The 55,405-nt window shown below is 61.1% G+C and carries 60 protein-coding genes and 4 pseudogenes (1 of these 64 cut by a window edge); 34 read left to right on the top strand and 30 right to left on the bottom strand.

Features of this window, described 5'->3' with window-relative positions:
* From J2046_RS00310 to guaA, 11 genes are all read left to right on the top strand, one after another.
* Window positions 1-796: the 3' portion of an SDR family oxidoreductase gene (locus J2046_RS00310; RefSeq protein ID WP_210047696.1), read on the top strand. The gene continues 77 nt to the left of window position 1, outside the view; 796 of the gene's 873 nt are visible here — the last part of the coding sequence; its start codon lies beyond the left edge, outside the window; the stop codon is at window positions 794-796.
* Between the two features lie 379 nt (window positions 797-1,175).
* Window positions 1,176-1,586 carry a septal ring lytic transglycosylase RlpA family protein gene (locus J2046_RS00305; RefSeq protein ID WP_052183180.1) on the top strand — a complete coding sequence of 137 codons (411 nt, stop codon included), beginning with the start codon at window positions 1,176-1,178 and terminating at the stop codon, window positions 1,584-1,586.
* A gap of 84 nt (window positions 1,587-1,670) precedes the next feature.
* Window positions 1,671-2,960, top strand: coding sequence for an RsmB/NOP family class I SAM-dependent RNA methyltransferase (locus J2046_RS00300; protein WP_210047695.1), 1,290 nt, complete (start codon window positions 1,671-1,673; stop codon window positions 2,958-2,960).
* Between the two features lie 130 nt (window positions 2,961-3,090).
* Window positions 3,091-4,365: an imelysin family protein gene (locus J2046_RS00295; RefSeq protein ID WP_210047693.1), complete on the top strand. Its 1,275-nt coding sequence runs from the start codon at window positions 3,091-3,093 to the stop codon at window positions 4,363-4,365.
* Between the two features lie 50 nt (window positions 4,366-4,415).
* Window positions 4,416-5,954 (top strand): di-heme oxidoreductase family protein, encoded by a 1,539-nt coding sequence (locus J2046_RS00290; protein ID WP_210047692.1) that lies wholly within the window; start codon window positions 4,416-4,418, stop codon window positions 5,952-5,954.
* Window positions 5,954-7,057, top strand: coding sequence for an imelysin family protein (locus J2046_RS00285; protein ID WP_210047691.1), 1,104 nt, complete (start codon window positions 5,954-5,956; stop codon window positions 7,055-7,057). Before J2046_RS00290 ends, J2046_RS00285 begins: the two co-directional genes overlap by 1 nt.
* Window positions 7,058-7,061: 4 nt before the next feature.
* A complete protein-coding gene (locus J2046_RS00280) occupies window positions 7,062-8,147 on the top strand; it encodes a DUF1513 domain-containing protein (protein WP_210047690.1) in 1,086 nt (361 codons plus the stop codon).
* 37 nt (window positions 8,148-8,184) lie between these two features.
* Window positions 8,185-8,643, top strand: a complete 459-nt coding sequence (locus tag J2046_RS00275; protein ID WP_210047687.1) for a TspO/MBR family protein — start codon at window positions 8,185-8,187, stop codon at window positions 8,641-8,643.
* A gap of 73 nt (window positions 8,644-8,716) precedes the next feature.
* Window positions 8,717-9,166: a PaaI family thioesterase gene (locus tag J2046_RS00270; protein WP_037159409.1), complete on the top strand. Its 450-nt coding sequence runs from the start codon at window positions 8,717-8,719 to the stop codon at window positions 9,164-9,166.
* Window positions 9,163-9,816 (top strand): 5'-methylthioadenosine/S-adenosylhomocysteine nucleosidase, encoded by a 654-nt coding sequence (locus tag J2046_RS00265; RefSeq protein ID WP_210047685.1) that lies wholly within the window; start codon window positions 9,163-9,165, stop codon window positions 9,814-9,816. Before J2046_RS00270 ends, J2046_RS00265 begins: the two co-directional genes overlap by 4 nt.
* A gap of 40 nt (window positions 9,817-9,856) precedes the next feature.
* A complete protein-coding gene (gene guaA, locus J2046_RS00260; RefSeq protein WP_210047683.1) occupies window positions 9,857-11,434 on the top strand; it encodes a glutamine-hydrolyzing GMP synthase in 1,578 nt (525 codons plus the stop codon).
* 222 nt (window positions 11,435-11,656) lie between these two features.
* Here the strand turns inward: guaA and J2046_RS00255 are convergent, their stop codons facing one another.
* Together J2046_RS00255 and J2046_RS00250 are read right to left on the bottom strand one after the other, a co-directional pair.
* The gene (locus J2046_RS00255) at window positions 11,657-12,502 is read right to left on the bottom strand and encodes a zinc-binding dehydrogenase (RefSeq protein WP_210047677.1); all 846 of its coding nucleotides are present in this window, start codon (window positions 12,500-12,502) and stop codon (window positions 11,657-11,659) included.
* A gap of 27 nt (window positions 12,503-12,529) precedes the next feature.
* Window positions 12,530-13,474 carry a LysR substrate-binding domain-containing protein gene (locus J2046_RS00250; protein ID WP_210047676.1) on the bottom strand — a complete coding sequence of 315 codons (945 nt, stop codon included), beginning with the start codon at window positions 13,472-13,474 and terminating at the stop codon, window positions 12,530-12,532.
* Between the two features lie 114 nt (window positions 13,475-13,588).
* Here J2046_RS00250 and J2046_RS00245 point away from each other — a divergent pair, with 114 nt between their 5' ends.
* The 4 genes from J2046_RS00245 to J2046_RS00230 all read left to right on the top strand — a co-directional run bounded on the left by J2046_RS00245 (window position 13,589) and on the right by J2046_RS00230 (window position 16,332).
* Window positions 13,589-14,143 carry a carboxymuconolactone decarboxylase family protein gene (locus J2046_RS00245; protein WP_210047675.1) on the top strand — a complete coding sequence of 185 codons (555 nt, stop codon included), beginning with the start codon at window positions 13,589-13,591 and terminating at the stop codon, window positions 14,141-14,143.
* An 89-nt stretch (window positions 14,144-14,232) separates the two neighbouring features.
* Window positions 14,233-15,093, top strand: a complete 861-nt coding sequence (locus J2046_RS00240) for an alpha/beta fold hydrolase (protein WP_210047674.1) — start codon at window positions 14,233-14,235, stop codon at window positions 15,091-15,093.
* A gap of 88 nt (window positions 15,094-15,181) precedes the next feature.
* Entirely contained in the window at window positions 15,182-15,565 is a 384-nt protein-coding gene (locus tag J2046_RS00235; RefSeq protein WP_210047673.1) for a nuclear transport factor 2 family protein, read from the top strand.
* Window positions 15,562-16,332, top strand: coding sequence for an SDR family oxidoreductase (locus J2046_RS00230; RefSeq protein WP_210049704.1), 771 nt, complete (start codon window positions 15,562-15,564; stop codon window positions 16,330-16,332). The genes J2046_RS00235 and J2046_RS00230 overlap by 4 nt, the downstream gene beginning before the upstream one ends.
* 119 nt (window positions 16,333-16,451) lie before the next feature.
* Here the strand turns inward: J2046_RS00230 and J2046_RS00225 are convergent, their stop codons facing one another.
* Window positions 16,452-17,045: an NADPH-dependent FMN reductase gene (locus tag J2046_RS00225; RefSeq protein ID WP_210047671.1), complete on the bottom strand. Its 594-nt coding sequence runs from the start codon at window positions 17,043-17,045 to the stop codon at window positions 16,452-16,454.
* Window positions 17,046-17,119: 74 nt separating this feature from the next.
* Between J2046_RS00225 and J2046_RS00220 the strand changes: the two genes are divergently transcribed.
* From J2046_RS00220 to msrA, 3 genes are all read left to right on the top strand, one after another.
* The gene (locus tag J2046_RS00220; RefSeq protein WP_233469457.1) at window positions 17,120-17,497 is read left to right on the top strand and encodes a winged helix-turn-helix transcriptional regulator; all 378 of its coding nucleotides are present in this window, start codon (window positions 17,120-17,122) and stop codon (window positions 17,495-17,497) included.
* Between the two features lie 128 nt (window positions 17,498-17,625).
* Complete coding sequence (msrB, locus tag J2046_RS00215) at window positions 17,626-18,087, top strand: peptide-methionine (R)-S-oxide reductase MsrB (RefSeq protein WP_210047668.1); 462 nt, start codon at window positions 17,626-17,628, stop codon at window positions 18,085-18,087.
* A 3-nt stretch (window positions 18,088-18,090) separates the two neighbouring features.
* A complete protein-coding gene (gene msrA, locus J2046_RS00210; protein WP_210047665.1) occupies window positions 18,091-18,606 on the top strand; it encodes a peptide-methionine (S)-S-oxide reductase MsrA in 516 nt (171 codons plus the stop codon).
* Between the two features lie 155 nt (window positions 18,607-18,761).
* Here the strand turns inward: msrA and J2046_RS00205 are convergent, their stop codons facing one another.
* The 13 genes and pseudogenes from J2046_RS00205 to J2046_RS34195 form a co-directional block, all read right to left on the bottom strand.
* Window positions 18,762-19,523, bottom strand: a complete 762-nt coding sequence (locus tag J2046_RS00205; RefSeq protein ID WP_210047663.1) for a ferredoxin reductase — start codon at window positions 19,521-19,523, stop codon at window positions 18,762-18,764.
* Complete coding sequence (locus J2046_RS00200) at window positions 19,520-20,137, bottom strand: molybdopterin-dependent oxidoreductase (protein ID WP_210047661.1); 618 nt, start codon at window positions 20,135-20,137, stop codon at window positions 19,520-19,522. Before J2046_RS00200 ends, J2046_RS00205 begins: the two co-directional genes overlap by 4 nt.
* 86 nt (window positions 20,138-20,223) lie before the next feature.
* A complete protein-coding gene (locus J2046_RS00195) occupies window positions 20,224-21,171 on the bottom strand; it encodes an alpha/beta fold hydrolase (protein WP_210047659.1) in 948 nt (315 codons plus the stop codon).
* A 33-nt stretch (window positions 21,172-21,204) separates the two neighbouring features.
* A complete protein-coding gene (locus J2046_RS00190; RefSeq protein WP_210047658.1) occupies window positions 21,205-21,693 on the bottom strand; it encodes a YkgB family protein in 489 nt (162 codons plus the stop codon).
* 641 nt (window positions 21,694-22,334) lie between these two features.
* Window positions 22,335-22,451: pseudogene (locus J2046_RS00185) on the bottom strand (helix-turn-helix transcriptional regulator); the annotation flags it as partial.
* Between the two features lie 433 nt (window positions 22,452-22,884).
* Window positions 22,885-23,190, bottom strand: a complete 306-nt coding sequence (locus J2046_RS00180) for a UBP-type zinc finger domain-containing protein (RefSeq protein WP_210047657.1) — start codon at window positions 23,188-23,190, stop codon at window positions 22,885-22,887.
* A gap of 26 nt (window positions 23,191-23,216) precedes the next feature.
* The gene (locus tag J2046_RS00175; RefSeq protein WP_210047655.1) at window positions 23,217-24,860 is read right to left on the bottom strand and encodes an FAD-dependent oxidoreductase; all 1,644 of its coding nucleotides are present in this window, start codon (window positions 24,858-24,860) and stop codon (window positions 23,217-23,219) included.
* 27 nt (window positions 24,861-24,887) lie between these two features.
* Window positions 24,888-26,117, bottom strand: coding sequence for an MFS transporter (locus J2046_RS00170; protein WP_210047654.1), 1,230 nt, complete (start codon window positions 26,115-26,117; stop codon window positions 24,888-24,890).
* Between the two features lie 142 nt (window positions 26,118-26,259).
* The gene (locus tag J2046_RS00165; RefSeq protein WP_210047653.1) at window positions 26,260-26,892 is read right to left on the bottom strand and encodes a hypothetical protein; all 633 of its coding nucleotides are present in this window, start codon (window positions 26,890-26,892) and stop codon (window positions 26,260-26,262) included.
* Between the two features lie 11 nt (window positions 26,893-26,903).
* Window positions 26,904-28,157, bottom strand: a complete 1,254-nt coding sequence (locus J2046_RS33690) for a molybdopterin cofactor-binding domain-containing protein (RefSeq protein WP_325169715.1) — start codon at window positions 28,155-28,157, stop codon at window positions 26,904-26,906.
* A gap of 133 nt (window positions 28,158-28,290) precedes the next feature.
* Complete coding sequence (locus tag J2046_RS33685) at window positions 28,291-29,163, bottom strand: hypothetical protein (protein ID WP_233469456.1); 873 nt, start codon at window positions 29,161-29,163, stop codon at window positions 28,291-28,293.
* Window position 29,164: 1 nt separating this feature from the next.
* The gene (locus J2046_RS00155; RefSeq protein ID WP_210047652.1) at window positions 29,165-29,626 is read right to left on the bottom strand and encodes a (2Fe-2S)-binding protein; all 462 of its coding nucleotides are present in this window, start codon (window positions 29,624-29,626) and stop codon (window positions 29,165-29,167) included.
* A gap of 228 nt (window positions 29,627-29,854) precedes the next feature.
* Complete coding sequence (locus tag J2046_RS34195) at window positions 29,855-29,968, bottom strand: hypothetical protein (protein ID WP_325169714.1); 114 nt, start codon at window positions 29,966-29,968, stop codon at window positions 29,855-29,857.
* Window positions 29,969-30,279: 311 nt separating this feature from the next.
* Between J2046_RS34195 and J2046_RS00145 the strand changes: the two genes are divergently transcribed.
* The gene (locus J2046_RS00145; protein WP_210047651.1) at window positions 30,280-33,162 is read left to right on the top strand and encodes an ATP-binding protein; all 2,883 of its coding nucleotides are present in this window, start codon (window positions 30,280-30,282) and stop codon (window positions 33,160-33,162) included.
* A 6-nt stretch (window positions 33,163-33,168) separates the two neighbouring features.
* On the opposite strand, the pseudogene J2046_RS00140 reads toward J2046_RS00145, so the two are convergent.
* The 7 genes and pseudogenes from J2046_RS00140 to J2046_RS00115 form a co-directional block, all read right to left on the bottom strand.
* Window positions 33,169-33,473: pseudogene (locus J2046_RS00140) on the bottom strand (putative quinol monooxygenase).
* Window positions 33,474-33,493: 20 nt separating this feature from the next.
* Window positions 33,494-34,216 (bottom strand): alpha/beta fold hydrolase, encoded by a 723-nt coding sequence (locus J2046_RS00135; RefSeq protein ID WP_210049702.1) that lies wholly within the window; start codon window positions 34,214-34,216, stop codon window positions 33,494-33,496.
* Window positions 34,217-34,364: 148 nt separating this feature from the next.
* On the bottom strand, window positions 34,365-35,600 hold the full coding sequence (locus J2046_RS00130; RefSeq protein ID WP_210047649.1) for an MFS transporter: 1,236 nt from the start codon (window positions 35,598-35,600) through the stop codon (window positions 34,365-34,367).
* Between the two features lie 236 nt (window positions 35,601-35,836).
* A complete protein-coding gene (locus J2046_RS33680) occupies window positions 35,837-36,031 on the bottom strand; it encodes a hypothetical protein (protein WP_233469454.1) in 195 nt (64 codons plus the stop codon).
* A 19-nt stretch (window positions 36,032-36,050) separates the two neighbouring features.
* Window positions 36,051-36,203 (bottom strand): annotated as a pseudogene (locus tag J2046_RS33675) (putative entry exclusion protein TrbK-alt); the annotation flags it as partial.
* Window positions 36,204-36,553: 350 nt separating this feature from the next.
* On the bottom strand, window positions 36,554-37,018 hold the full coding sequence (locus J2046_RS00120) for a TspO/MBR family protein (RefSeq protein ID WP_210047645.1): 465 nt from the start codon (window positions 37,016-37,018) through the stop codon (window positions 36,554-36,556).
* Window positions 37,019-37,186: 168 nt separating this feature from the next.
* Window positions 37,187-37,690, bottom strand: a complete 504-nt coding sequence (locus J2046_RS00115; protein WP_210047643.1) for a fasciclin domain-containing protein — start codon at window positions 37,688-37,690, stop codon at window positions 37,187-37,189.
* Between the two features lie 228 nt (window positions 37,691-37,918).
* Here J2046_RS00115 and J2046_RS00110 point away from each other — a divergent pair, with 228 nt between their 5' ends.
* Complete coding sequence (locus J2046_RS00110; RefSeq protein WP_210047641.1) at window positions 37,919-38,518, top strand: helix-turn-helix domain-containing protein; 600 nt, start codon at window positions 37,919-37,921, stop codon at window positions 38,516-38,518.
* A gap of 204 nt (window positions 38,519-38,722) precedes the next feature.
* Here J2046_RS00110 and J2046_RS00105 read toward each other — a convergent pair whose 3' ends face one another.
* Window positions 38,723-39,736 carry an NADP-dependent oxidoreductase gene (locus tag J2046_RS00105; RefSeq protein WP_210047639.1) on the bottom strand — a complete coding sequence of 338 codons (1,014 nt, stop codon included), beginning with the start codon at window positions 39,734-39,736 and terminating at the stop codon, window positions 38,723-38,725.
* A gap of 89 nt (window positions 39,737-39,825) precedes the next feature.
* Between J2046_RS00105 and J2046_RS00100 the strand changes: the two genes are divergently transcribed.
* A complete protein-coding gene (locus J2046_RS00100) occupies window positions 39,826-40,389 on the top strand; it encodes a TetR/AcrR family transcriptional regulator (protein WP_210047638.1) in 564 nt (187 codons plus the stop codon).
* Window positions 40,390-40,441: 52 nt separating this feature from the next.
* Here J2046_RS00100 and J2046_RS00095 read toward each other — a convergent pair whose 3' ends face one another.
* Window positions 40,442-40,999, bottom strand: a complete 558-nt coding sequence (locus tag J2046_RS00095; RefSeq protein WP_210047637.1) for a methylated-DNA--[protein]-cysteine S-methyltransferase — start codon at window positions 40,997-40,999, stop codon at window positions 40,442-40,444.
* Window positions 41,000-41,161: 162 nt separating this feature from the next.
* Here J2046_RS00095 and J2046_RS00090 point away from each other — a divergent pair, with 162 nt between their 5' ends.
* From J2046_RS00090 to J2046_RS00070, 5 genes are all read left to right on the top strand, one after another.
* On the top strand, window positions 41,162-41,920 hold the full coding sequence (locus tag J2046_RS00090) for an AraC family transcriptional regulator (RefSeq protein WP_233469453.1): 759 nt from the start codon (window positions 41,162-41,164) through the stop codon (window positions 41,918-41,920).
* A 95-nt stretch (window positions 41,921-42,015) separates the two neighbouring features.
* Window positions 42,016-43,437: an alpha/beta fold hydrolase gene (locus J2046_RS33670; RefSeq protein WP_233469452.1), complete on the top strand. Its 1,422-nt coding sequence runs from the start codon at window positions 42,016-42,018 to the stop codon at window positions 43,435-43,437.
* A gap of 16 nt (window positions 43,438-43,453) precedes the next feature.
* Window positions 43,454-43,948 carry a nuclear transport factor 2 family protein gene (locus J2046_RS00080; protein WP_210047636.1) on the top strand — a complete coding sequence of 165 codons (495 nt, stop codon included), beginning with the start codon at window positions 43,454-43,456 and terminating at the stop codon, window positions 43,946-43,948.
* Between the two features lie 105 nt (window positions 43,949-44,053).
* Window positions 44,054-44,713: a 2'-5' RNA ligase family protein gene (locus J2046_RS00075; protein ID WP_210047635.1), complete on the top strand. Its 660-nt coding sequence runs from the start codon at window positions 44,054-44,056 to the stop codon at window positions 44,711-44,713.
* Between the two features lie 75 nt (window positions 44,714-44,788).
* Complete coding sequence (locus J2046_RS00070; RefSeq protein ID WP_210047634.1) at window positions 44,789-45,313, top strand: VOC family protein; 525 nt, start codon at window positions 44,789-44,791, stop codon at window positions 45,311-45,313.
* Between the two features lie 6 nt (window positions 45,314-45,319).
* Here the strand turns inward: J2046_RS00070 and J2046_RS00065 are convergent, their stop codons facing one another.
* Both J2046_RS00065 and J2046_RS00060 read right to left on the bottom strand, forming a co-directional pair.
* Window positions 45,320-46,825: a methyl-accepting chemotaxis protein gene (locus J2046_RS00065; protein ID WP_210047632.1), complete on the bottom strand. Its 1,506-nt coding sequence runs from the start codon at window positions 46,823-46,825 to the stop codon at window positions 45,320-45,322.
* A gap of 132 nt (window positions 46,826-46,957) precedes the next feature.
* Entirely contained in the window at window positions 46,958-47,122 is a 165-nt protein-coding gene (locus tag J2046_RS00060; protein ID WP_200884034.1) for a hypothetical protein, read from the bottom strand.
* Window positions 47,123-47,296: 174 nt separating this feature from the next.
* On the opposite strand from J2046_RS00060, the gene J2046_RS00055 reads away from it, so the two are divergent.
* The 5 genes from J2046_RS00055 to J2046_RS00035 all read left to right on the top strand — a co-directional run bounded on the left by J2046_RS00055 (window position 47,297) and on the right by J2046_RS00035 (window position 51,395).
* Entirely contained in the window at window positions 47,297-47,650 is a 354-nt protein-coding gene (locus J2046_RS00055; RefSeq protein ID WP_210047630.1) for an ArsC family reductase, read from the top strand.
* Between the two features lie 3 nt (window positions 47,651-47,653).
* Window positions 47,654-48,127: a Cys-tRNA(Pro) deacylase gene (gene ybaK, locus J2046_RS00050; protein ID WP_210047628.1), complete on the top strand. Its 474-nt coding sequence runs from the start codon at window positions 47,654-47,656 to the stop codon at window positions 48,125-48,127.
* Window positions 48,128-48,134: 7 nt separating this feature from the next.
* Entirely contained in the window at window positions 48,135-49,022 is an 888-nt protein-coding gene (locus J2046_RS00045) for an MBL fold metallo-hydrolase (RefSeq protein WP_210047626.1), read from the top strand.
* Window positions 49,023-49,091: 69 nt separating this feature from the next.
* Window positions 49,092-50,345 carry an aminopeptidase gene (locus J2046_RS00040; RefSeq protein WP_210047625.1) on the top strand — a complete coding sequence of 418 codons (1,254 nt, stop codon included), beginning with the start codon at window positions 49,092-49,094 and terminating at the stop codon, window positions 50,343-50,345.
* 108 nt (window positions 50,346-50,453) lie between these two features.
* Entirely contained in the window at window positions 50,454-51,395 is a 942-nt protein-coding gene (locus tag J2046_RS00035; protein WP_210047624.1) for a cyclase family protein, read from the top strand.
* Between the two features lie 34 nt (window positions 51,396-51,429).
* On the opposite strand, the gene J2046_RS00030 is transcribed toward J2046_RS00035, so the two are convergent.
* Window positions 51,430-52,023 (bottom strand): NAD(P)H-dependent oxidoreductase, encoded by a 594-nt coding sequence (locus tag J2046_RS00030; protein ID WP_210047620.1) that lies wholly within the window; start codon window positions 52,021-52,023, stop codon window positions 51,430-51,432.
* The gene (xseA, locus tag J2046_RS00025; RefSeq protein ID WP_210047619.1) at window positions 52,023-53,630 is read right to left on the bottom strand and encodes an exodeoxyribonuclease VII large subunit; all 1,608 of its coding nucleotides are present in this window, start codon (window positions 53,628-53,630) and stop codon (window positions 52,023-52,025) included. The genes J2046_RS00030 and xseA overlap by 1 nt, the downstream gene beginning before the upstream one ends.
* A 303-nt stretch (window positions 53,631-53,933) precedes the next feature.
* Between xseA and J2046_RS00020 the strand changes: the two genes are divergently transcribed.
* The 3 genes from J2046_RS00020 to J2046_RS00010 all read left to right on the top strand — a co-directional run bounded on the left by J2046_RS00020 (window position 53,934) and on the right by J2046_RS00010 (window position 54,890).
* Window positions 53,934-54,197: a spike base protein, RCAP_Rcc01079 family gene (locus J2046_RS00020; RefSeq protein ID WP_037159459.1), complete on the top strand. Its 264-nt coding sequence runs from the start codon at window positions 53,934-53,936 to the stop codon at window positions 54,195-54,197.
* Window positions 54,198-54,294: 97 nt separating this feature from the next.
* Window positions 54,295-54,525, top strand: coding sequence for a hypothetical protein (locus tag J2046_RS00015; protein WP_210047618.1), 231 nt, complete (start codon window positions 54,295-54,297; stop codon window positions 54,523-54,525).
* Window positions 54,522-54,890, top strand: a complete 369-nt coding sequence (locus tag J2046_RS00010) for a GtrA family protein (RefSeq protein ID WP_210047616.1) — start codon at window positions 54,522-54,524, stop codon at window positions 54,888-54,890. The genes J2046_RS00015 and J2046_RS00010 overlap by 4 nt, the downstream gene beginning before the upstream one ends.
* A 6-nt stretch (window positions 54,891-54,896) precedes the next feature.
* Here J2046_RS00010 and J2046_RS00005 read toward each other — a convergent pair.
* Window positions 54,897-55,313: pseudogene (locus J2046_RS00005) on the bottom strand (gfo/Idh/MocA family oxidoreductase); the annotation flags it as partial.
* Between the last annotated feature and the right edge of the window lie 92 nt (window positions 55,314-55,405).

Below are 55,405 nucleotides of genomic sequence, written 5' to 3'. Positions count from 1 at the left end.
CTCCGGCACCGCCAGAACTGCCGAGAAAGTGGCAGAGCTCTCCTCCAAGGATATCCGAGCCTTCATCTTCGACGGCGGCTCGTTCAGCGATGAACTGCTGGCCGAACTGAAGCAAGTCACGCATCTCGTGCAATCCGTCCCGCCGGGCTCGGAGGGTGACCCGCTGCTGAAGCTCATGAAGGGCAGGCTCGCCGAACTCTGCCCCAGGCTTGAATGGATCGGTTATCTCTCCACCGCCGGCGTCTACGGCGATCATGGCGGCGACTGGGTGACGGAAGAAACTCCCGGCAGTCCGATCCTGGGTCGTTCGATCGAACGGGTCGATACCGAGGAGGCCTGGACTGCTGAGGGAGAGGCCGCCGGCGTGCCGGTCGCTATCCTGCGCCTTTCCGGCATCTATGGCCCCGATCGTAACGCCTTCGTCAACCTCGAACGCGGTACAGCGCGGCGCATCGTCAAGAAGGATCAGGTCTTCAATCGCATCCGCGTCGAGGATATCGGCGGCGCCGCGCTCTTTCTCGCAAAGCGCAAGATGGGCGGCATATATAATGTCACTGATGACGAGCCCGGCCCGGCCCAGGATGTCATCGTCGAAGCTGCCCGGCTGATGGGTGTAGAACCGCCTCCGGAACAGGATTTCGAAACCGCCGAAATGACGCCCATGGCACGCTCATTCTACGGCGCCAACAAGCGCGTTTCGAATGCCAAGATCCGTGCCGCGGGCTTTGAATTCCGCTTTCCCAATTACCGCGTGTCGCTGGCCGAGTTGTGGTCTACCGGACGTTGGAAAGGATAATTTTCCCATCTTAAAACGGTTGAAATTTCCATCCTTACCGGAAAATCTGGTTATTCTTTTTTAAGATATGTGGCGCAAGGCCGTAAAATTTGCCTGAATGAGGCAAGGAATCGCGCATTACGACAAATTTTTTCTGCGATTTTCGTGATCAGGTCAGCCGCATGATTCTTCCGGGAATACCATTCCGGTTTCCCTCTGTTTTTAAATGTTTTCTTCCATAAAAGCTTAGCTGGCTTCTTAAAAAGATCGACTGCAATGTAATCACGAATGTTACATCTTGTAATATTCCGTGATCAAAAAGCCCACTTTTCCGCCATTTTTCGCCCCGCTTAGCCATTTTGCACGCAACGTGCAGGGACAAACGACGGGGACGACGAACTTGAAGAAAATTCGACGCTCGATTTGCGCCGCGGCTGCCACTGCTGCTTTTGCACTCCTTGGCTCCGCAGAGGCTAACGCTGCGCCCGGATGTGGTCACGCATCCTGGTACGCTCTGACTTCCAAGACGGCATCCGGGGAACGGATGAATCCTTCGAAACTGACCGCAGCCCACCGCTCGCTGCCTTTCGGCACGAAGGTGAAGGTCACCAACAAACGCAACGGCAAGAGTGTGATCGTACGCATCAACGACCGCGGGCCTTTCATCCGTGGCCGGGTGATCGATGTCTCCAAGGCCGCCGCGCAGAACATCGGCATGGTCCGCTCCGGCACGGCGCAGGTCTGTTACCAGATTATCACCGCCGACAACCAGAAGATCCCGGGCAAGGGTCTTAAGGACATCGACGGCTGAGGCGCGCGGCGCCCGGCTCTTGCCCTTTGCGTCATTCGCCGTTACGAGCCGTTCCATACGGGTTCAACCGAAACGGAGATTGACATGCGACTGGGCGGGCGAGTGGCCGGAGCCATCGAGGTATTGGCCGACATCGAGACGCGAAAGCGCCCTGTCGCCGATGCTCTCAAGGACTGGGGTCTCGCGCACCGTTTCGCCGGATCCGGCGATCGTGCCGCAATTGGCAATATCGTCTATGACGCGCTCCGCATGCGGCTTTCGCATGCCTGGCTGATGGGCGACGAGAGCCCGACCGCCCTCGCTTACGCAGTCCTCATCCGGCAATGGGGCCTCACGCTCGAGGCACTCCAGCCCGAGTTCGCTGATGACCGCTTTGCGCCGCCGGCCCTGACCGAGGCGAACCTTTCGGCCCTTGCCTCCCGCAATCTCGAAGATGCGCCGCTCCATGTGCAGGGCGACATCCCGGACTGGAGCCAGCCATCCTTCGAGGCCAATTTCGGCGAGGACTGGCTTGTCGAGGCCAAGGCGCTGGCCGGTCGGCCGACCCTCGATCTCCGCGCCAACACGTTGAAGGCGAGCCGGGAGAAGGTCGTCAAGGCGCTGGAACGCTCAGGCGCGAAACCGTCGCGCATCGCCCGCAATGGCGTCCGCATCGCCGCCGGTGAAGGAGCGTCCCGACTTCCGAACGTCACGGCCGAGCTTTCATTTCAGAAGGGTTGGTTCGAAGTGCAGGACGAGGGATCGCAGATCGTCGCCGATCTCGTGCAACCCGGCGAGCACGACCAGGTGCTCGACTATTGCGCCGGTGGCGGCGGAAAGACACTCGCGATGGCGGCTGCCATGCACAATAAGGGCCAGATCCACGCCTATGACGCCGACCGCAAGCGGCTGGCGCCGATCATCGAACGTCTGCGCCGCGCCGGCACCCGCAACGTGCAGGTTCATGACGATGTCCATCAGCTTGATCCGCTGAAAGGCAAGCTCGACGCCGTGCTTGTCGACGCCCCCTGCACCGGCACCGGTACCTGGCGTCGCCGGCCGGACACGAAATGGCGGCTGACGCCGAAAAACCTCGACGAGCGCGTCGCCCAGCAACAGGAGGCGCTCTCGGAAGCTGCAACCTTCGTGAAGCCCGGCGGCGCGCTGCTTTACGTCACCTGTTCCATCCTGCCGGAGGAGAACGACGCCCAGGTTTCACGCTTCTGCGCGGAACATCCGGAATTCTCGATCGCGCCGGCTGCTCAGGAATGGAGCAAGCTCTTCGGACAAGACGCCCCGTCGCCGCGCTTCAAAGAGGCACTCACTGTCACCTTGACCCCCGCAAGTACCGATACGGACGGATTCTTTTTCTGCCGGATGCAACGCAAGGCTTGATCAGGGCTTGATCAAAGTCAAAACCGCGTTCGACTTTCAAACCATTCTAAACTAGATTGTTTGACACCAGTTTCCATTTGCGCGATGTAGCCCAGACGGCCGGTAGATCCGGGCCGTGAAGGAGAGGGATATGATCCGCAAGACCGTTTTCGGCGCCGCGCTGGCGCTTCTTACCACCTCTGCGGCGTTCACCGTTACGCCTGCCCAGGCTGCCGATTCCGCATCCGTTGTAAAGCATTATGCCGAACTGGCACATGCGAAATACGAGGACTCGCTGACGACTGCGCAAGCTCTCGACAAAGCGATCGATGCGCTGATCGCCAAGCCAAGCCAGGAGACTCTCAAGGCCGCCAAGGATGCGTGGATCGCTGCCCGTATTCCCTACCAGCAGACGGAAGTCTATCGTTTCGGCAATCCGATCGTCGATGAGTGGGAAGGCAAGGTGAATGCCTGGCCGCTGGATGAAGGACTGATCGATTATGTCGACGTGTCCTACGGCACGGAAAGCGACGAGAACGAACTTTATATAGCCAATGTGATCGCCAATCCGAAGATCAAGATCAACGGCGAAGAGTTCGACACCACCAACATCACGCCCGAGACGATCCAGGGCCTGCACGAGGCCGGCGAGATCGAGGCGAATGTCGCGACCGGCTACCACGCCGTCGAGTTCCTGCTCTGGGGACAGGATCTCAACGGCACCGGTCCAGGCGCCGGCGAGCGCCCCTATACGGATTACGACGAGGCCAATTGCACCCACGGCAATTGCGACCGCCGCGCCGCCTATCTCAAGGCTGCATCGACGCTGCTCGTCTCCGACCTTGGCGATATGGTGGCGGCCTGGGCTCCGGACGGCGAGGCCACCAAGCATGTCGAGGCCGATCCCAAGGCTGGTCTTACCGCAATCCTGACCGGCATGGGTTCGCTCTCCTACGGCGAACTCGCAGGCGAGCGTATGAAGCTCGGCCTGCTTCTCCATGATCCGGAAGAAGAACACGATTGCTTCTCGGACAATACCTATGCCTCGCATCTGAACGACGCGATCGGCATCAAGTCCGCCTATACCGGCGAATATGTCCGTGTCGACGGCACCAAGATGACTGGTCCTTCGCTCTCCGAACTGGTCGCTGCCAATGACAAGGCGCTTGACACGGAAATGAAGGGCAAGCTCAACGCGACGCTTGCCGCCATGAACGCCATGGCCGACCGTGCCAAGAAGATCGAGGCTTATGACCAGATGATCGGCGAGGGCAATTCGCAGGGCAATGCGGTCGTCCAGAAGGCGATCGACGGTCTGATCGACCAGACCAAGACGATCGAGCGCGTCGTCGCCGCGCTCGACCTCGGCACGGTCGAGCTCGAAGGGTCCGACAGCCTCGACAATCCCGACGCCGTCTTCAAATAAGAGATGAAAAGGCGGGCCGCCTCCGGTTTCGGTGCGCGGCCCGATGATCCATGAGAGCGTCCAGGTCCCTTGTCCTTATGCTGCCGGTTCTTTCGGGCGCCCTCGTTCTGACCTCGCTGATCGCCATCAGCGGGGGCGTAGCATTTCCGACGACGCGCACGGACCTCGATCCAAAGGACCAGAGGCGCGTCGAGGCCGTCACCAAGTTCACGACGGATTTCACCAAACCCGAACAGTTCGAGCCGATGGCAGGCGGGGCGGCGACCAGTCGCGCCATCGTCAATGGCGACGCTTTCTCGCATTTTTCCGCAAACCTCAGCTTCGAGGAAGAGCAGACCTTCAAACTCGGCAATGCGCTTTTCAAGAAGCTTTGGGTTCCGCCCCCCTCTTCCACCCAGGCCTCCGACGGGCTCGGACCGCTCTTCAACGCCCGTGCATGCCAGAGCTGCCACCTGAAGGATGGTCGCGGTCATCCGCCGGAAGGTTCCGCCGATGCGACCTCGATGTTTCTCAGGCTCGCGCGCCCGGCCCGCACCGAGGACGAGCGCAAGGCGGTCGCGGACCACCGGAAGCTCAATTTTCCCGATGCCGTGTATGGCGAGCAGTTGCAGGATCTTGCCGTGCAGGGCCTGAAGATCGAGGGGAAGATGCAGGTCTCCTATCAGGAGATTCCTGTGACGCTTGCCGGTGGCGAGATCGCGCACCTGCGCAAGCCGGCCTATTCCGTCACCGATCTTGGTCATGGACCTCTGGAAGGTGACGTGACGCTGTCGCCGCGCGTCGCTCCGCCGATGATCGGCCTCGGCCTCATCCAGGCGATCCACGAAGCCGACATTATCGCCAAAGCCGATCCCGCGGACCGGGACGGCAACGGCATTTCAGGCCGGCCGGCACTCACGCGCGACCACAGGACCGGCGAACTGAAGCTCGGCCGCTTCGGCTTCAAGGCGCAGAATGCGACAATCCGCGACCAGAGTTCATCCGCCTTCGTGGGCGACCTCGGCATCTCCACGCCCGACAATCCGTCCGACTATGGCGACTGCACCAAGGCGGAGGCGGAATGCCTTGCCCAGCCGACCGGCGTGCAGCCGCGGCTCGGCCCGTTCGAAGCGCCGGATCCGGTCCTTCCACTCGTCACCTTCTACTCGGAAAACCTCGCCGTACCGGCCCGCCGCAATGTCGGTGACAAAACGGTGCTGAAGGGCAAGGCGCTCTTCTATCGGTCCGGCTGCACCGCCTGCCACACGCCGAAATTCGTCACCCGCCGCGACGCCGTCAACAAGGCGCATGCCTTCCAGCTCATCTGGCCCTATTCGGATTTCCTGCTGCATGATATGGGCGAAGGCTTGGCCGACGGCCAGCAGGTGGGGGTCGCCAACGGCCGGGAATGGCGCACACAGCCGCTCTGGGGCATCGGACTGACCGAGACCGTCAACGGCCACGCCTTCTTCCTGCATGACGGGCGGGCGCGCAATCTCACCGAGGCCATCCTCTGGCACGGCGGCGAAGCTCAGATGGCGCGCGACGCCTTCGCCGCTCTTCCCGGGGACGACCGTGCCGCCCTGATCACATTCCTGGAGTCACTCTGATGCGCACAATTCTCGCTGCCGGCCTCATCTTACTCCTGCCGATCTCGACATTCGCCCAGGAGGCTGACACCGCATCCGCCGTCACCCTTCCCGAGGCGGACGTCACCAGGGTGATGACCGCTGCGGTCGACCAGTTCATCCGGCCGGGTTATGATGCCTTCCAGGCATCTGCGGAAAAGATGACTGCCAGCATGAAGACGCTTTGCGATGCGCCTTCGACGGAAAATTACGATACCACCAAGGCCACCTTTCGCGATGCGGCCGTGAGCTGGGCGCATATCGAAGTGGTGCGCGTCGGACCGGTGATTGAACAATACCGCTTCGAACGCATCCTCTTTTATCCCGACCGCAAGAGCACCGGCCTGAAGCAGGTTCAGGGCATTCTAGCGAAGTCGGACGAAACGGCGACCGATCCGACGACGCTCGCCACCAAGAGCGTGGCGACACAGGGTTTTGGAGCACTGGAATATCTTCTGTTCGGTGCCGGCTCCGAAACGCTTTCGACCGAGAAGAACGGCTTCCGCTGCCGTTACGCGGCGGCCATCGCCGGCAATATCACCAATGTCGCCAAGGAATTGTCCGACATATGGGACGCGCCGGCCGGCATACAGACGACCTGGGAGCAGCCGGGGCCAGACAATCCGGTCTTCCGCACCGGCGGCGAGGCGATCACCGCACTGCTCGGCATCCTCGTCCATGGAGCAGAGACGGTTCGTGACCAGCGCATCGAGACTTTCTACAAGGGGGCAGACAAGGCGAAATTCCCGAAACAGGCGCTGTTCTGGCGGTCGGAGAACACCTGGCCAATGATCCAGGGCAATCTCGAAGGCCTTTCGGCACTGCTCGATACATCCGGCATGGTGGACCTCCTGCCGGAGAAAGACCGCCCGGTGGTCACCGCAACCCAGGCGCAGTTGAAATCGATGGTCGAACTGGCCGGTACCGTTACCCCTGATCTGGGAAAGGCGGTCGAAGATCCGGCCGAACGCAAGAAGCTCGATGCGCTGCTCGCCGACGGCAAGGCCATCATCGCCAAGCTGAACGACGGTTACGGCGGGGCGATCGGCCTGAGCTCCGGCTTCTCCTTCTCGGACGGGGATTGAGTACATGGCCTGGTGCGGCGAGACCATCGACCGGCGCGGTTTCCTCAAGGCGGCGGGGATCACTTTCACCGCCGCCCTTTCTCCGCGCGCGCTGATGGCGCTCGAACGCGCCGACGCGGTCTATGCCTCGGGTTTCCGCTCACCGGACGGCTCGTTCGGCATCGCCACGGTTTCCGAGCGCGGCGAAATCATCGACCGCGTAGCGCTACCGGCCCGCGCCCATGGCATGGCCTATAGCGCCGCCGCCGGCCGCGCCGTCGCCTTCGGCCGCCGCCCCGGCAAATTCGCAATGGTCTTCGATCCCGCCGGCCGGGCCGAGCCGATCATCGTCACTTCGCCGGAAGGCCGGCATTTTTACGGCCATGGGCATTTTTCACCGGATGGCCGATTGCTCTATGCCAGCGAGAACGATTTCGACGGCAATCGCGGCATGATCGGCATCTACGATGCCCGCGACGAATTCCGCCGCATCGGCGAGTTCGACGCCCACGGCATCGGCACGCATGACATGACCGTCTCCGACGATGGCAAACTCCTCGTCATCGCCAACGGCGGCATCGAGACACATCCGGATTTCGGCCGCACCAAACTCAATCTCGACTGCATGGAACCGTCGCTGGTGCTCATCGATGCGAGGACCGGCGCGTTGATCCAACGACACGGCCTGCCGGCCTCGCTTCGCCAGCTCTCCACCCGGCATCTCGACATGGATGGCAATGGCCGCATATGGTTCGCCTGCCAGTGGGAAGGCGCGCGCAACGCGATGCCGCCGCTTGCCGGATGGTTTTCAAAGGGCGAGGATATCGCCCTTCTCTCCCTGCCGGAAGAAACCACGGTCCGGCTCGGCAATTATGTCGGAGCGATCGCCGTCAACCGCCGCGAGGGATTGGTGGGCCTCACCTCACCCGTCGGCGGGACGGCCGTGACGCTCGATGCAAAAACCGGCGTCGTGCTGAAGGAAGAAGCTGTCCGCAATGCCGCCGGCGTTGCACCCGCTGCTCGTGGCATCGCCGTTTCCTCCTATGATGGGCAATTCAACCAGACACGCAGCCAGGTCGCGTGGGATCAGCATATCACTCTACTAAAATAGCCTTTACTCAAATTAAGCCAGCCCTAAGTCACAGGGCATGCGTAAAATTGCCAGTGCGTTTTTCTTCGTCGTCGCATGCCTTGCCATAGGTGCATTCAGCCGCATCGCGAATACGCCGGGTGATTGGTACCGGTCTTTGGACAAGCCGGTCTTTCACCCGCCGGACTGGCTCTTTGCCCCTGTCTGGGCCGGACTTTACATCCTGATCGGCCTTGCGTTTGCCGAAACATGGCTCGACCGCAGCAGGCCCCGCATGCGCCGCCTGATCGTCTTCGCGATCCAGGGTATCCTCAACATCCTCTGGTTGCCGGCCTTTTTCGGCATGCACAGCCCTGACCTCGGCCTCATCGTTATCGTGTCAATGCTGGCCTTCATCCTGCTGTTCATTGTAATAAGCTGGCGGCCGAACCGCACGGCGGCCCTGCTGTTCATCCCCTATGCACTCTGGGTCGCCTTCGTCGCACTGCTCAATCTTTCAATCGTTGTTCTAAACTAATCCAAAAGTCATCCCTCTCCGCTTGCCGAACACGTTTCCCCGTGCCAATTTCGCAGTTGCGAAAGGGAGAAACATGAGCGGGAGAGACACAGGAGATTTCCGCGAGCGGGTGCGCCACAGCTTTGGGCGGCAAGGCGCGATGGCCATGCTCGGTGCTGAACTGACGCGCGTCGAACCGGCCATGGTGGAAATAGAACTGCCCTTCGATGCCAAGCTCACGCAGCAGCACGGCTTCCTGCATGCCGGCGTTATTTCCGCCGCGCTCGATTCCGCCTGCGGTTATGCCGCCTATACCGTCATCGAGCCGGAAGCCTCCATTCTGACGATCGAATTCAAGGTGAACCTGATGTCGCCCGGGCGCGGCGAGCGCTTCCTCTTCCGCGGCGAAATCACCAAGCCGGGCTCCACGATCATCGTGGCAGACGGCCGCGCCTATGCAATCGGCGACGGGCCGGCCAAGCTCATCGCGTCCATGACCGGCACGATGATGGTGATCCGTGGGCGAGAGGACGTGATGGGATGACGCCTTCGCTTCTCCTGGGTGAGCCGGCGGTTGCCGGCGGCAAATCCATTCTCTTCGTCATGGCCGTGGATGCAGAATACGGCCCGGCGCTCAAATCCCGCATCAAGCCGTTGATGACCGGAGTCGGCCCCGTCGAGGCAGCAACGGTGCTCTCCCATGCGCTGACCAGGTTCGACACTGCCGACAAACTTCCCGATCTCGTCGTTTCACTCGGCTCGGCGGGCTCCCGAAGCCTCGAACAGACGGAAATCTACCAGGTCTCCTCCGTCGCCTATCGCGATATGGACGCCTCGCCGCTCGGTTTCGAAAAGGGCCGCACGCCCTTCCTGGACCATCCGGCGGTCATACCGCTTCCCTTTCGCATCCCCGGCATTCCGGAAGCCTCGCTGTCCACCGGCGGCAACATCATCTCCGGTGCGATCTACGATCTGATCGAGGCCGATATGGTCGACATGGAGACTTTTGCCGTCATGCGGTGCTGCCAACTCTTCTCTATTCCGCTGATCGGGCTGCGCGGCATTTCCGACGGCAAGCAAGAGCTGAAGCATGTCAGCAACTGGACCGAATATCTGCATGTCATCGACGAGAAGCTGGCAGGTGCGATCGATCGCCTCGTGAGAGCCTTGGAAAGCGGCGAATTGGCTCTCTGATCCGGTTGCACAAAACGCAACTTTTCTTTAAAGGCTCGGCATGACCCAGACAGTTCATCCCGACAGCATTCTCATCATCGATTTCGGCAGCCAGGTGACGCAGCTGATCGCGCGTCGCATACGCGAATCCGGCGTCTATTGCGAAATCCACCCCTTCCAGAACGCGGAAGCCGCGTTCAAGAAACTCCAGCCCAAGGGCGTCATCTTCTCCGGCGGCCCGGCCTCGGTCACCACCGAAGGCAGCCCGCGCGCTCCGCAGGTGGTGTTCGAGCACAATGTGCCGATCCTCGGCATCTGCTACGGCCAGCAGACGATGGCGACCCAGCTCGGCGGTGTGGTCGAGGGCGGCCATGCAGCGGAGTTCGGCCGGGCCGACGTCGAGATCAAGAAGGCGAGCCCGCTGTTCGACGGTTTCTGGGAAGTGGGCGGGCGTTATCCCGTGTGGATGAGCCATGGCGACCGCGTCACGCAGTTGCCCGAGGGCTTCGAGGTCATCGCCACCTCCGAGAACGCGCCCTTCGCGATCGCTGCCGACGAAGGCCGCCACTATTATTCGACCATGTTCCACCCGGAAGTGGTGCACACACCGGATGGCGCCAAGCTGCTCTCCAACTTCGTGCACAAGATCGTCGGGCTGAAATCGGACTGGACGATGTCGGCCTACCGCGCCGAGATGATCCGCAAGATTCGCGAACAGGTCGGCGATGGCCGCGTGCTCTGTGCCCTTTCCGGTGGGGTCGACTCCTCCGTCGCTGCCGTGCTGATCCACGAGGCGATCGGCGACCAGCTCACCTGCGTCTTCGTCGATCACGGCCTGATGCGCCTCAACGAGGCCGAAGAAGTGGTCAAGATGTTCCGTGACCACTACAACCTGCCGCTCGTGCATGTGGATGCCTCCGACCTGTTTCTTACCGAGCTTGCCGGCGTTTCCGACCCGGAAGTGAAGCGCAAGACGATCGGCCGGCTGTTCATCGAAGTCTTCGAAGCGGAAGCCAAAAAGATCGCCGAGGACGGCAAGGGCGCGCCGGCCTTTCTCGCACAGGGCACGCTCTATCCGGACGTGATCGAAAGCGTCTCCTTCTCCGGCGGCCCTTCGGTGACGATCAAGAGCCACCACAATGTCGGCGGCCTGCCCGAGCGCATGAACATGAAGCTCGTCGAGCCGCTGCGCGAACTCTTCAAGGACGAGGTGCGCGCGCTCGGCCGCGAACTCGGCCTGCCGGACCACTTCATCGGCCGTCATCCCTTCCCCGGCCCGGGGCTTGCGATCCGCTGCCCGGGCGGCGTGACCCGCGAAAAGCTCGACATCCTGCGCAAGGCGGATGCAATCTATCTCGATGAGATCCGCAAGGCCGGCCTCTACGATACGATCTGGCAGGCATTTGCCGTGCTGCTTCCGGTACAGACGGTCGGCGTGATGGGCGACTACCGCACCTACGACTTCGTCTGTGCATTGCGCGCGGTTACCTCGGTCGATGGCATGACGGCGGATTTCTACCCCTACGACATGAATTTCCTCGGCCGAACGGCCACCCGCATCATCAACGAAGTGCGCGGCATCAACCGCGTCGTTTACGACGTGACATCCAAGCCGCCCGGCACGATCGAGTGGGAGTGAAGGGGGCGTAGTTTCGGATACAGCCGGATACTCCTTCGTAGAATTGGCGGAATGTATACTTCGATAGGCGATGACGGTTCGGAATAGATACGAACACACATCGATAGCTTTCAATGCCAACTGATTGCTAGCCTTGCGGGAACGGCCTCGGCTTTGCATCAAGGCCGTTCCCGCAATTGCCAAAAGCAAATCACCCCAAGCAATGCCGGTTGCGCTTAATCACTATTGCGGTGTCAGCACGATGCGGTCGTTCAGATTGCGGCTCTCCATCCGTTCGTGAGCGGTCACCGCCTCACTGAAGGGGAGCACATCGACGGGAGTGTAGCACAGTCCTGAGGCTATCGCTTTCACGGCTGCCTCAAGGCCTGGTCGAATTGCCTCTGGATGCGACGGCAGAAAAGCTCCTGCATTGAAGCCGGCCACCGTCATGCTGCCCAACCAGAGGTCGTTCGTCTTGACGGCATGGGCCCAGTCACCGCTGGCATTGCCGGCCACGATGAGACGGCTGCCCGGCTTCATCAATGCAGAGCTTTGGTCTCGGACGGTTCCGCCGACGGGATCGATGATGACATCGAACCTTTCGCCTGCGAGGACGCCGGGCAACTCTGCTGAGTCGATGATCCAATCATAGGGCAGTTTCGTGTTCGCCGCGGCTTCCAGCTTGCCCGAGCGGACTGTGCCCACGACCCGTGAAGCGCCGAGCTGCCTTGCGATGCCGGGGAATGCGGAGGCGAGGCCGCCGAGTGCGCCGTGCACCAGCACGCTTTCTCCCTCAACGAGCTTGGCAACCAGAGTCAGCGCGACGTGGGCCATCGCGGCGTTGGGGATCATCGCGACAGCGAGAGCAGGATCGACATTGGAGTCTTCGATCGACACGACGCCGCCAACGGTCGCGATATACACCGTGGCATACCCGCCGGTGCCAGCGCCAGCCGACGTCGACACGACCTTCTCGCCGACAGCAAAACCTGTCACGCCATCACCCAACGCTCGTACAGTTCCGGCCACCTCAAGGCCGGGAACGAACGGCGGTTGCGCATGGCGCGCCTTGCCAGTTGTGCTTGCCAATTGTGGTAGGGACGTCGGCAGGATTGATCAGGGGGCTTTCGAAGAGCCTTGCCCGGCACACGCAATGTCGTGCGATATGGTTAGAACGCGCTTTTGCAATCGTGGTGCAACGAAATCGAGGAAGGCGCGCAATTTCAACGGCTGCTGCTGGTGCGGGGCATGGACCAGGTGCACGGGCATCGGTGGAGGTGCCCGATCCATCAATATCGGCAACAGTAAACCCGCCCTGATGCTTGCTACCGCCTGGTAGGAAAGCACACGGGCAATTCCGACGCCCGCGATCGCGCCGGCTACGACGCCTTCCGCGGTGTTGACCGAGAAGCGTGGGTTAATCGTCACTTGCTGCTGGGTATTTCCTTCGACGAACGGCCATTCCCGGTAGCGCTGAAGTCCTTCGAACGCGATGCAGTCGTGTTGGGCCAGTGCATTGGGCGTCTCCGGCTTGCCCCGCCGTTCAAAATAATCCGGGCTGGCGCAGATGACCCATAGGATCTCGCCGACCCTGCGTGCGACCAGAGCACTATCCGGCAGGCGACCGATCCTGACCGCGACGTCGACATGGCTTTCGACGAGATCAATGACGCTGTCGGACAGCACAAGGCGCACTGTCACGTCGGGATAGGCGGCAAGAAAATCGTGGACGATCGGCGCGACATTGAGTGTACCGAACGCGATCGGCGCCGTGACGAGCAATTCGCCGCGCGGTGCACGATACTCGCCGGAGGCAGCGCGCTCCGCTTCGGACAATTCCTCAAGCACCCTCCGAGCCGAAGCGACATAAGCCGTACCAGCCTCGGTGAGCAGGAGTTTGCGGCTTGTGCGAACGACGAGTTGCGAACCGAGAAAGGTCTCGAGATCGGAAACGCGGCGGCTGACGGTGGGAAGGGGTACGTTGAGGGATCGGGCCGCTGCCGACAGGCTTCCGCCATCGATTGCCGCGACCAGCGTGCGCATCGCCTCGAACCTGTCCATAGTCCCTCTCGTTTTGCGGAAGTGAGGCTTTCGAACTTAGCAGCTGCCTACAGAATGCGGAAGGGGCTACTCCTATCCCACCACAGCAAGACAACCCGTCCAGGAGAAACGCCCATGTCACGCATTCCTACCCCCGCCGTCGCCCAAGCCCCCGAAAAATCCCAGCCCCTGCTTGCGGCGGTCCAAAAGCAACTCGGCACCGTGCCGAACCTGTTTCGTATCGTCGCCAACAGCCCGGCAGCACTGGAAGGCTATCTCGGCCTCTCCGGCGCCCTTGGCAAAGGGGCGCTAGCCGCGCAGACCCGCGAGCGGATTGCGCTGGCGATCGCCGAGGTGAATGATTGCGGCTACTGCTTGTCCGCCCACACTTACATCGCCCGCAACCTCGCCAAGCTCGATGACGCGGAAATCACCGCCAACCGCAACGGTGCCTCCAACGATGTCAAGGCGGATGCCGCCGTGCGCTTCGCCGTCAAGCTGGCCCGCGGACGCGGACAGGCAAGCGATGCCGATATCGCGGCGCTCAAGGATACCGGATACTCCAATGCGGAGATCGTCGAAATCATCGCCCATGTCGCGCTCAATACCTTCACCAACTACGTCAATGAAGCGCTGAAGACCGAAATCGACTTCCCGGTCGTGACGGTTCGCACGACCGCCGCAGCCTGATCCTTCCCACAAGTCAGGCACCAAACAATGCCGGCGCGCAGCCGCGCCTGCAAACCCTTCCGCACACCTTCAAATCAAGGAGACTTCCGATGACCATTCGCTTCAACACCGTCGATGTCGATGGCCTCAAGCTGTTCTACCGCGAGGCCGGCGATGTGAGCCGCCCCACCGTGCTGCTGCTGCATGGTTTCCCAAGCGCCAGCCACATGTTCCGCGAGCTGATCCCCGAACTCTCGGATAGCTATCACGTTGTTGCGCCGGACCTGCCCGGCTTCGGCATGACCGAACAGCCGTCCCGCGACCAGTTCGGCTACACTTTCGAGAACATCACCAATGTCGTGGACCGCTTTACCGAGGTTCTCGGTCTGACCAAGTTCGCCATCTACGTGTTCGACTATGGCGCTCCGGTCGGCTTCCGGCTGGCGGTCAAGCACCCCGAGCGGATCACCGCGATCGTGACACAGAACGGCAACACCTATGTCGAAGGTGTGTCGGGCGCCTTCGCGCCGGTGATGGCGTATTGGAACGAGCCGACTCAGGCCAACCGGGACGCGCTACGAGGCTTCCTGGCGCCCGAGACGACCCTCTTCCAGTACACGCACGGGGTCGATGATCCGACAAAGGTCTCGCCCGACGGCCGCAACCTTGATGATTTCTATCTGTCGCGGCCCGGCAACGACGAAATCCAGCTCGACCTGCTGCTCGATTACCAGACCAATGTCGCGCTCTACGACACCATCCAGGCCTACCTGCGCGCGCATCAACCGCCGGTGTTGGCGATCTGGGGCAAGAACGATCCGTTCTTCATTCCGCCGGGTGCCCAGTCATTCAAGCGCGATGTGCCGGCGGCGGACGTTCGCTTTGTCGAGAGCGGACACTTCGCGCTCGAAACCCATGCCGTTGAGATCGGCGCGGCGATGCGAGAGTTCCTCGCCAAGCACATCGACTGATTGCCCATCCGGGCGTCGCCTGTTCTGCGGCGCCTGGACTTTTGAATTCAAGGAGACGGCGTCGACCGTCCGAGACCGGAGACCGATGATGACCAGCGCCCGAGACGTGGTTCGCGACTTCTACGACAAGCTTTCCAAAGGTGACGCGCCCGGCGCGCTCGGCCTTATGGCATCCGACATCGAGTGGACGACGATGTGGCACTACAAGGTGGACGGGCGTGGCCCGGAGAAGGTCGCCGAGGGCCTTTTCAAGCCGCTGATGGCGGAATGGTCGAGCTTCTCGCTGGTGCCGACCGAATTTATAACTGAGAACGAAACGGTCGTTTCGCTCGGAGATTTCACTGGCGTCCACGGCTCGACCGGTAAGACGTCGAACGCCCGCTACGCCCATGTCTGGACGGTTCGTAACGGCAAGATCACCAGCTTCCGTCAGTATATCGACACGCTGGCCATCGCCGAGGCTCGCGTCTGATGGAGCGCGTAGCGATCATCACTGGCGCCAGTCGTGGTATCGGCCGCGCAACGGCCGTCCGGCTGGCTCGCGACTTCAGCGGCCTGGTGCTGGTGGCACGAACCCGGGAGACCTTGGCCGAGACGGCCGAGACAGTCCGGGCCGCAGGAGCAACGCCGCTTCTTCTGGTCTACGACCTGCGCCAGCCGGATGCGGCTGGAGCCGTCGTCGCAGCGACGCTCGAGCTCTTCGGTAGGATCGACGCCGTCGCCTGCATCGCCGGCGCTGTTCCACAGGCTGATATGTTCGCACTGACCGACGAACAATGGAACGACGGATTGGCGCTCAAATTCCACTCCGCCCGGCGTTTGACACTAGCGGCATGGGATGCGCTCAAGGCGACGCGTGGCTCGGTCGCGATCACGTCGGGTACGTCAGCCTATACGCCCAAGGCGTCGCTCGCCGCCGTCGGTACCATCAATGCGGCGATCCTTGCGCTGGCCAAGGCCTTCGCCGATCGGGGCATCGAAGACGGGGTGCAGGTCAACACGATCCTGCCCGGATCGGTCATGACCGACCGCCGCCTGACGATGCTTCAGGGCTATGCCGACTCGCACGGTCTCTCGCTCGATGCGGCAATCGATCGGTTCGCGGCCGAGGTGGGCATCGCCCGCTTTGGGCAACCGGAAGACATCGCCAACGCGATAGCCTTCCTCTTCGCGGCCGAAAGCCATTGGATCACCGGCGCGGCACTCCGCGTCGACGGCGGCGAAACGAAGGTGCTTTGACCTTGCGGGTGAGTGCCGGACGGCGCGGCCGGCCTGCCTGGCTTGGCCGTATTCCAAAAGGCTCGCTGGCCGTGGTCGCCAGCGAGCCTTTTCAATTTCGGAAGCGTTCTTCCGGCGCGTCAGGCGCCAGCCGACCTGGCGGCCATGGTCGCCTTGGCCCACCAGAGCAGTTCGTCCAGAGCCGTCGTCGTCGACGGCAGCAGATTTGACCCGATTTCCTCGATGGGCTTGTTGCCGAAGGCCGGATGTACGGCGAAGAAATCGCTCCCGCCTATATGGGCGGTCGCATGCGTCGAAACCATCTGAAGCTCGACCGCGATCAAGCGAAGATGCTCGATCGCCCGCACGCCGCCCGTGCCGCCATAACCGATGGCGGTAAACGGCTTGCGGATCCACTCCTTGTAGGCCTGGTCGAGCGCGTTCTTCAGAACGCCGGTGATCGAGTGGTTATATTCCGCGGTGACGAAAATGTAGCCGTCGAAGCGGGCGATCGTTTCCTGCCAGCGGATCGCCTCGGAATTCTGGCTCGACGCCCACATGTTGGAGGCTATCTCATCGAAGAATGGTAGCGGATGGTCGCGCAGATCGACCAGCTCCACATCCATGTCACCGCGGGCCTGAGCCTGCTTCAGGATCCATTGTGCCGGCACATCGGCAAATCGCGTGGGCCGCGTGGAGCCGACGATGACGGCAATGCGGGGTTTGGTACTCATGCTGTCCTCATATATGCTGGTATCTCAGAGTAACCAGATTACGAGGAGTGTTCATGCCGGGACAAGGAGGCACCTTGGCGAAACCAGATATCCACGAGGATACCGCCCGGTGCGAACACATCAGTCGGATACTCGCACGGATCAGTGACAAGTGGACCCTGCTGGTGGTTCGCGTGCTCGGGCATGGGCCGCGTCGTTTCAACGCGTTACGCCGCGAAGTCGGCGAGATCAGCCAGAAGGTGCTGGCATCGACCCTGCGGGAGCTCGAGCAAAACGGCTTCGTTTCTCGCACGGTCACGCCGGTCAACCCGCCCCAGGTGGAATACGCCCTGACTGAACTGGGGCATGAGTTCCTGATGCCCGTGCAGGCATTGGCGGAGTGGGTCGTCGAGAACGCACCGCGTATGGATGTGGCACGCGACGCATATCTCAAACGTCGCGCGGAAGACTGATTCTTGGCTGGCGCCACGATGATCAGCCATCACACGCGCCGCTTCCGTAAAGCGATAGGAAGGGTTCCGAAGTCAGGCGCTACTGGCGAATAACGGAAAGTTCTACATGGATATCGAAGGAGATAATCATGAAGAACAGTCATTTCATTAAGAACCCCGACGCTCTGGCAGCCCTCTCGCCGGAGCAGTATCGAGTGACGCAGGAGAACGGCACCGAGCGGCCGTTCGTGAATGCGTATTGGGACAACAAGGAGCCCGGAATCTACGTGGACGTCGTTTCCGGCGAGCCGCTCTTCGCATCGGTGAACAAGTTCGAGAGCCGCTCTGGCTGGCCGAGCTTCACCAGGCCGATCGAAGGCGCGACGATCGTCGAACATGTCGACGACAGCCATGGAATGCGTCGGACCGAGGTTCGGTCCGGCGGCGGCGACAGTCATCTCGGCCACCTCTTTCCGGACGGTCCGGCGGCGGATGGCGGGATGCGTTACTGCGTCAACTCGGCGTCTCTGCGCTTCATTCGTCTCAATGATCTCGAGGCCGAAGGCTACGGGGAATACCGGCGGCTGTTCGAGAACGAAGGAAAGGTTTGAATCATGTCAGACAAAATACAACGCGCCGTTCTCGCCGGCGGCTGTTTCTGGGGCATGCAGGATCTGATCCGCAAGCAACCGGGTGTCGTCGGCACACGCGTCGGCTATTCGGGCGGCGACGTGCCCAACGCCACCTACCGCAACCATGGCGCCCATGCCGAGGCGATCGAGATCATCTTCGATCCCGATCTGACAAGCTATCGGCAGATCCTCGAGTTCTTTTTCCAGATACACGATCCGACCACGAAAAACCGCCAGGGCAACGATGTCGGCGCCAGCTATCGTTCCGCGATCTTCTACGCGGATGACGCGCAGAGGGCGGAGGCGGAGGAGACGATCGCCGATGTGGAGGCGTCGGGGTTGTGGCCCGGCAAGGTCGTCACCGAGGTCTCGCCCTTGGGGGATTTCTGGGAAGCCGAGCCCGAGCATCAGGATTATCTGGAGCGTATCCCGCACGGCTACACCTGCCACTTCATCCGACCAGGCTGGAAGCTGCCGCGTCGCGTCGATGCAGCCTGAGACTTAAGACGACGCTGGATTAACGAATGAGACAGCGCCGGAAGTCCGCAAGGGGCTTCCGGCGCTTCTCGATCACCGCCCGCGGGGGCTTCGTCAGAAAACATGGGGATTCTCGGAAGCGCGCTGGCAACGGGGCGACCGGCTGACTTCTCTTGTTACGTCCGGATCGCACCCGTGGGTCCAAACCGCTCTGTCCGCACGTTGCTCGCCCTATGGCCCATCCCGACGAGGTGCTCGGCAATCGTTTCGACGAATGCCGTTGGCCCGCATACGTAGACGTCCGGATCTCCCGCAGGAGTGAATTGCCAGCGTGTCAACATCACGCGGTCGATCCTGCCTCGCTCTCCGGTCCACCCCGATGGAGCATTGCGGGTCAGCGTGTGCGTGAGCGTGAATTGGGCGGTCTGTTCGGCAAGCCGATCAAGTTCGCTGCGATAGATGATCTGGTCGATGCTCCTGGATGAATAGAGCAGGCGGGCAGGCTGCGTCGCGCCGGCAGCATCGCGCGAACGCAACATGGACATCAGTGGCACGATACCCGAGCCGCCCGCGATCAGAAGCAATCCGTAGTCATGCGCCGCAGACCAGGCGAAATAGCCCCCGATCGGTCCGCGGATCTCGATCTGGTCACCGACGCGCAACTCCTCATGGAGAAAGCCCGAGACCTCCCCATCGGGCACGGCGTCGACGGTCAGTTCGACAAGCGGCCCCGAACCGGCACCGGAGGCGATCGAATAGCTGCGTTGCGCGACATAGCCGTCCTCGGCGGTGAGGCGCAGGTCGACATGCTGACCACCAAGATGCCCGGGCCAGCCCGGCACATCGAAGGTGATCGTCTTGACCGTCGCCGTCTCGTTGCGGATCGCCGCCACCGTGGCGACGCGCCACTGCGCGGATGCCGTCGTCAGGTCGATCATTGATCGCCCTCGTAGCGCTGCTCGCGCCAGGGATCGCCGCGGAGATGATAGCCTTGCGATTCCCAGAAGCCGGGCGAATCCGCGTCGCGAAAAGCAAGGCGCCGCACCCACTTTGCACTCTTGCAGAAATAGAGGTGTGGCACGAGCAGGCGGGCCGGGCCACCATGGGATGGCAGCAACGGCAGATCGTCAAAATGGGTCGCAATCATCGCACGCGCCTCGATCAGATCGGCGACGAGCAGGTTGGTCGTGTATCCCCCATCGCAATGCGCCAAGAGGAAGTCGGTCGGCGCGGCATCCAACCCGGCGGCGCGCAAGAGGTCGTCGATGGTGACCCCCCGCCAGCGCGTATCGAACTTCGACCATTTGGTGACACAGTGGATGTCGGAGGTGATTTCGGTCTGCGGCAGGGCCTCGAACTGCTCCCAGCTCCATTTGCCCAGTATCGAGCCGCCGTGTTGAAGTACAAGGCTCCAGTTATTGAGCTTTGTGTGTTGCGTTGGTCCGGCGGTCAGCACGGGAAATTCCGGTGTCAGGAACTGGCCGGGCGGTAGTCGCAGGCGATCAGCGTCTCCGCCGCGGCGCTTGCCTTTGAAGCCTCTCGTCACAAGCATTGTCTGTCCCTCCTGGGTAAATAGTTGCAGAAATGGGTTGATGCCGAAAGGCTCCTCCAGCGAGGTTCGACAAACCGTCGCGCCTGTCAACGATGGGTATTGGAGCGCAGGAAGCGAAGCATCAGTTCAGCGATCTCGTCATTCTTCTCGTCCATCGCGAAATGGCCTGCATCCAGCAGGTGAATTTCCGCATCGGGCAGGTCGCGCTTGAACGCTTCGCCGCCCGCCGCGATGAAGGAGGGATCGTTCGCGCCCCAGACGACCAGAGTGTGCGGCTTGTGCTCGCGCAGCCACGCCTGCCAGGCGGGGTACGAGGCGATGTTGGTGCGGTAATCGTAGAGCAGAGCGGCCTGGATTTCGCGTTGGCCGGGCGCGGAGAGATGGGCGAACTCGTCTGTCCATGTATCGGGATTGTAGAGTTCCGGATGCCTGGTGCCGGCGGTGTGGCGCTGCTTCGTGGCATCGAACGACAGGAACGCATCGACGACGTCCTGATGGGACTTCGGATCCGCCCAATATTGCGCGATCTTGGCCCACTTTGGCCCCAGGCCTTCGCGATAGGCGTTGCCATTCTGGACGATCAGCGCCTGCAACCGCTCAGGATGGGCGAGCATTATCCGGAAGCCGACCGGGGCACCGTAATCATGGATGTAGAGCGAGTATCGGGTCAAACCGAGTTTCTCGAGGAGATGGGTGGTCGTCGTCGCGAGATGATCGAACGTATATTCGTAGCTGGTCGGAGAGGGCGTATCACTCTGGCCAAAGCCGGGAAAATCCGGTGCGATCAGGTGGTAGTGCTTCGCCAGAAGGGGGGTAAGCGCATCAAACTCACGAGACGATGACGGGAATCCGTGCAGCAGCACAATCGTGGGGGCGCCGCGTGGGCCAGCCTCGCGATAGAAGATCCGGATCCCGTCGACCTGCTCGTAATGATAGGTCGTTGGTGTCGTCGCGATTGGCTCCGGCGCGGCCATGGCAACCTTACCGGAAATAAGTGCGGCGATGCCAATCGCCGCAAGTTTGAGGTTTTTCATAGTCTCACTCCCGGACGGCCCATGTCGCCGCATTCATTTGGACGATGATGCTCGAGAGGCGAGCAGCAGGGTAACCGATGCGGCAAGCAGGACCAGATCCTTCAGCAGGAACTGTCCGATGTCGCCCGAAATGGCGGGGAAGCCGCCGAGCGAAGGAACGAACACTCCGGGCGTGGTGATGAAGAAGGTCAGCGTGATCACGTAGGTTGCAGTGGACATGGCGGCGCCGAGTGCCGAGAGAACCGGGACGAGTGCCCCCGCGATCAGAGCGGCGGCAGTCGCCAGTTCAAGCACACCGACTACCCGCGCACCGCCTTCGATGCCGAACAGAGTATGCAACCAGCTCATGAACGGGCTGTTCGCGATCAGCCCGGCAATGCCGTGCGCCTCGTAGCTCGTGAATTTCATGCAGCCGAACCAGATGAAGATCACGACGAGCGACCATCGCAACAGGGCAAGGCCGGACATGGAGCCGGAATTTCGTTCGGCCACGGTGAAACGGGTTTGCAGAAGGTTGTTCATGGGAAGTATCCTTGAGTGATGGGATGCGATTTCGGTCCGGCCATGCCTGAAACCGTTGTCAGAAAGGGCTACGCCGCCGCAGCGGCGCGGGGACGATCAGGCGGCCTCAGCGGTTAGCGCCTGCCGCTCGAGCAGTTCGGGCGATGCCACCATATGCGCCTGCAGATCCGGCACGAACCCCCAGGCGCGATGTCGATCGTATAGGGAGTAAATTGCGTCATCGTCGTCTCCATTACCTGCTCGTTGGGGCGGTCTGATCGGTTGGGTGTTCAACCCGCCAGCAATGGATACAACCTTCCGAATAACATCGTCAGCCTCTAGCTGCGTAACTGTGGCTTCCGTTTTATGGTAGGGTGCGCAACTCAGCTCTTCGCGGACTCCGCTCTAGCCGCTATAATATTCGGCGGCTAAAGATATATAACGGTACTTTTCGGTGGTCCGCAGAACGACAGCAAGCAGTCGAAAATCGGTTGTGAGAGGCGATCGGCCTCGATAGATACCGAAACCGCGTGAAATAATTTTCGAGTGATTTTCGCTTTAAAATCAATACCGTAGAATTTTGACGGGCCGCAGGCCGGCCTCTTGCGCTTAAATCTGGAAAATATCCCTTTAAATCAATCTCTTAGCTGGCATCAGCACGATCGAGTGGGAAACTCGCCACGCTGCTCCATTTCATAAATCGTGCTGTCAGCCATCGGCACCATCTCTCGCAACTGGTGCCGCCGGATTGTTCTTGGGATGGCTGGGTTCTCACTCATCGTTGAATTTCCTTCGAGCCTGCGGACGTTAGAGACTGTTGGGCGTCGATCCTGGAAGACCCATAGCCTTGGAGGTTTACGACGTCGTCCCCGTTTGCTCGCGGGCGCCCCCTGGATCGGGGTCAAATAGAAGAGGAAGAACACAGGGGGGTGCAACAACGGAGATATCGTCGTCGCACTGTGGCGTACAAAGACAGGGCAACGGCGAGATTTGGTAAATCATCGGACCACAGAGGCCGGAGAACTCGGACTGCGAGAAAGACGCTGGCCATCACAGCTCGACACGACATCTGTCCTGGGCTTCAGCATGATGAACGGCCCAAATGGGGCCGTCAGCCGGCTGTCTGTTGTCGGCGCGAACTAAGCGAATAGCTGTCATTCGGCAACGACCCATCCCAGCCGGTCCACATAGCGTCCCGTCGCTGCGGATTGCTTATTTAAACCGCAGTATGGCCCCGCGTTGCGGCGTGGTACGCTCGCCAAGTTCGATGAAGATCTCATCGACGTAGCACCAGCCCCAGCCCTCAGGCGGATCGTAACCTTCGATCACCGGATGGCGAGTAGCCCGGAAATGCGCGGTGGCGTGACGGTTCGGCGAGTCGTCGCAGCAACCGACATGGCCGCACGTCCGGCACAGGCGAAGATGCACCCACCGCGAGCCCGTCTTGAGGCATTCCTCGCAGCCGAGGGCGCTCGGCGTCACATCCTCGACCTGCTCCGCGTGGCGACATTCGAACATTGGATACCTCCCTTGTTGACGTACGGTCAGTGCGCTTCCGCGAGAAATTCGTGGATGGCGGCGACGACCTGTGCCCCTTCGCCGACGGCCGACGCGACCCGCTTGACCGAGCCGGCGCGGACGTCCCCGATAGCGAAGGTTCCGGGCAGGCTTGTCTCCAGAGGATGTCGATTCTCGCCGACGCCTGTCTTGACGAACCCCTTGGAGTCGAGTGCGACATCGCAGCCGGCAAGCCAGTCTGTATTTGGATCGGCGCCTACGAGCAGGAAGAGATGGCGTATCTGGCGCTTGGTTTCTTCGCCGGTATCCGCATACCGCCAGCTTACGTCGGTTAGATTCTCACCGCCATGGAGCCCCGTGACCTCCGTGCGCAATACCACCTCGATGTTTGGCTGCGCCTCGATGCGCTCTATCAGATATCTCGACATCGAGGCGGCAAGGTTGGCACCACGAACGATCATCCAGACCTTTTCGACCTGACCTGCGAGGTACACCGCCGCCTGGCCGGCGGAGTTGCCGGCACCTACCAGTGCGATCTCCTGGTTTTCGCACAGACGCGCCTCGATGGGCGAAGCCCAATAATGCACAGATGCGCTTTCGAACTGGGTAACATTGGCCAGATTCAGCCTGCGGTACCGAGCACCGCTCGCGATGACGACCGTGCGTGCCCGTACGCTTTCGCCGTCGCCGACATCGAGAGTGTAGGTTGAGCCCCTGCCATTCCGCTCCACGCCAAGATGATGCACCTCGTCGGGTATCACCATTTCGACACCGAACTTCTGCGCCTGGTTGTAGGCACGGGCCATGAGTGCGAGACCGGAAATACCGGTCGGAAACCCGAGATAGTTTTCGATGCGCGATGAAGCGCCGGCCTGACCGCCGAAGGCGCGGCAATCGAGAACGACCGTCGACAAACCTTCCGACGCCGCATACACCGCCGCTGCAAGACCGGCAGGCCCCGCTCCGACGATAGCAACATCGAAAAGTCTGGCTTCGTCTATTCGACGTACCAGGCCCATGCAGCGGGCGAGTTCGTTTTCGCCGGGATTGCGCAGGATCTTGCCGTTTGTGCAAAGCACGATCGGCAAATGATGAATATCCACGTTGAAACGCTCGACCAATGCGGCAGCGGCTGGATCGCGGTCAGGATCGAGGACACGGTGCGGCTGGACGTTACGTCGTAGGAATCCCCGCAGGCGCACGACATCTGCACTGTCGGACCTTCCCAGAATGACCGGTCCTCCGGCGGATATCTCCAGCAAATTGGTCCGTCGCAGAATCAGGGCGCGCATGATGCGCTCGCCCAACGCAGCCTCCTGGACAAGGACATCGCGCAGACGCTCCGGTGCAATGATGAATGCCTCGGCGTTTTCAGTCACATTCACATCGACCAGCGCTGGCCGATCCGACAGTTGGGCCAGTTCTCCCGTGAACTGACCGGCCCCGTACGTAACGATGACTTCGCGTTGACCGAACGCAGTCTCCTGGCTGACTTCTGCCTTCCCGGAGAGAAAGAGGACGATCCCGGGTGACAGGCTACCGCTTTTCACGATCCGCGTACCGGCGAGATATGTCACGCTCCTGCCGAACCGCTTCAGCCGCTCGATGTCGTGCGGCTCCAGAATGGGAAACATCTGGTCGTATCTGGGATGACGGCTCTGGTTCGTCATGCCTTCCTGTTCCCCTGCGCCTGGTTACTAAGCCGGTATGGTCGTCGCAGCGCGGCGCGAAAGCGCGACAAAATAGACGAACAACCCGGCGGCAGTCAGCACGAATCCGGCAAGCGGTGAAAAAAAGACGCTGTATCCCGCTGCGATGACCAGTCCTCCGCCCCATGCCCCAAGCGCATTCGCCACATTAAGAGCGGCCAGGTTCATCGCCCCCATCAGCGTTGGAGCTTCGGGCGCGAAATGCGTCATACGCACTTGAATGGTTGGAATTGCGGCCATCATCGCAGCGCCCACGGCAAAAAGGCAGGCGACGAAAACCCACGTGTTGGTTCCAAATCTCGACAAAATGACCAAAGCCACGAGCGTGAGCCCGTATCCGAGGACCAAGCCACGGAACACAAATCTGTCGGCCAGATAACCGCCGACCACATTGCCGACCGTCATACCAATACCAAAGACGCCGAGAGCAAATGGAATTGTGGACGGATCGAGTTGCACCACATCGGTGACCAGCGGCCCGATAAATGCATAGACCGCGAATATGCTTGATATACCCAAGGCCGCAACGATTATCATCGCCCAGACATTCCACCGCCGCAGCCCCGACAGTTCGTGCACGACGGAGCCTCCGCGAAGGGCTTCGGTGCACGGAACGAAGAAGAACAGCGCCAGGAGCGCGACGGCGCCCAGCGCAGCCATGGCGAGATAGGTATTCCGCCAACCGAGCGTCTGTCCCAGAAACGTTGCCAACGGCGATCCAAAGATCGTTGCTACCGTCAGGCCGGTCATAACGAGCGCGAAAGCCTTTCCTGCCCGGTCCGCGCCGAAGAAATAGGCCGCCACAACTGCTCCCGCGCCAAAGTAGGCGCCTTGCGGCATGCCGCTTATGAACCGGGCAACCGCAAACAGCCCGATATTGCTCGCCATCGATGACAGGATGTTTCCGACGACCCAGAGACCCATCAAAAACAGCAGGAGAGTGCGCCGATTGAGCTTGGCTGCGACAAGCGTGACGAGCGGCGCCCCAAGCACGACCCCGAACGCATATCCGGTGACCGCATCCGTAGCGGTCGGAATATCGATATCGAAGTCGGCGGCATACAATTGAATGATGCCCATGCTCGCGAACTCGGACGTTCCGATGCAGAAGCTGCCCAGCGCGAGCGCGAAAAGGGCAAGCGCCTGGCGCTCATGAGGAACGCTGGATGGAGCAAGTTTCGTTGCCCGACACTGAGCTTCATAGGCTTTTCCAAACATAGATACCACCTCATCGGCCGAGCCAACGAAACAACATGGACCGTCGCTTACGCCTCTATTCTGACGCGGGTTCCGACCGGCGAAAGCACTCAGTCGGTGCGAAATGACGGCAGGGGCAGTCTTTCGTCCGCACCAAGCAGGCTCATTCCGGGCATGGCTGGCCGGCGGCTCCCCATTCCGCCATGTCCCGCACGTGGTCCTCGAAGGTTCCCGGCGGCGTGCTGCGACCCTCCCCAGGCTCCCACCCTCGCGGAATGAACCCGCTTAATGATGCATCGTGTCGAAGATGATCGAGCAGGGCGACGGCATCGCGGCCGCCGTTGCGGGCTCGATCCCTGAGCTGCTTGCAGATTTCGGCGCCACTTTGGCCGTACCAAAGAAACTCCACCGGAGCGAGCTGCCAAGGAATACCGGCGCGCGGCGGCGCGGGAGCAGGGTCGTTCGGGAGAGTGGACGTCATATGGCAGGTCGAACAGGGTATCGCCTCGGCGCCAATCCTGCTTGCCCCCCCATGAATGTTCATCCCGTGAACACGAGACTTCGTTTCACCGGCAGGGGTCCAGATCGGAATACCGCCTGCGTTCACATGGCAGTTTGCGCAGCGTGGATGGGTAACAACCGCCTCGATTCGTTTCCATGCTTCCATACCTGCCACACGGCTGACGCTACCCGGGGCCAGGGCATCCCTGGAACCTTCACCTTCGGCGTAGACCATCGCCGTGAGAGGGGCCATTATCGAAGCAGCGAGTGCAGCGGCAATCAGAGTTCTGTCCATGACCGCCTCTCTCAAACAAAGTCGATGAACTTGTTGAACGGCATTTCGCGGATGCGTTTGCCGGTCGCGGCGAAGATGGCGTTGGCGAGCGCCGGCGCCGCCGGCGGTACGGGCGGTTCGCCGATACCCCGCACCGTGTAGTCGTTCTCCAGCCCGCGCACCTCGATCACCGGACACTGATACATCCGCATGGCTTCGTGGTGATTGTAGTTGGTCTGCTGGACTGACCCGTTTGCATAGGTGAGTTCGCAGTTCATCGCATGGCCGAGCCCCCAGACAACGCCGCCCTGCACTTGGTTCTCGAAATTGACGGGATCGACGACCTTGCCCACATCGGCAGCCACCCAGACCTTGTCGATCCTGATGCCGGCATCGGTCATGGTCACTTCGACGATCTCGGCAACTGCCGTGCCGAAGGCCTCGACGAAGGCGACGCCGCGGCCCTTTCCGTTGCCAAGCGGTCCCGTCCAGCCGGCCATGTCGCCAACCGTTTGCAGGAGCGTCCGGTAGATCGGAATCTTGCACATGTCGATGCGCGCCTGCAGCGGGTCTAGCCCGGCGGCATGGATCAGTTCGTCGATGAAACTCTCGGTGAAGAAGCCGTTGGCCGAAGCGCCGACCGACCGCCAGGTGGTAGACGGCGACACGCCCTGCACCTCGAAACTCGCCGCACGGTAGTTCGGAATGTCGTAGTACATGTTCCAGATACCAACGGCCAACTGGCCGTCGGGGGCATCAGGCGGCATATCCATCCGCCTCAGCAGCTCCTTGAAGGGAGGCGTCGCCGCCACCTGGACATCGGTCGCCAAGATTTTGCCGTCCTTGACGCTGCCCCGATACCTGCCCATCGCAATCTGCCGCGGGATATCCTGCAGAAAGTCCTGCTCGCGCGAGAAGACGATCTTCACGGGCGTCCCGCGCAGCTGGTTCGCGATCTCGGCAAGCGCCCTGACGTTCTCGAATTCCAGGCGGTGGCCGAAGCTTCCGCCCGACCACTCGTTGTGGAAGGTGACCTGTTCGGGCTTCATACCAATTGCTTTGGCCGCAATGTACTGCACCGATTGCGGCGTCTGGTGGCCAACCCAGATTTCCATCCTGTCGTCGGTCACGATGCCGATGCCGTTGAGCGGTTCCAGCGGCTGGTGGCCGACATAGGGCGCCCGGTACTCCGCCTCGAGCAACGTCCCCTCTTTTAAACTGGCATCGATATCGCCATCGTTGCGCCACTGCTTGGCGAGAAATTCCGGAGTGAAAGAGGATTGCACGATGTCCCAGTGCCCGGCTTGCTCGGGCGGATATCTGGACGGTTCCCACACGCACTCGACGCGCTCCGCCGCTTGCATCGCATACCAGCTGTTCGTCGCGATGACCGCGACGCCGTTGGATATCTTCAGGACCTTACTGAACGCCCGGCATCGACTGCGCCTTGCTCGCGTCATACGACCTGATCGGCTGGCCCTTGTTGGGATTGAGTTTGACCGCCGCATAGACCATGCCGTCCATCTTGCGATCGATGCCGAAAACAATCTCGCCCGTTACCTTGGCGCGTATGTCGAGCCGCTCCATCGATTTGCCGATCAAGCGCCACTGCGACGGGTCGCGCAGCTTGACGTCCGTGACCGGCGGTATTTTCGCCGCTTCGGCCGAAAGCGCGATATAGGGGATTCTCGTCCCGTTCGGCAGGATGACGTGGCCGGCCTCGGTGCGGATGTCGGCGACGGCGGCGCCGCTCCGTCTAGCCGCGGCAGCCTTCAGCGTCTCGCGCGCAACCGCGCCAGCGGCGCGCAGCTTTTCGTAGGTATCGGGGATCGCGCTCGAGCCTCCGGTCATCTGCAGGCCGGACTGCCTCAGCCATTCCAGCGCAGCCGCGCGTCCCTTCTCGGCTTCAAGGCTCTGGTCCGCCGCCATGAAGGGAGCGATCTCGTGTGCGAATCCGGTGTTGAAGTAGGCGGGGCTGGGGCCGGCGAAGCGGATCTCGAACTGGTCGAGTTCCAGATCCAGTTCCTCCGCGATCATAACTGGCTGAATCGAACCAATACCCTGTCCGATGTCGGCATGTTGTGCAATGAGCGTGATCTTTTCGGGGCTGATCTCGACCCATGGATTGAAGGCGACCGAATCCGGGCCGAGGTCCACCGCCAGCGGGTTAGTCGTGCCGGGAGAAGCGGGATTGTCCTGAGCCTGACCATAGGACCCAAACACCACACCTCCGGCAACGGCGGCGGAGCCGAATATGAAGGTGCGGCGGGAAAGCACCGGCATCGTGCCCATCTCACTTCCCTCCGATCTTTTCCGCGGCTGCGTGGATCGCGACGCGGATGCGCTCGTACGTGCCGCATCGGCAGAGATTGCCCGACATGACCTCGTTGATATCCTCATCGGTCGGTTTGGGATGCGTTTTGAGCAGCGAGATCGCCTGAATCATCTGGCCCGTCTGGCAGTATCCGCATTGCGCAACCTGGTGCTCGATCCAAGCCTCCTGCACCGGGTGCAGCTTGCCGTTGCCGACCCCTTCGATCGTGGTTATCGCCTTGCCTGCTACGTCAGCCATGCGCGCCTGACAGGACCGCACCGCCTCACCGTCGACTTGCACCGTACAGGCGCCGCACAGGGCGATTCCGCAACCATACTTCGGACTTGTAATGCCAAGCTCATCGCGCAAAACCCAAAGCAAAGGCATCTCGGGTACCACGTCGACTTGATGTCTCGAGCCATTGACAACGATATCGAACATCGCAGGCCTTCCTTAGCTTGCTGGCGCTTGGCTATTGCATGCAAGCGTAGCGGCGGATTCCAACGCTGCAAAGGACAGTCCGCCAGAATTTACCTTTTTTAACCAGCGGTTAGGCCTCGGCAGCGGGGAGCGTGAGGCGAATTCTTTCGGTTTCGACGAACGCTTTCTTGCCATCGCTATTCCTCAACAGTGGAATGGCGATGCGCACCTTTTCCACAAATGTCTCGGTCACGCGTTGGCTGGAGCGATTGCTGCGACCGCCGCCTGTGCGACCGAAATGTCTTGCTCGATGGTCCCGGCGCTCGCGCCCACCGCACCAATGATTTCACCGGCGACGCGCACCGGCACTCCGCCGCCGAAGATGATGACCCCTCCACCTTGCTTTGCTCTATGCCGAAGCTTGCGGCTTCGGCTTCGCCCGCCGCCAGCATCCGCTTCGCATCGGAGAGAGTGAGGGTAGTGCGAGAACAAGGCATCGTCTTTATCGCCTCGGGTTGCTCTTCAACGGTGATCGATGTTTCCTAAGCTATACGCGGGTGGATGGCGCCGAGGTAAAAAGCGGGTTAAATTCGATGGCCTGCGAAAGCTCCCTAGGCTGGGCCTAGGACGCACCTCGGAACGTCAAGTTTCATTGGGAAGTTATTCGTGAGTGCATGGAACGATCCGGCAGACTAGACGGCAAAACATACTGTTTCGGGGACTACCGGTTCATTCCAGACCGGCAACTCCTGACGCTTGGCGAAAAGCCGCTGCGCATTGGAGCGCGGGCTCTCGATCTTCTCCACCTGCTCGTCATCCACGCGGGGGAGGTCGTCGGCAAGGACAAGTTGATACGGTACGCCTGGCCGGCCACCTTCGTCCATGAAAGCAATCTGAAGGTCAACATCGCAGCCTTGCGCCGCGCCCTTTCGGGAACGGCCTCGGGGCTATCGTGCATCGCTACGGTGAGCGGCCGCGGTTATCGCTTCGTTGCACCGTTGCGTGTGTACGGAGGAGACCAGCACCCCCCGCTCGAGACCCGCAAGGCAGCAGGCTCGGAATTGCCTCTACAGACGGAGGTCGTCGGTCGCGACCGCGCAATTGCAGACCTTGTCGCCAAGCTTTCGGAATGCAGGATCCTCACGATTGCGGGGCCAGCGGGGGTGGGCAAGACGACGGTCGCTGTCAGACTGGCGCAAAGTCTGCCTGACCGCTTTCGCGACGGCGTTTGTTTTGTCGATCTTGCTGCCATTGGCGACCCACAACTCGTGGATGCCACGATAGCGGCGTCTCTGGGGGCCGGCGGCAAATGGACCAACATGCTTGCCGGCATCGTCGAGACGCTGCGTGATCGCGAAATGCTGCTGATACTCGACAATTGCGAGCACGTTCTCAGTACCGCTTCTGCGATCACGGAACACCTGACGCTCGCTCTTCCGGGTCTTTATGTCATCGCAACGAGCCGGGAGCCGCTACGGGCGCGATCTGAAAGCGTCTATCGCCTGTCGCCGCTTCGATACCCGGATGAGCAGGGCGGCGAGAACCGCACGGAGGCCATGGCCTTTCCAGCCGTCGAACTCTTCGTGAAGCGGGCGCATGCGGCATACGGCTACCGGGTCGATGATGCCGACTTTCCCGCCATATCGGCGATATGCCGCCGGCTCGACGGGATTGCGCTGGCGATCGAACTGGCCGCATCCAGGCTGCCGGCCTTGAAGCCGCCGGCGTTGCTCGACCTTCTGAAGGACAGCTTCACTCCGCTCGTCGCCCGTTCAGGTGGAACTCCTCATCGGCACCAGACGCTGCTTGCGACATTGGATTGGAGTTACCAGCTTCTCTCAAAGGACGAGGCCAGGCTCCTGCGCCTTTTGTCGGTATTCTCGACAAGCTTTTCTCTTGCCGATGTCATCGGTGTGGCCGGCCACATCGACAGAAGCATCGAGGAGATCGCGATGTGCATCGAAAGCCTTGCCGCGAAGTCGCTGTTGTCGACCACACACGATGCGAGCGGAACACGCTATCGCCTGCTCGACAGTACGCGCAGTTTCGCTGGCGAACGGCTCGAAACGGCAGGAGAGGCAGTTGATGCGCAATCGAGCCACGCGCACTATCTCCTCCGGCTGTTCGAGCAAGCCGAGGCGGAGTGGTACTGGCGGCCGAGGAAGGAATGGACCGCCTCCTACGAACCGCGCACCAACGACTTGCGCAAGGCGATCGACTGGGCGATGGGCGATAGCCTTGAGCACGAGGTCGGCGTGCGCCTGACGAGTGCCGCAATTCCGCTTTGGGACGAATTGTCGATGGTCGCGGAAAGCCGGCGACGTGTCGAACGGGCGCTGCAATGTGTCGAAGCCTTGTCGCGCTGCGAACCTGCGGTGAAGATGAAGCTCATCGCATCCTATGCTTCGGGTCTCAACTTCTCCGACCGCCTCGGCCCGGAAGCCGACTCTGCATGGATGGAGGCAAACCAACTGGCGCGACAGATCGACAACGTCGATTATCAGTTCCGCACATTATGGGGGGTCGGCATATTGCAAAGCTTCACCGGGCGGCATCGACAGGCGATAGCGACGCTGGCGCAGTTTGCGAAACTCGCCACCGGCCAGCGAGACGACCGACAGGCGGCTGCTGAGGGCGAGCGCGTCAGGCTGATGGCCGTCTTCTACTGCGGCGATGTCAGGCATGCGAACGATGACCTGAAACGGCTCGCGCGCGACTACGCAGCGACCGAGAAGCAATCTGGCGTGGCCCGCTTCCAGATGGATCGGTTCGTATCGATCCGGGTGGCGTTGGCGATGACGGCCTGGGTCGCCGGAGATCGCGGCGAGGCCGCGGCGGCACTTCGGGACGCGCTCGAGCACAGCGTCGCGCATGATCATCTCGTCTCGCATTCCAATGCTCTTGCGCAGGCTGCCCTTCCCATCGCCTTATGGTCCGGTGAATCCGAGATTGCGCGGCAGCACGTCGCGGCGCTTGCCCGTAATCTCACCCTGCGCGAAATCGCGATTTGGCAACCGGTCTGCCGTTTCTACAAGGGTGCGCTCGCGTGCATGGAGGGCGACGCAGAAGGGGTGGGCACGATGCGCCAGGCGACCGAGCAGCTCATCGCCAACAATTTCCTCGTTCGGGTGCCGTTCTACCTTTCAATCCTTGCGGAAGCTGCGTTGCGTTACGGGCACATCGCGCTCGCGCGCGACAGCTTGAGCGCTGCTTTCGACCGTGCAGATAGACAGGGCGAGCACTGGTCCCGGCCGGAACTGCTGCGCGTGCGCGGCCTGCTTCAGCGGCTGGACGGCGATCTGGCCGGTGCCTCAGAAACCTTGTTGCTCGCAGCGGAGACCGCCCGGGAAAGCGGCGCTCTTTTCTTCCGGCTGCGCGCCTCGACGTCGCTGGCGGAATTGTGGGCCGAAACCGATCGGCAGGCGGCAGCCGAGCTGCTTTCGCCGGTATGTGCCGAATTCGATGACGCGCTGCCTTGCGCTAGCGTTACGGAGGCTCGTAGGTTGCTTGATGTCCTCGCGCGGCAAGATGAAGTCGCGCGAAAGGGATTATCCTGAATTGCTCTAGCCATTCTTGTTGGCAACCAGGACTGGGTCGAGGACAAAGGCGTTTCGCTCGGCGAGGTCGTTTATCTTCGACAGGTAGTCCTTGAAATGCGGAGTATCACGGTGCTCCGCCACTGCGGCATTGTCGACATATAATTCATCAAGCACATAGCGGCCGGCTTTTGCCTGGTCGCGCCAGACGTCCCACCGCAGGTTGCCCGGCTCCATCCGCAGTGGGGCGCCATGCCGAAGAGCAGCGCCTCCAGATCTCCGGCCTTGCCCGATCTGGCGACCAAGGTCGCCATGATCTTGACATGAGACATGATCTGCTTCTCCCGGTCCGCTATTTCGCGGTTGCCGCACTCTCGATGAAAGCCGCAACCTCCTTTGGATGAGATAGCATCACCGCGTGGCTGCTGTCGATCTCGACAGTGGTGGAACCGGCTCGCTTGGCAAATCCCCGCTGGAATGTCGGCGGGATCATCATGTCCTTCTTGGTGACCATGAAATGCGAGGGCTTGGTCTTCCACGCCACCTTGTCGATCGGGGTCTGCACCGCCTCCAGGCCCCATGGAACCTGGGCGACGGCCATGAAGCCGGTTATCGCGGGATCGACGTCCGCTGCGAAAGCGGTCGGAAATTTCGAGGGATCAACCAGCAGGTAGCCATCCTTCGGCGGCAGCAGGGGCGCTCCCGACTCTCCCGCAGGCACGGGTTGCTCGGCAAGCGATGCCACCGATTCCTTGGCGTCTGGCGCAAAGGCGGCAAGGTAGACCAGGCTCTGCACCTTCGGATTATTACCCGCCTCGGTGATGACCATTCCGCCATAGGAATGGCCGACGAGGACGACCGGTTTGCTCGCCGCCTCGATCACACGATTGGTGGCTGCAACGTCGCCGGTGAGGCTGATGGTCGGGTTCTGGACGACCAGAACCTCATACCCGTTGTCGGTCAGGAGGTTGAAGACTGCCTGCCATCCGGAGCCGTCAACAAATGCGCCGTGGGTCAGAACGATCGACACAGGCTTGTCGGCGGCAAACGAAGCGACCGGAGAGGCAATAGTCATGGCGGCGAGAAATCCCCAGATTGTTCGTTTCACGATCACCTCCAAAGGTTGGAAACCCACCGGAACGATATCGCAACGGCTGCAAGGCGGTTGGTTAAAAGAGGTAAAACCGACAAAAGCCACCGGAGCCACAAACGGCGCTATAATGTTACGGGAACGTCTGGGTTTTCCGAACCGGATATGGCCCCAGGAAAAGAATGACGAACGCACCGCCGACGAGCAGCAGCGCGCAGGCTTGAAGTATGCCCGCATAGGTGCCCGTGCGGTCGAAAACGTAGCCGAACAGGCTAGGTCCCACGAAGGCGCCAACCACGAAGATGCCATACAGCGTGGCGTAGGTCGTCGCGTAGCTTCGCATCCCGAGATAGCGGGCCACGAGGTAAGCCATCAGATCGAACTCGATCCCAGACGTGAGCCCAAGCAAAACGATCGCGATGGCGGCCGTCGAGAAACTCACACTGTCGTGTGAAAGGATAAGGCACGATACCGCGCCCATCATGAGGATGACCGTGCCTACCGCAGGCGCCCAGAAAAGATCAACCAGAACGCCGCCAAGCAGTCGGCCCGCAACGGCCGCTATCCCCACGAAAGAGGCGAGTTGGACGATATCGCCGGGCGCCAGGCGAAGCGAACGAAGAATGTTTTCGATATTGGGCAGCGGCGCAGCGACGGCGAGCGACATCGGAATAAAGACGATGGCGAGGAGCCAGAACGAGCGAGACAGGAAAGCCTCGCCAGCCATCATGCCTTCGAAGTCCTGGCCCGCGGCGGGTCTGACATGAACGTCCTTGCTTTGCGACCCGGCAAAGCCCCAAAAAACCAAGGGGCATGCGATGAAGACCGGCAGTGCGCCCACAACGAGAATTGCAGCGCGCCATCCTCCGGTCTCGATCAACAGTTGGGCAAGCGGCTTTACCGCAAAAGCGAACAGGCCTGCTCCGGACAGCACGATGCCGAGGGCGAGCCCCCGGCGCTCGGCGAAGGCACTGTTGATTACCCGCGTGAAGACGACCGGGGTTGCCCCCAACCCGCATATCGCTATGGCGAGCCACGACAGATAGTATTGCGCCACCGAGCCGTTCGATGCCGCGAGAGTCATATAGCTCAAGCCCAGGCACGGCAGGGAAACCAACGCCACCATGCGCGCGCCAAGCCTGTCGATCAACGTCGCGAAAAACGGACCCACGATCAGAACGGAACCGGCAAGCAACGACAAGCCGCCAAAGATTGTCGCAAACGACCAGCCGAATTCCTCGGCAAAAATCGGCGCGAAGACGCCGATCGTATAGAACGGGATGGCGGGCATTCCCAACGACGTCCCGCACAGGCCGGCCACCACGAGCCGCCACCCATCCCGGAACTCTTCGACACCCGTCCCTCTCACTAGAGCATTTCCTTTGTCCGAACCGGCAGGTCAGCGGTCAGATCGTGGTGCAATGCACAATGTGCAATTTATCGCGGCCTGTAAAGTCGCGCAAGGTTCACGACAATATGAGACGGTGTTCGATTGATCGGCCCATTGAAAGGCTATCTCATAACGTCCGATATGCGGGTGCGTAGCTGCCGAGAAGATTTGATTTCGATAACTGCAGTTTTCCAACCAATCCTCGACGTCTCGCCTCAGCTAGAACTGCTGCCTGGCTGAGGCTCTATCCCCGTAGAAATCTCCTGCCGCAGCTTTGTCACGCTGGCGCGCATCACGTCGATGACGATCAGCGTGGTGGCGATGAAGACGATCTCGCAGCCGAGGAGACCCGAAGCCGCTGCCGTCCATGATTTGCTGCCCTTCGATGATCTGTGGGGCAGCCTGCCCAAGCTGCTGGCACCGGCGCTAGCCGAGCCGGAGGGGATCCGCCGGCGCGGCGACTGTGGATCGTGTCCATGGCGCGGGGGCCACTCTCTTTCTGATCATCTCAGTCGCTGTCGCGGTGATCGCGACGGCGACAAAGACGACGGCGCCCAGACGAGCGAGCATTTTGCCGTCCATGGCCAGCGCCCTCAGCTGAACATCTTGGCGCTGCGGGAATATGCTTTGTTTGGTTCGGATTATCGCGCATCTCACATGCGCGATAATCCTCCATCGGCCTGATCTCGCTCAACCAGTAACGCTTCAGCTCGGGCCGCCTGAATAGACCACCGGGTGCCGCGAGGTGAAAAAGTCGCCCGAGTGGCCCCGATGGTTGGCAAAACCTCGAAAATATTCTCTCGCGCTTTAACATTTAAAATCAATATCATAACTTTTTGCGGCCCGAGCGTCGGGTTTTGCTCGCCCGCTCATATGATCGTACGTTCTCAGCACCTTGCCGTCTCCTCTTCGAGCAGTGCGACGTCACCCGATCAGTTCAAGAGCCAGATCGCGCCATTCAGAACCGAGGCGAACGCCACCCAGGCGGCATAGGGCGCAAACAGGAGCGATGCGATTTTATCCCGCTGCCCGCTAATCACGATGAAGCCGATGATCGTGATCAGAAGCAGCACGATCACGCCAAGGGCGATATCAACGCGTTGCGCCGAGAAAAAAATCGGCGACCAAGCGAAGTTTAGAACCAACTGCACCCACCATAGCTTCGTTGGCGCTCTGCTGCGGCCCTCTCGCCACACTCGCCAACCGGCGACCGCGATCATCATGTAGAGCGCAGTCCAAACCGGGGCAAAGACCCAACTCGGCGGATTGAAGGGCGGCTTGCTCAGCGTTGCATACCATGCACCGGGAGCAGTCACGAAACCAATGATAAGCCCGCCACACAGAACGATCACGAGAAACAAGAATAGGCCGCCGAGTTCCCCTGCACGCACATTCATTGGAATCACCAATGCCCTTGTTTAGGCAGAGAACGTCATGGTTCTTTTGCCTCGGATCAGCAACTGTAACCGGGTCCGCATATGAGCGCGCCTGTCGATAAGAACCGGCCCGCTATTCGGCGAAAAAGCGGGCCGGCTGTTTGATCGGCTGGGGCGATAGGTGGCCGATCAGCCTTCGGGCGGCAGGATGACTTTGTCGATCACATGGATGACGCCGTTCGAGGCCGCAATGTCGGCCTTCACAACGGTGGCGTCGTTGATCATGACCTTGCCGTCCCCGGTCGATATTTTCGCCACCGTTCCGTTGACGGTCTTGACCTCGTCCAGCGTGGTCACCTGCTCGGCTTTCACCGCACCCGGCACCACGTGGTAGGTGAGGATCGCCGTCAGCTTCGCCTTATTCTCCGGCTTCAGCAGGTTCTCCACTGTGCCGGCCGGCAGCTTTGCGAATGCCTCATCCGTCGGCGCAAACACCGTGAACGGTCCGGGCCCCTTCAGAGTAGCAACCAGATCCGCTGCTTCGAGTGCTGTCGCCAGCGTCTTGAACTGGCCGGCACTGACCGCCGTGTCGACAATGTCCTGATTGCCGGCGCGCGCGAGGTTGCTACCGATCATCAGACCCGCCACGGCGAGAACGACCGCGGCCATCGATGCAATATTTGCTCTGCTCATCTTTAGCTCCTGTGGCTAGACGCGTTTTCCTGTGGGGCCGGCTTCGCCGGCGTCCAGGTCCGAGGAAGCGGGATCGAATGTGTTTTGTATTGCGCACCTCGTTACATTATTGAATTATGCTAAAATTAATTTTCTTCAAGAGAAAAATATCGTGACATGAAAAGTGATTTTCTCATTGAGAAAAGTATGCTACCTATCTTTGAACTGAGGTGAAATGAGACCGGAAACATGCTGTCGGAGACATTGACCACGGCCCTTGAGGGCTATGCTATCGGCCCGAAGATCCGTCGACTGCGACTGCGCAAAAAACTGGGACTGGTCCAGCTCGGCGAGCACACTGGTCTCTCGGCGGCGATGTTGTCGAAGATCGAGCGCGGACATCTGTTTCCGACGCTGCCGACCTTGTTGCGGATAGCCTTGGTCTTTGGCGTCGGCCTCGACCACTTCTTCAAAGAGGACAGCGACCGGCCGGTCCATGCCGTCGTGCGTAAGGCGGACCGCATTCGCCTTCCGGACAAGGCGGGGCGGACGTCACCCGCTTACCGCTTCGAGTCGCTCGACTATCCAGTCAGCGATCGCAGGCTCAACGGCTACTACGTCGAGTTTGGAGAGCAAGATGAACAATCGGAGCCGCACGAGCATGCTGGCGCGGAGATCATCTACGTTTTGCGTGGCGAGCTCGTAGTGAACCTGGAGGGTGAGGACATTACGTTGAACGAGGGCGACTCGATGTATTTCGAATGCACCTATCCCCACAGCTATCGCCGCAACGGGTCGCTGCCCTGCGCCGCCATTGTCGTCGTGACGGCGCAACCATCCTCAACTTGACCGGGTTTCCTAAGAAGCCTGATGAAGCGGCGTCATGGACGAACATGGCGCTGATGAGTCGTCACCTGGCCGGACGATAGCCAACTAAATGCTGCGTCAAGACCGGCCCAGTCCAACCAGCGCTTTGATCGCATTGTTGAACTCCTCGTGTGTGGCAAACTCGAGCGCTTCGAAAGAGCGCGACGGTCTGCGCCGGTGGCTGACTCAGTCGACCGTCAGCACGATCTTGCCCTGGATATGGCCTTTCGCGGCGCGCTCATGCGCCTGACGCGCAGCGGCGAGCGGATAGGTGCTGTCGATTACGGTTTTCAACATTCCATCGGCCAACAGTGGCGCCAGCCGCGCCAATTGCGCACCGCTCGAACGCACCTGCGCCGTCGACACCGTTATGCCAAGTTCTTCTGCCTCATCGTCGGCATTGAAGCCCAAAGGAAAGACCGGAAACAGGGCGCCGCCCCGCTTCAAAGTGCTGAGGAACCGTCTGGAGGCAGCCCCGCCAAGCGTATCCAAGACCAGATCCGCATCGCGCACCACATCTTCCGGCGGCGTCCTGGTGTAATCGATGACCTGGTCGGCTCCGAGATCCCGGAGAAGTGCCTCATGTCTCCCCGAAGCTATGGCGATCACATACGCGCCCTTGAGTTTCGCCACTTGAACCGCAAAATGCCCGACGCCGCCAGCCGCGCCGTTCACCACGACCCGCCTGTCCTTGAGCGGCACAGGCTCGTGCCTCTCCGGCTGCAGCGGGTTCGGCGCATCATGCCCCACCTCCACCATGAACTGCCAGACGGTGAGCAGCGACATGGGTGCGCCTGCCGCCTGAATGTGATCTGTTCCCCTGGGTTTGAGGGCCAGATCCTGAACCGGCACGCTGACATATTGTGCATAGGCCCTGCTCTCACCGACGCTGAAGAAGCGGACCATGGAATAGACCTCGTCTCCGACGGCGAAACCCTGCACGTCATCGGAAACGGCTTCGACAACGCCGGAAATATCCGTGCCGAGAATGAGGGGAAAGGGTACCTGCGGCCGCCATTCTGGCGGAAGCGCCTTGTAACCGTCGCGCAGATACCAGTCCGGCGGATTGATTCCGATGGCTTTCACGCGAACGAGCACCTCGCCCGGCTTGACCTCCGGCATCGGCACGTCCTCGTATTTAAGCACCTCCGGCCCGCCGAATTCGTGGATCCGTATGGCTTTCATGGTTTTGCCGATCATCTCTTGCTCCTATGATGGATGAGCACCACGTCAAGCGGCGCGGCGCTCCACTTATAAATGGAGCACCGCTCCACATTTCAAGAGGTCCGATGAGAGCCGACGCAAAAAAGAACTATGATCACATCCTGGAGGTCGCGCGCGAGGTCCTCGGCAAGGGAGATGCAAGCGCATCCCTGCGTGACATCGCCCGAAAGGCGGGTGTTGGCGACGGCACGCTGCACCGACATTTCCCAACCCGGGAAACCCTGCTGGAGGCACTGCTGCGGACCAATTTTGAAGAGATGGCGCAAAGGGCGAGCGAGCTGGAAGCCTCCGACAACCCCGCCGAAGCACTCTTGACCTGGCTGAAAGAGGCCATCGCCATGACGCGCGACTATAGCGGCGTAATCGCGCCCATGGTCGCCGCCATTGCAGACGAAAGCTCAGCCCTCCATGGCTCTTGTGTCACGTTACGCTCGGCCGGAACCAGGCTGTTGACCCGGGCGCAAGCCAAAGGCGTCGCCCGGCCAGACATGGATGGCAACGATCTTTTTGCCCTGATCAGTGCCCTCGCATGGCTCGGCGAACAGCCGCCGCTGGTACCCCAGGCCCATCACCTGTTTGATCTGATCTCCGATGCGATCCGGACGAGGCGGCCGGCTTCAGCGGAATGAAGCTTGTGCCGGCAGAGCGGTCACTTGACCGCAAGCTGAAATCTCCGGCGGGTCAGAACCCCAGCGACTGCTGTGCAGGCTCCGGCGGCGTCAGGCGCACGCCTTCCAGCTCCAGCATATGCGCCTTCGAGGTCGAACCGCCCGGTGCCGAAAAGCCGCCGATCTTGCCGCCTGCGGCCAGCACGCGGTGGCAGGGGATGATCAGCGCCACCGGGTTCTTCGCCATGGCCTGGCCGACATCCCGGGCGGCCTCGGGACCGGCGCCCAGCTCCCTGGCGATCGTGCCGTATGTGGTCGTATGTCCCCAGCCTACCCGGCGAGCCGCGGCATAGATTTCCCTGAAGAAATCGTCCTGATCCTGAAGGTCGAGCTCGAAACGCGAGAAATCGACCTCTTCGCCGGCGAAATAGCGCTTAACCGCCTCGATCGCTTCCTGCACCTCGACCGGCGGCGTTCCGCGTTCGGCCTCCGGCAGCCGGCGCAGGAGAAGGCGCTCGGTGGAATCCGCGCTCTTCGTGGGAAGCTGAAAGCGGGTGATGCCGATATTGTTCCAGGCAATGCCGCAGAAGCCTCCGGCCGTTCCAAAAATGAGATATTGATGCGCAGCCATAATGTAACCTCCGCATGTTGCTTGATCTCAAGATCGGCCTTGCGGGCTTGAGATTCAACCCGTTTCTTGCCTCTCATCGTCTGGCCTCACGGAACTTTTCGTTGAGTTTGCTCCGGCAGGCGCTACGCTTTCCGCATGACAGGATCGCAGGCACGGACACGGATGCGACTGAAAGCGGCGAGGCTCCACACGCCTGCCGGTGGCGGCAGCTTTGTCATGTCGCATCTGTCGATCGGCCTCTTTCTCGTGGACCAGGATCGCCATCGGATTGCTGTGGGATCCGACAGGCGGCGGCATATCCCTCTCAAGGCCGGTGAAGGCTGGATCCTGCCGGCGGATGTCACCGGCATCTGCGAATATGATGAGGCACTTTCGTTCCTGAAGCTCGAATTGCCGGAGAGCCTGCTCGGCGATGTCGGCTTCTACCGCCCGCGGGATTTCGCACCGGTCGTTGGCGCCCTTGATCCGCTGCTTGCGCAATTCGTCCATCAAGCGGCCGCGACCACTGAAAGCGGGCCATCGCTCTATCGCGACACCATGCAGCTTGCCCTTGCCGCACATCTGGCCGAGGTGCTGTGGCCGCGGAAGCTGGGGCTTGCCGGCATTGAGGATCGACGGCTGCGCCGCGCGCTCGACTACATCCACGACAACCTTGCCGCGGACCTCTCTCTGGACGATCTCGCGTCCGAGGCCGCGATGAGCCGGTTCCATTTCGTCCGCGCCTTCACCAGGGCAACAGAGAAATCGCCGCTGCGCTACGTCATCGACCAGCGCATGGAGCTTGCCAAGCTGCTTTTGAAGACCACACGCCTGCCGATCGCCTCGATCGCCGCGAATGTCGGCTATGAGGACGTGTCCCGCTTTGGACAGCATTTCCGTCGCCATACTGGCACGACCCCCGCCGCATTCCGCGCCGACTAGAGCAAGAAAAGCATAATAAACGCCAAGAACCGCGCCTGTGAAACGGGTGGAGAGCTGCAATCCTTCGTGATCCGAATGGAGACAGGAGAAGCAGCATGAAGATCACGGCTCTTTCGACCTTCTGCGCGGCGCTGATGACGTCCGCCGCATTCGCCGCCGACATCCAGACACGCAAGGTCTCATTCGGGAATGAAGGCACAACGATTGCCGGCACGCTCTATCTGCCGGCGGATTATCAGCCCGGTCAGAAACGGCCCAGCGTCATCGTCGCCGGCGCCTGGACGTCGATCAAGGAGCAGATGTCCAGCCTCTATGCCCGCGAGATGGCGGAACGCGGCTTTGCCGCGCTTGCCTTCGACTATCGCGGCTGGGGCGAGTCGGGTGGCGCTATCCGCTTCAAGGAGGATCCGGCAACCAAAACCGGCGATATCGCCGCGGCGGCCGCATTCATGGCCACCTTGCCGGAAGTGGATGGCGACCGGATCAACGGGCTCGGCATCTGCGCCTCGGCGGGATACATGGCTGCGGCCGCGACGGGTCATGCGAATTTCGCCTCCGTCGCGCTGGTGGCGCCCTGGTTGCACAACAGGGACATCGTCAACCAGGTTTATGGCGGACCGGACGGCGTTTCCAGGCTGATCGCCACCTCACGGGAGGCGGAAGCTGCCGAACGCCTAGGCCAGCCGCAGATTATTACCGCCGCCAGCGCCGCCGACAAGACCTCACTCATGTACCAGATCCCGTATTACACCGAGGAAGGGCGTGGGCTCATTCCGCAATACGACAACCGCTTCAACCTCGCCTCCTGGGAGCCCTGGCTCACCTACGATTCCGTAGCGCTCGGGGCAAAGCTCGATAAGCCGGCGCTGATCGTTCATTCGGAGGCGGCAGCCGTGCCGCAGGGCGCGCATGCCTTTTATGCGCTTCTTCCCGGCGAAAAGTCCGAGCTTTGGCTTGATGGCGTCAACCAGTTCGATTTCTACGATCAGCCGAACCCGGTAACCATCGCCGCCGACGCGGTGGCGGCGCATTTCAACCGCCCGGACCACTCGGCCCAGCCGATTGATTCGCAAGATCGCGCCGCCATCACAGACGCCATCACCGATATCGCCGCCGGTGCCGACCGGCATCAATGGGATCGCGTGCGCCGTGCCTTCGCTGACGAAGTGAAACTCGATTATACCAGTCTCTGGGGCGGTGAGGCAGCAATCCAGCAGGCCGATACGGTGATCGAACAATGGTCGGACTTCCTGCCGGGCTTCGACGAAACGGTGCATCTCGTTACCAACCCTACTATCACCGTGATACGCGACGCGACCGCAACGGCCGAAGCCGATTTCCAGGCCACGCACCGTATCGACAACGATTTCTGGGTGCTGATGGGCCATTACCGCTACGAACTCACGAGAATGAATGAGGCATGGAAGGTCTCGGCACTCACCATGACCTACACGCATGAAACCGGCGATCGCGGCCTTGTTGCGCGCGCCGCCGAACGCGCCCGGCAGGCCCGCTGAAGCTCAGGAGAAAACCATGTCCAGAACGCTCACCCGAGCCTTGCCCGTCATCACCGCCCTCCTTTCAGGAGTGCCCGCCATGGCCGCCAGCCCGGAAGAAAACCGCAAGGTCATCACCGACTATTACACCGCCTATGCCGCGGGCGACCTGAGCAAGGTGGCCGACTTCTTTGCCGATGACATCGAATGGCATATCCCCGGCCACCACCCGCTCGCCGGCACCAAGCGCGGCAAGGCGGAAGTCGCCGCCTTCTTTCAACAGCTCGGCAAAGCCGGCTTCCGCGCCGAACTGATCGCGCTGATGGCTGATGAGAACTGGGTGATCGACATGCATCGCGGCTGGTCGAACCGCGAGGGCGACAATGTCGACACCATCTGGGTGCTCGCCTTCCGCATCGAGAACGGCAAGATCAGGGAAGCCCGCAATTTCTCCTACGATCAGGCCGCAGCCGACACGTTCTTCTGGCATGCCTATCCCCTGAAACCGCTGCCGGAGCGACTGGCGGATTAACCGTAATCCGCATGTTCACTTTTTGTTCTTTACACCTCGCGCAAGCTCCGCTAGGTTTTCATCCTTGGTAGTAACCCGGGATGGAATGATCAGGACGGTCGCGAAATGAGCTTGGGGAGATATGTGAGCCAATCCTCGCTTCCCTTTGGCGAAGATCGAGCTCATTTTGAAAATGTGGCGAGGCTGCAGCCGAGCAAGCTGTTCATCGGCCTGAAACCCAATTCGCCCCTTTCATGTCGAATGCACCGTGCCGCCGCGCGGCATGCGCTCGGCAGAACAAGGCGGCCCGCCTACCCGGCACACCTCTTGCACATGACGCTGCTTTGCGTGGAAGAATTCCGCGCGCCGCCGCGGCATCTCATCCCTGTTATTCAAAAGGCGATCGGTGGGATTGGAGCAAGGCCCATTCCGATTGCGCTTGACGGAAGTAACCTGTTTGGCCGCAAGAGGCATCTCGTACTGACGAGTTCGACGGGGAATCGGGAACTCAGGAGCTTTGTGAGGATACTTCGCAATACACTCTCGCGGCATAATCTGCCCCGTTTTCCGCTCACGTCTTTCGAACCGCATGTGACGGTCATCTACGACTGCGGCCAGATCGATCTTCTGCCCGTCCCTCAACCGTATGCCTGGACTGCAGGCGAGTTCCTGCTCATCTACAGCCACTACGGAGAGACCCGGCATGAAGAGTTCGGACGGTGGCGGTTCGACCCGGACGCGCCGCCCTACCCTTCGTCGCCAGAGCAGTTACGCCTGATGATTTGAAAATTTCTGGCCGCCATGTCGGGTCGAGCGGCGTCGCTCCGTCCTTTGAGACGGTCACTGAAAGAGGAGAACAAAATGGCCATTCAGAAGCACAAGATCGTCCCGCATCTCTGGTTCGAGGACAATGCGGAAGAGGCCGTCAATTTCTATGTCTCGATATTCGAGAACTCGCGCGTTACGGATGTCTCCCGTTATGGCGAAGCCGGTCCGCGGCCAAAGGGGTCGGTGCTGGCGATGGCCTTCGAACTCGAGGGCCAGAGTTTCGCCGCCATCAACGGCGGGCCGTGGGCCAGGTTCAACGGCGCCGTCTCCTTCCTCGTCCATTGCGAAACACAGGAGGAAATCGACTGCTATTACGACAAGCTCGTCGAAGGCGGCCAGCAGCAACCCTGCGGCTGGCTGACGGATCGATTCGGTCTCGTCTGGCAGGTCAATTATGCCAGGCTGCCGAAGATGCTGACGGACCGTGATGCCATCCGGGCAAACCGGGTCATGGAAGCAATGATGAAGATGAAAAAGATCGACATCGCCCGCCTGGAAGAAGCCTATGATGGAAAGGCCTCAGCTTCGAACGTGTCGCGATCGTTCAGATTTGCCTGACCTGCTTTAAGCTCTTGTTTTCACGCACGTCGTTACCGCAAACCGATACACATTTTTGCGCGCCATGCTGTAGACCCGGATTGCCAGGCGCAGGCCGCCCCAGTGGCGGCCGCTCACCGTGATCGGCGCGGAAATGTCCTTCATCAGCACGAACTGGCCGCCGCCCATGTCGCGACGATAGGTCTGCAGCAGGAAAGGCTCCTGGTTTCGGCCGGCGGCGAGGCCGACGCGATCGTTGAAAATGCGCCGGTTGCGGCAGTTTGCCATATTCCAGGTCACGTCCCCGGATCGCTGGCGCTGCGAGAACTTGCGGTTATGGGTGGGCAGGTAGCCGTTCTCGTCCACAGCGGCGCAGAAGGCGATGCGCTCATCGCCTTCGACCACCGGCTCCTGGATCGGCGGCAGAACGGTATCGGTGAAATCGGTGAAGCGCGTCATGTACTGGACCGGATCGCTGCCCGGGATCGCGGCATATTGCCGGTCGAAAAGCGAAGCGAGATCGATGCGGCCGGATTTCATGCCAGCCTCGAAGGCGGCCGAAACCCTGGCGGCAAGCGCCATCACCTGGCGGATATAAGGACTGTCCGGTGTCTCGACACCGGCACTGGCGGTCGCCTGGATCATCCGCTCTGAAATCGTCACCACCTCGCCGACTCGGGACGAGGTTTCCTGAAGCTGGTCGTTGGACTTCAGGATCGCGTTCGCAGCGGACGCGATCGAAGAGGCGAACTCACCGCATTGCCGGTCAACCGTCTCGGTCGTCCCGGTCAAAGAGGATGCGTTGTCGAGAATCCGCGTCATCACGTCCTCGACGCCCTTGAAGGACCCTTGCACCTTCAACGCGGTCGTCTTAACGCCTTCGGCGGAGCGGCTGGCGCCTTCGCCGGCTGAGACCAATCGGTCGATCCGACTATTCAACTGGTCGAGCGTCGTCTGGATCGAGCTCGTCGTCTGGGATGTCTGAAGGGAGAGCGCCCTGACTTCCGCGGCGACCACGGCAAACCCCTTGCCGGCCTCGCCCGCGCGCGCCGCCTCGATTGCAGCATTGAGTGCGAGCAGGTTCGTCTGCCGGGCGATCGTGCCGATCGCCTCGGCCAGCCGTCCAACATCCCCCAGAGCAGCTGAGAAAAGCTTGATCTCCGCGCCGATCTCCTGTGACGCGTTGACCATGTTGTCGATCGCGGCGACGGATCCTGAAAGCTGCTCGGCCTGTTCGCCGAGCACCTGCCGGGCATTCGCGGTCAACTCATCAGATTCATGGAGGGAACGGGCGATCTGCCCGTTGGCTTCCGCGATCGATTGCGCGGATTGGGTAAGGCGGCTCAACAGGGCTGCATGCTGGGAGGATTGGGCGGCGGTGTCTTGCACCGCGCCGGCGATATCGACCAGATGAATACCAAGGGCCGAAGCCTCGCTCGCGAGCTTGACGACAGAACGCCTCAATACCTCACCGTCGAGAGGCTCGGCGTCCGATGCTTCACTTTCCCTGATGACCTGCCCGATCGCGCTCACCTGCACCTCCCAGATACTAGGAGATTATCTGATAGCGATGGTTAACGGACAGTTTCCACGTGTATCACTCCCGACCCTATACTTAAGGCTGAGAGTGAGCTTGTCGGATGCCCGAAGGATCGAGGATCGGGCTTAGCCGATCCGGTCGAAAGCCTTGGGGTCGATGCCGAGCATCTGAAGATCGCTGTTGTTCGGGCGACGATGGTTTTCAACGGCGGCCGAAACCGAGATCGCAGCGCTCATGACGGCGAAGGCGCGGCCAATGGCACCACCACGGGTCTTGCTCTTGATGGACATGTTAATCTCTCCTTTTTCGTTCCACTAAAATATGATGTTTTGCCCGTTTTTGTGCAATGCACAACAGAACAAGGGAGACATGCAGCTTTCACATAACGCTCATTGAGCAAGCGCAATGACTTGCATGGCAAGTGCTGCTCTTGTTATCGGTCTGCCCGAAGCAGGGGGTATTCGATGGCAATCACGATCTACGGCATCAAGAACTGCGACACGATGAAGAAGGCCCGCGCCTGGCTCGACAGGAAGGGCATCGCCTACGCCTTTCACGACTATAAGGTCGAAGGCATCGACCACGCCCATCTTGACCGGTGGGTGGACCGCGCCGGCTGGGAGACGGTCCTGAACCGGGCCGGCACGACCTTCAAGAAGCTGGACGATGCCGACAAGGCCGGGCTTGACCGCGAGAAGGCAATTGGACTGATGCTTGCCCAGCCCTCGATGATCAAGCGCCCGGTTCTCGAAGCAGACGGCCAGCTGGTCGTCGGTTTCAAGCCGGAGGTTTATGAAGAGGCATTCGCCGAGGTCTGAACCATGTCCAGGACCACCCGCGCCACACAGGCCCTCCAGAAGGCAGGCGTCGCCTTCACCACCGTCACCTATGATTACGATCCGAATGCCGACCGGATCGGCTTGCAGGCCGCGGAAGCAATCGGCGAGGAGCCACGCCGGGTGCTGAAGACGCTGATGGCGGAAATGGACGGCAAGCCGGTCTGCGTCGTGGTGCCGTCGGATCGTGAAGTCTCGATGAAGAAGCTCGCCGCCGCCTTCGGCGGCAAGTCAGCCAACATGATGAAGCCCGCTGACGCCGAGCGTGCGACCGGCTATCATGTCGGCGGCATCAGCCCATTCGGGCAGAAGAAACAGGTGCCAACCGCGATCGAAGTTACGGCGCTCGACGAGCCCTATGTCTTCATCAATGGCGGCCAGCGCGGCCTGCAGGTTCGGCTTGACCCGAAAGCAGCGCGGGATGCACTGAAGGCGATCGCTGCCCCGCTCGTAACGTGAGACGACCATGTCCGAAATGACCGCGACATTGCGAATCCTCGAGCCCTTTCCGGGCATCTTCGCCTATTACGACGGACGGATAGCCGGCAAAAGGCTGCATGCCGAAACGGCCAACTGGCTCGATGATGGCGCCTATGCGCTCGGCATCGCTTCCTATGCCCTCGTCGACGGGCAGGAGGCGCTCGTCTACGACACGCATATCTCGCTCGATCATGCCCGCGCCATCCGCGCTCATCTCGAAGGGCTCGGGGTCACCACGATCCGGGTCGTGCTCAGCCACTGGCACGATGACCATATTGCTGGCAGTGCGGTGTTTTCGGACTGCGAGATCATCGCGCTGAAGCTGACTGCCGAAAGGCTCGCGCAAAACCGCGAGAAGATCGAGAGCGCCGATCCGCCGATCTCGCCGCTCGTCATGCCGAATACGGTTTTCGAGAAACGGCTCGACCTCGTCGTCGGCACCCAAAAGGTCGAACTGCATCATTTCGCCATCCACAGCGCCGACGGCAATGTCATCTGGCTACCGGAGCAGCAACTGCTCCTGGCCGGCGACACGGTCGAGGATACCGTCACCTATATTTCGGAGGCGGCCGAGATCGGAATGCATATTGTGGAACTGACACGCATGCGCAGCTGGCCGATCGCCAAAATCCTGCCGGCACATGGCGATCCGGACCGTATCGCATCAGGCGGCTACGGTCCGGCCCTGATCGATGCGAACCGGGCCTATCTGCAACGGCTGACAGGCGCCATTACGGCCGGAGAGGAGATAGATCCCTCCCTCAAATCCTTCGCGGCAGAAGAAATCGCCTCCGGTGCGACCCTCTATTTCGCACCCTACGAGAAGGTTCACGCAAACAACATCGCGGCGGTCAAGGCAGCAATGGATCGCTGAACGATCTTCAATTTTGCCTCAAACCTCTTTAAGTCTGGCAGATCGCACAGGAAGAAAGCAGAGGCCCCCATGACAATCGTGCCGAATTTTCAAACCGTCGTCGATCCGCAGAAGCTCGAGAAACTGGCGGAAGTGGCCATCAAGGTGGGCCTCAGGCTCGAGAAGGGTCAGGATCTGGTCATCACGGCGCCGCTTGCCGCCCTGCCGCTCGTCCGGCTCATCACCAAACATGCCTACAAGGCTGGGGCCGGTATCGTCACGACCTTCTATTCTGACGAGGAAACCACGCTGGCGCGTTATGAATTTGCGCCGGACGCAAGCTTCGACAAAGCCTCCGACTGGCTCTACGAGGGCATGGCCAAGGCCTATGGCAATGGCGCGGCGCGCCTTGCCATTGCCGGCGACAGCCCAATGCTGCTTTCAGGCCAGGACCCGTCCAAGGTGGCGCGCGCCAACAAGGCGAATTCCTTGGCCTACAAGCCGGCGCTGGAAAAGATCGCCAATTTCGACATCAACTGGAACATCGTCTCCTATCCCAACCCGTCCTGGGCCAAACAGGTCTTCCCGGACGTTCCCGAAGATGTGGCCGTCGGCAAGCTGGCGGAAGCGATCTTTGCCGCATCGCGCGTCGATGTCGCCGACCCGATTTCGGCCTGGGCGGAGCACAATGCCAATCTCACGAAGCGGTCGAGCTGGCTGAACGGCGAGCGCTTCTCCGCGCTCCATTTCACTGGCCCGGGAACGGATCTGACCGTGGGTCTCGCCGACGGCCACGAGTGGCATGGCGGGGCTTCCACCGCCAAGAACGGCATCACCTGCAACCCGAATATCCCGACGGAGGAAGTCTTCACCACGCCGCACGCCTTGCGCGTCGAAGGGCATGTGTCGAGCACCAAGCCGTTGTCGCACCAGGGCACGCTGATCGACAATATCCAGGTGAAATTCGAGGGCGGCCGCATTGTCGAAGCCAAGGCGACCAGGGGCGAGGAAGTGCTGAACAAGGTGCTGGATACCGACGAAGGCGCCCGCCGGCTCGGCGAAGTGGCGCTGGTGCCGCATTCCTCGCCGATCTCCAAGAGCGGCATCCTGTTCTACAATACACTGTTCGACGAGAACGCCTCCTGCCACATCGCGCTCGGCCAGTGCTATTCGAAATGCTTCCTCGACGGCGCATCGCTTAGCCAGGATCAGATCAAGGCGCAGGGCGGCAATTCGAGCCTCATCCACATCGACTGGATGATCGGCTCCGACAAGGTCGATATCGACGGCATCAAGCCCGACGGTTCGAAGGTGCCGGTCATGCGCAAGGGCGAATGGGCCTGATTTTCCTGCCGAGTTGACTTTCCTTCCTGGGCGGCGGGAAACTGATCGGGCCGGCATGCCATGCGTGTCGGCCGATGATCAGAACGAGAGCCGAAGAGGGAAACTGCCATGCCTTACTCGCTTGTCCGTCTGGCTGCGCCGCTCGGTGCCGCCCTTCTTGCCATTGCCCCGATCACAACCGCCGTCGCCCAGGAGCCTGGCCTCTGGAAGGTCTATAACGAGACGCTGAAGGGCGCCAAATATGTCGATTTGACCCACACGATCACCCCGAACATCCCGGTCTGGGCCGGCTTCGGCAAATCTGCCTTCGGTCAGGCGGCGGCCGGGGTCGACCTCGAAGGCTATGCCAAGAAGGGTGAGACCTTCACCTTCGAAAAGCATGGCTTCGCCGCCTCGACCTATAACCTCGCCACCGATCAGCTCGGGACCCAGCTCGATCCGCCGGCGCACTGGGCTCCGGAATATGCGGCGATCGACGAAATCCCGGCGACCTATGCGGTGCGGCCGCTCGTCGTCATCAACATAGAAGACAAGGTGCAGACCGATCCGGGCTATCACCTGCAGGTCTCCGACATCACCGAGTTCGAAGCCAGGCACGGCCGCGTTCCAGAAGGTTCGGTGGTCTTCGTGCGCTCCGGCTGGTCCAAGAAATGGCCCGATCCCTCGCTTTCGACCACAACGCCCTTTCCGGGCGTTTCGCTCGACGCTCTGAAATTCCTGCATCTTGAGCGCAACATCCTGTTCCATGGCCACGAGCCACTCGACACGGATACGACACCCAATCTGGAAGGCGAACACTGGCTGATGCACAACGGTTTTGCGCAAGCCGAAGGGGTCGCAAACCTCGACCAGGTGCCGGAAACGGGTGCGCTGGTGGCGATCGGCTATCCGAAGTTCGGCGGCGGGGTGGGCGGTTATGCCCGCTATATCGCGATCTGCCCGCCGGACTGGCAATATGGCGTTGCGATCGGCTCCGTACCGGAGGCGCCATTGCAGAAATTCGACAAGCCGCTGCACTTCGACGAGCAGGCGGGCATGCGCACGCGCTAAAGATACGAGCGCAGGAGACGCCCCGCCTGATCGGTTACCGCAAGACCTGGAGCGCGGTCCTGACGCGCTCCAGATGCGCCGCGCGCCTGGCTTCGGTCGCGCGGTCCATGTCGTGCAGCGCCAGCATGCGGAAATCGACCTTTCTGTTGCAGAAAATCGCAATGCCGCGCCTGAGTTGCCGTCGAACCGGATCGCCCATGTAGAATTTCACGACCCACCAGGGCGAACCGGTCGTGGTGAAGACCCAGAAATGCCGGATATTGGTGAGCTGCGGGACGATCCTGCCGCCAGCCTTGTCATGATGGAAGGCCACGCCCGGCGCAAAAACGCGATCGAAGAAACCTTTCAGGATCGCCGGCAGATTGAACCACCACTGCGGGAAAACGAGGATCAGCGTTTCCGCTACCTTCAGCCGCGCGACAAGACCGGCGACGTCGGAAATATCGTAAGGCACGTCAAAATAGCCGCGTCGCTCCCTCTCCGTCAGCCGCGGATCGAAATTCTCGGCATAAAGGTCGAGGAGATCGACGGTGTGGCCATTCGCCTCCAGCGTCTCGCGCACGGTGCGGGCGACAGATGCAGCAAAGCTTTCCGAAAGAGGATGAGCGAGAACGAGCAGGACCCGCATCAGAAAAGGCTGCCCTGTTTCGGCTTGTCACCCCCATCCTCCGGCTTTGCCACGCGCTTTTTCGGCTGCGGCGGAGCGACGGGTCGCTCGGCGATCTCACCACCCGCCCCCGTCACAGCCACGATGCGTCCATCGGAGAATTCGACAGCAATCGCCCTCCCCTCACCAATGCCGGCAGCACGGGTCAGCGGCCTGTCGTCTTCCCCGCGCACCACGGCAAAGCCGCGCTTCAGCACATTCTTGTAGGAGAGTGACTGCAATACGCGATCCTGTGCCGTGATCGCCGAACGGCTGCGGGCAAGCGTGTGCGAAACCGCGGTATCCGCATGACGAGACAACGACGTGAGATGCTGCAGATCGCGCTGCAACTGGCCGATCAGCCGCACCGGCAGGGCTTTCAGCGATGCCTCAAATTTCGCAACGCGCCCGCGTTCTCTCAACAACTGCCGTTCGAGGCACCGTTCGCTGCGGGTGATCCGGTCGGCCAGCAATTGCCGCTGCTGGGCAAGGCGGTTCGTGAGCAGTTCCAGCCGGAGACCCGATGAGGTTCGCTCGAAACTGCGGCGCTTGACGACGGTCGTACGCTCAAGCCCACGCCCGAGACCGGCTGCCGCCTCATCGAAACGGCGCCGTGGCAAAGCCAGCAACTGATCAAGCGAAGGAAGCGCGCGGACCAGTGCGCGAACCGACTGGCGGCGCAGGTCCATCTGACGGCTGGTAGAACCGCGCAGGCGCGCCGTCAGGTTGGCAATCTGCGCGTCCAGATCGGCCTTGACCGGCACGGCCATTTCCGCCGCACCCGTCGGCGTCGGGGCACGCACATCCGCCGCGTGGTCGATCAGCGTCCAATCGGTTTCATGGCCGACGGCTGAGATCAGCGGGATTTCGCTTTCCGCCGCCGCCCGCACCACCGCTTCGTCGTTGAAGCTCCAGAGATCCTCAAGGCTGCCGCCGCCGCGGGCGACGATCAGCACGTCCGGCCGCCTGACGGGGCCGCCCGGCACGAGCGCATTGAAGCCGCGGATCGCCGCCGCCACCTCGTCGCCCGACCCTTCGCCCTGCACTTTCACCGGCCAGACGATAACATGCACCGGAAAGCGGTCGGAGATGCGGTGCAGGATATCGCGGATGACGGCGCCGGTCGGCGAAGTCACGACACCGACCACATGCGGCAGGAAGGGAAGAGGCCGCTTGCGGTTCTGATCGAACAGGCCTTCGGCGGCGAGCCGCCGGCGTCGCTCCTCGATCAGCGCCATGAGCGCGCCGGCACCGGCCGGCTCCAGGCTCTCGATGACGATCTGGTATTTGGACGAGCCCGGGAAGGTGGTGACCTTGCCGGTCGCGATGACTTCCATGCCCTCTTCGGGCCGGAACTTGATGCGCGGGAAGGTGCCCTTCCAGATGACAGCATCGATGCGGGCGCGGTCGTCCTTCAGCGAGAAATAGGCGTGACCCGAGGAATGCTGGCCGCGATAGCCGGAAATCTCGCCCCGTACCCGCACGTGGTCGAAAGCGTTCTCGACCGTGCGCTTGATCGAGCCGGAGAGTTCCGACACCGAATATTCGGTGACGTTCGTAGGCGAATCGTTGGCGATAAGACTGTTCATCCCGTTCTTTTAAAGGATGTGGCCCACAAATTCATCACCCGAAGCCGAAACGAAACGGGGACGATCGATCTTGGAAAAAGAGGCCCGAGCGGAAAAATTTGCAGCGCGATGCCGCTGTATTTTCCAACCCATCATCGCTCAACTGCTTGAGCAAGCATCTTTTCTTTTTTCACCTCGGCCACATTTCCCTTTTGTGGGGCAGCCCGGATTTCCGGAATCCGATGTTTTTTGTGTCCTCAAATCTCCCCGGAGCAGGGAGAAAAGCGACAATGACGGCGAAGGACATTCAAGGAGATTTCGCCCATGCACGACCGTTTCGCCAACATGCAAGCTTCGCTTTCCGGCCCCGCCTCTTCCGGTTTTTCCATCACGCCGAGCGACGGCAGCGATCTGCCGGAGGCCACGCGGGCGCTCTATGTGGGGACCGGAGGCAATCTGACGGTGCGGATGCTTTCCGGCGAAACGCTGACGCTCTCGAATGTCTCGTCCGGCAGTCTTCTGCCGCTGCGGATAACCCGTGTCCTTGCGACGGGAACGACGGCAGCGGCGATTGCCGGGCTCGTCTGATGAAAATGCCCAGGATTTCTGAATAGGAGTCCCGCAAGCATTTGTTAGCACGCGGCGAATATGCTTGCTTCACCCGAAGACGGAAAGGAGGTGTCGAGTGCTTTTTTTGACCGCTGCATCGATAGGCGTCTGTGCCGGCATGATGCGGTCTGCCTTTTCGGTAGCGTTCATCGCGTTTCTGATCGTGACCACGTTTGCGCTCGCCACCCTCACCTCGTCCGGGCCGGCATCCTATCTCAATCTCCTGATCGCCATTCTCGGCTACAATGCCGGCTTGATCAATTTTCTCGCCGGTCTTCTCCTCGTCCGTCGCCTTCGCGCGGCATGAAACGGCTCTTCCGGTTGCTGATGGCGGGGGGCGGTGGCTTTCTCATCGATGCCGGGCTCACGCAAATCCTCATCGAAGCCGGCAGATTTAGCCCGTTCCTCGCCCGCATCCCGGCGATCATGGCCGCCATGGCTTTCACCTGGGTCGTCAACCGTACTTTCGACCGATCCCCCCGTTCTCCCGCTGTCGAAGGCTTTCGCTACTGGGTGATCGGCATCACCGCAGCCTTGCTCAACTACGCCATCTATTCGGCGCTCATGTACCGGGCGCCGTTCCTGCAGCCCGTCGTCGCCGTCACCTTCGCGTCGCTGGCGGCCATGGTCTATAGTTTCTTCGGCTATTCGCGCTTCGTCTTCCGGCACTGAGCCGCGTCAGACCGCTTCCCAGCCGTCATGACCGCCGGCGCGATAGATGGCGTCGATGAACTTCTGGTTCCGAAGCGAATTTTCGAGCATCACCACCTCGGCCTTCTCTCCCTTCGCCGCGCGCGCGAAGGTTTCGACCTGTCGTTTGTACTGGCGGCTGTCGGGGAAGCGGAAAATCTGCGAGGTCGCATGGTTCTGGTTGGCGACCTCGATCTCCTCGGCGCCCCAGCGGTTGGCATTGAAGGGCGATTTCACCTCGATGTAGCCCTCGGTGCCGTGGAAGACCATGATCTGGCGGGCAGCCATCTGGGTGGCAATATAGAAGGTCAGTTCGAACGAACCGAAATCCGCCTTGATGCTGGAATAAATGTCCGTGCCGAAGCCCGGATCACGCTCCACCTTCGCCTGCACCTTGAGAGGCTCCAATGAAAGAACACAAGGGGCAAAACACCTTCGGTTGGCGGCTTTTCCTTGGGTTCGGTTATGTTTTGACCGGCGTTTTGACCGATCGGCTA

The sequence above is a fragment of the Neorhizobium petrolearium genome (assembly GCF_017873175.1).
Classification (GTDB): domain Bacteria; phylum Pseudomonadota; class Alphaproteobacteria; order Rhizobiales; family Rhizobiaceae; genus Neorhizobium; species Neorhizobium petrolearium.
This window is presented reverse-complemented; position numbering and strand designations above follow the sequence as displayed.

Coding starts and splice junctions, on each gene's coding strand:
- J2046_RS00300 (WP_210047695.1), top strand. CDS start 1,671: ATGCGACTGGGCGGGCGAGTGGCCGGAGCCATCGAGGTATTGGCCGAC.
- J2046_RS00295 (WP_210047693.1), top strand. CDS start 3,091: ATGATCCGCAAGACCGTTTTCGGCGCCGCGCTGGCGCTTCTTACCACC.
- J2046_RS00290 (WP_210047692.1), top strand. CDS start 4,416: ATGAGAGCGTCCAGGTCCCTTGTCCTTATGCTGCCGGTTCTTTCGGGC.
- J2046_RS00285 (WP_210047691.1), top strand. CDS start 5,954: ATGCGCACAATTCTCGCTGCCGGCCTCATCTTACTCCTGCCGATCTCG.
- J2046_RS00280 (WP_210047690.1), top strand. CDS start 7,062: ATGGCCTGGTGCGGCGAGACCATCGACCGGCGCGGTTTCCTCAAGGCG.
- J2046_RS00275 (WP_210047687.1), top strand. CDS start 8,185: ATGCGTAAAATTGCCAGTGCGTTTTTCTTCGTCGTCGCATGCCTTGCC.
- J2046_RS00270 (WP_037159409.1), top strand. CDS start 8,717: ATGAGCGGGAGAGACACAGGAGATTTCCGCGAGCGGGTGCGCCACAGC.
- J2046_RS00265 (WP_210047685.1), top strand. CDS start 9,163: ATGACGCCTTCGCTTCTCCTGGGTGAGCCGGCGGTTGCCGGCGGCAAA.
- guaA (WP_210047683.1), top strand. CDS start 9,857: ATGACCCAGACAGTTCATCCCGACAGCATTCTCATCATCGATTTCGGC.
- J2046_RS00250 (WP_210047676.1), bottom strand. CDS start 13,474: ATGGACAGGTTCGAGGCGATGCGCACGCTGGTCGCGGCAATCGATGGC.
- J2046_RS00245 (WP_210047675.1), top strand. CDS start 13,589: ATGTCACGCATTCCTACCCCCGCCGTCGCCCAAGCCCCCGAAAAATCC.
- J2046_RS00240 (WP_210047674.1), top strand. CDS start 14,233: ATGACCATTCGCTTCAACACCGTCGATGTCGATGGCCTCAAGCTGTTC.
- J2046_RS00235 (WP_210047673.1), top strand. CDS start 15,182: ATGACCAGCGCCCGAGACGTGGTTCGCGACTTCTACGACAAGCTTTCC.
- J2046_RS00225 (WP_210047671.1), bottom strand. CDS start 17,045: ATGAGTACCAAACCCCGCATTGCCGTCATCGTCGGCTCCACGCGGCCC.
- msrB (WP_210047668.1), top strand. CDS start 17,626: ATGAAGAACAGTCATTTCATTAAGAACCCCGACGCTCTGGCAGCCCTC.
- msrA (WP_210047665.1), top strand. CDS start 18,091: ATGTCAGACAAAATACAACGCGCCGTTCTCGCCGGCGGCTGTTTCTGG.
- J2046_RS00205 (WP_210047663.1), bottom strand. CDS start 19,523: ATGATCGACCTGACGACGGCATCCGCGCAGTGGCGCGTCGCCACGGTG.
- J2046_RS00200 (WP_210047661.1), bottom strand. CDS start 20,137: ATGCTTGTGACGAGAGGCTTCAAAGGCAAGCGCCGCGGCGGAGACGCT.
- J2046_RS00195 (WP_210047659.1), bottom strand. CDS start 21,171: ATGAAAAACCTCAAACTTGCGGCGATTGGCATCGCCGCACTTATTTCC.
- J2046_RS00190 (WP_210047658.1), bottom strand. CDS start 21,693: ATGAACAACCTTCTGCAAACCCGTTTCACCGTGGCCGAACGAAATTCC.
- J2046_RS00180 (WP_210047657.1), bottom strand. CDS start 23,190: ATGTTCGAATGTCGCCACGCGGAGCAGGTCGAGGATGTGACGCCGAGC.
- J2046_RS00175 (WP_210047655.1), bottom strand. CDS start 24,860: ATGACGAACCAGAGCCGTCATCCCAGATACGACCAGATGTTTCCCATT.
- J2046_RS00170 (WP_210047654.1), bottom strand. CDS start 26,117: ATGTTTGGAAAAGCCTATGAAGCTCAGTGTCGGGCAACGAAACTTGCT.
- J2046_RS00165 (WP_210047653.1), bottom strand. CDS start 26,892: ATGGACAGAACTCTGATTGCCGCTGCACTCGCTGCTTCGATAATGGCC.
- J2046_RS33685 (WP_233469456.1), bottom strand. CDS start 29,163: ATGGGCACGATGCCGGTGCTTTCCCGCCGCACCTTCATATTCGGCTCC.
- J2046_RS00155 (WP_210047652.1), bottom strand. CDS start 29,626: ATGTTCGATATCGTTGTCAATGGCTCGAGACATCAAGTCGACGTGGTA.
- J2046_RS00145 (WP_210047651.1), top strand. CDS start 30,280: ATGGAACGATCCGGCAGACTAGACGGCAAAACATACTGTTTCGGGGAC.
- J2046_RS00135 (WP_210049702.1), bottom strand. CDS start 34,216: ATGACTATTGCCTCTCCGGTCGCTTCGTTTGCCGCCGACAAGCCTGTG.
- J2046_RS00120 (WP_210047645.1), bottom strand. CDS start 37,018: ATGAATGTGCGTGCAGGGGAACTCGGCGGCCTATTCTTGTTTCTCGTG.
- J2046_RS00115 (WP_210047643.1), bottom strand. CDS start 37,690: ATGAGCAGAGCAAATATTGCATCGATGGCCGCGGTCGTTCTCGCCGTG.
- J2046_RS00110 (WP_210047641.1), top strand. CDS start 37,919: ATGCTGTCGGAGACATTGACCACGGCCCTTGAGGGCTATGCTATCGGC.
- J2046_RS00105 (WP_210047639.1), bottom strand. CDS start 39,736: ATGATCGGCAAAACCATGAAAGCCATACGGATCCACGAATTCGGCGGG.
- J2046_RS00100 (WP_210047638.1), top strand. CDS start 39,826: ATGAGAGCCGACGCAAAAAAGAACTATGATCACATCCTGGAGGTCGCG.
- J2046_RS00095 (WP_210047637.1), bottom strand. CDS start 40,999: ATGGCTGCGCATCAATATCTCATTTTTGGAACGGCCGGAGGCTTCTGC.
- J2046_RS00090 (WP_233469453.1), top strand. CDS start 41,162: ATGCGACTGAAAGCGGCGAGGCTCCACACGCCTGCCGGTGGCGGCAGC.
- J2046_RS33670 (WP_233469452.1), top strand. CDS start 42,016: ATGAAGATCACGGCTCTTTCGACCTTCTGCGCGGCGCTGATGACGTCC.
- J2046_RS00080 (WP_210047636.1), top strand. CDS start 43,454: ATGTCCAGAACGCTCACCCGAGCCTTGCCCGTCATCACCGCCCTCCTT.
- J2046_RS00075 (WP_210047635.1), top strand. CDS start 44,054: ATGAGCTTGGGGAGATATGTGAGCCAATCCTCGCTTCCCTTTGGCGAA.
- J2046_RS00070 (WP_210047634.1), top strand. CDS start 44,789: ATGGCCATTCAGAAGCACAAGATCGTCCCGCATCTCTGGTTCGAGGAC.
- J2046_RS00060 (WP_200884034.1), bottom strand. CDS start 47,122: ATGTCCATCAAGAGCAAGACCCGTGGTGGTGCCATTGGCCGCGCCTTC.
- J2046_RS00055 (WP_210047630.1), top strand. CDS start 47,297: ATGGCAATCACGATCTACGGCATCAAGAACTGCGACACGATGAAGAAG.
- ybaK (WP_210047628.1), top strand. CDS start 47,654: ATGTCCAGGACCACCCGCGCCACACAGGCCCTCCAGAAGGCAGGCGTC.
- J2046_RS00045 (WP_210047626.1), top strand. CDS start 48,135: ATGTCCGAAATGACCGCGACATTGCGAATCCTCGAGCCCTTTCCGGGC.
- J2046_RS00040 (WP_210047625.1), top strand. CDS start 49,092: ATGACAATCGTGCCGAATTTTCAAACCGTCGTCGATCCGCAGAAGCTC.
- J2046_RS00035 (WP_210047624.1), top strand. CDS start 50,454: ATGCCTTACTCGCTTGTCCGTCTGGCTGCGCCGCTCGGTGCCGCCCTT.
- J2046_RS00030 (WP_210047620.1), bottom strand. CDS start 52,023: ATGCGGGTCCTGCTCGTTCTCGCTCATCCTCTTTCGGAAAGCTTTGCT.
- xseA (WP_210047619.1), bottom strand. CDS start 53,630: ATGAACAGTCTTATCGCCAACGATTCGCCTACGAACGTCACCGAATAT.
- J2046_RS00020 (WP_037159459.1), top strand. CDS start 53,934: ATGCACGACCGTTTCGCCAACATGCAAGCTTCGCTTTCCGGCCCCGCC.
- J2046_RS00010 (WP_210047616.1), top strand. CDS start 54,522: ATGAAACGGCTCTTCCGGTTGCTGATGGCGGGGGGCGGTGGCTTTCTC.